Raw genomic sequence first — 57671 nt, 5'->3', positions numbered from 1 at the left:
GGTATAAATCCTTTCCGTCTAATTCCAGCTACATCACTTCACCCTGGAAGGGGTATTACTGTAGGTTGGCTGATTGAAAACTGGAATGACTGGATCTGGATGGAGTCAGATGTATCAACAGCGATGATATGTCATGGACCCATCTCTTCCGATTTATTTTAAAATAATCTTGAAATACTAAGATATTTTTATAGCTAAAAATAATGCTGAGAAAGTTGAAGGCAGATAGACCCACCTGTAGTACCATCATTGGAGCTTAACTGATGATTCGTAATATTGTTAAAGAGTGGGTTCTTTTTAGGGATGCTAAAAAGAACTATGACATGAACCACTTCGATTATTTATTCGAAGGGGATTTAACAGAGCATGATTATGATTTCATACTTGAAAAAATGAATTTAAGTGATAGAACAAAATCAAGACTTATTGAGGTCAAATCATTTTCAGAAAAGATCACTCCCCCAGATGAAATCATTGAAGAAGAAATATTTTTTGATATAAAAGAAAAAATAAAAATATTGAGGGAGAATGATTTTATTGAACTGGCTAATTAAATTGAAAATATAAAGGAAGTTGAATTTTGCAATCAAGATCAGCTCTTAAAGATAAAGAGGCAAGATTCGCTACAAAGCGAAATTAATGTATGTTTAAACGATATATTTATAGATAACTTAAAATATAAAGAAAAGATATACTACTCTATAAATGAAGCAGTTTATCATATTCACTATGATTACAATATAAACTGGTACGTACTGAATGATATCTGTAATATTGAATTTAATATGGAGCACTATATAAATATTTTCAGTCGAGGTTATGAGTATTCGTGTAGCGAAGATAAGATATTTTATTCATTGAGACAGGATTAAATGCCATTGTATGATATTTGAATTTTTCATAGACCACGGTTGGAAGCATTGAGCTAGATGAACAGTGACAGTATTTATCTGACACCCACATAAAAAATGGCGCAAGATAGAAACACTTGGGCAAAGTGTAACGCTAATTATCTCAACCAGTCATTGTTGAAATCAAATTACAGGGGTAACAATTAAGCTCACCGCTGGACGACACAAAAAATTCCATTCAGAATTACTCTTTTAATCGATATGCTCAGGGCTGCGCAAGCCACCTGATGGACTTCTCAACTTCAAAAGGATGTGTACATGAAAATGCCTAAGTTACTCCTTTCTCTCGTTTGTGCACTTGCACTAAGCGGCTGCATTGATGTCAGCCTGGATTTCGATCTGAAATCGGAACAACTCGACATTCGTACTCTGCAGGGTGCTGATACAGGAAAGCCAGGCCCCAACCCAAATAAAAATTGTGAGCAACAGGGCGGTTCACTCACTTCTCATGCAGACGGAAGCACTGTTTGCCATCACGTCACTCAATTTTCAATTGACACATGGTTGCAAGAGGGAAAAGTCAGTTTTATCGATATCGGCAGTACAGAAAAATCCAAACCTATGCCGATTGATGTAGAAACCGAAGATGAAGGTGTTATCAAACTCACACTTGACGTCAACACTTTCATTTCCGAGTTCAATGAGGACATGTTCCCACCAGATATGCCTGCTGAAATGCAACAGGCCATGATCAAAAGTCTTAAAGAAGAAGTTGGTAGTGAGGGTTTTCATATCGCCTTCACTGGCGAACAGGTAAAGGATACCAACGGTTCTTTGTCCAATAACGGCAAAACTGTCACCTTTAATATTCCGATGCTCGATATAATAGACCCCGCCAACAAGCAGTCTCCAGACACCTATACTGCGGTTATTCGGGTTGATGAAATGCCTGAAAAATTATTGGCCCCTGTCACGTTCAGCGACTCGGAAGTTCGTAATTTCATTTCTTCAGAACTAGACGGTAAACTTCCAGTGGGATGGCAAGCCGTTGTTGTTACGGCTGAAATAGCCGAAAACAAAGTATCAATGGTCAGTGACTATATTATTAATGATACTGCTCATAGATTTATGCTACCTGACAGCACCGCTTCAGAAAATGCACTGCTCAAGTTACATAATCAGATGTCTGAAGATGGGCTGGGTTGGCGCAAAGCGAAGCTGACATTAAAGCCGGAAGGCAGCTTGCGAATCGAACCTTTGGATTGAAAAATTAAAACGGTCATATTGACTTATTGACCCTACTGAGGCTACTCAGTAGGGTACTATCCGCTATTCAGGATGAACGCCTCCGTTTTATAACGACTGATAATCAGGAAGAATTAATCATGTCCAGAAACCGTCTGAACCTTTTAGCTTTAGTAACCTTATTCATACATTTTTTTATCGCGGTGCCATCACAGGCCGAAGAGCAGCGGGCCAAACGCCCCTTTGCCGTGACAGATGTACCCGAAGCAGGCCTTCAAATATTTGTACCCGCGCGACCACAATGGAACTGGGAAACTCAACGCCGCCGTGATACCCATGCGATAATACTCAGTACACCTGAGGACTATTATCCACCCACAAGTATTGATATTGTCAGTGTGCCTGATATCACGATCAAAAAGGAACTTTTACCTTTGATTGCACTGAAATCTTTGGCAACTGTACGCAAGAGCGCAAGTGCCATGAATCCTGAAGTCATGCGAAAAATGGAAAAAGTAACCTATGGCGACATCGTAGGTTATGAAGAGCTTCTGTCTTTGAGATCTGAAGGGGTGGATTACGAAGCGCTCAGTTTTGCCGGTATGATGCCTTCAGGACGCTCCGTAGCTTTTTTTGCTGTTACCGCTCAGGGAAAGTCAGAACACATCCATCCAATGCTGACTAAAATAATCAGTAACTTGAAACCTCTTCCCAATAATTAAAAGGAAATACACTAATGGACGCCTATGTTGTAGGGAATTTACTAGGCCGCTTGCTGATGAGTGCCGCTATTGTTTACCTTGTGCTATTTGTAGTCGGGAAGTTTGACTTCAAGTTCGCTAATAAAAAATTGAAAAGTATTGGCTCTATCTTGGCCATAATGATTCTTTTTTTGTTGGGTTTGGCTGCAAACCATACAGGGTAGAACAATCAAAAAAACTGATATATTTGCACCATTCAGACGGCTTAATTGATTCTCCTTTTAGTGTGACAATCATTGCACTGAATCAGGAGGAGAAGAATGCCAGCCCTGCGTAACACAATAGAGTCCTATGGATTGATCAGCATCCTGCTGCATTGGCTGGTTGCGTTGACAGTGTTCGGTCTTATTGCCTTGGGGCTGTGGATGGTCGAACTGAACTATTACAGCCCCTGGTACAAGCTTGCACCATTCTGGCACAAGAGTATCGGTTTAAGTCTGGCCGCTGTTCTTGTTGCACGCCTGCTGTGGCGATTGACAAACCCTCAACCCAAGACACTTCCCAGCCATCGCCGCTGGGAGGTTCGTCTTGCCCATGCCGCTCATGCTCTGCTCTACTTCATGCTGTTTGCCATTCTGATCAGTGGTTATCTGATCTCGACCGCCAAGGGCCAGGGCATCAGTGTATTTGGCTGGTTTGAACTGCCTGCACTGATCACCGAGCTTCCTGGTCAGGCCGATCGCGCAGGGGCTGTGCATTACTGGTTGGCCATGGGCGTACTTGCGTTAGTAGCCCTGCACATTCTGGGTGCGCTCAAGCATCATTTCATTGATCGTGACACCACCCTCATCCGCATGTTGAGGCCGGGGTCCACTAATACCAAGGAGAGTCATAATGAATAAACTGTTTGCCGGTATGGCATTGGGTTCAATGCTGACAATGTCTGCTGTGACAGCACAGGCAGCGGAATATGCCATTGATATCGAAGGCCAGCATGCTTTTGTCAATTTCAAGATCAGCCACCTGGGCTACAGCTGGCTGTACGGCCGCTTCAATGAGTTTGATGGTCGCTTCAACTGGGATTCCGAATCACCGGAAGACAGCAGTGTGAGCGTCAATATCAATACTGCCAGCGTGGATTCAAATCATGCCGAACGTGACAAACACCTGCGCAGCGCAGACTTTCTCAATGTGGACGCTCATCCCGTTGCACGCTTTGAGTCTACTTCTGTGACTGCGTCTGAGGATGGCGCGCTGGAGATCAAGGGTAACCTGACACTGAACGGCGCGACCCGCGAAGTGATCATTGATGCCCAACATCTGGGTGAGGGTGAAGACCCCTGGGGTGGATACCGCGCAGGTTTCGAAGGCAGCACCAGCATTCGTCTGAAGGACTACAATATCGATATGGATCTTGGCCCTGCTGCACAGGAAGTCGAACTGATTTTGAGTATTGAAGGCATCCGCCAGTAAGCTCTGCACAATCAAGGCCGGCACCGTCGGCCTTTCCACCTTCATTTCCCCCTGTTTTTATCGCTTTGCAGCGGCTTTAGCGTTTCTTGCTACTTACCCACAGGCAAAGCCGAATTTTTTTTCGGTATCTTACCCACATGTGTCACTGATTCCGGGCCTAACCCTGCTGGACATTTATTGACCGGCATTGTGATAGCCTGTGCAAAACAAGGGATGGCTTTATGATAAACCCTGCTTATCCACAGCTATAATATTCATAAACTACTGTTTTTAAAGTATTTAATGGTTTTACCCTGTTATCATGGCACAACTTGCCAATCCCATCCTGCAATAAAACCTGCTCATGTTATACATACCACACACAGACTTACCAACAGGTATATCTTCACGATATTCAGGCCTTGTTTGTGTTGTCGAAATCAATTCACAGCCAACGTACAGCTTGCTCTGCTCTTAACCACATGAATATACAATTCACACCAGCCTGTCCGGAAACTGTGTTCCTGTCCAGGAACCATCTGTGCACAAACGGTGGAACAATTCAGGCTGTGGATATGGTGCTGTTTTACACACAGCTCATCCCAAGGGCGTCACCAGTCACACGGGCAAGGGTATACAGGGTTTGAAGATGTATAACCATATGAAATACATACGAAAAACCGTACTATCAACGGAAATGTGGCTGACCATACATAACAAACAATAATCATCTTTATATATAAACCTTACCTATCCTTACTTATATATAAGAAGAAAAAGAGCTGTTCAATATTTGACCATTTCCTGCAGCACTTCAGAACGCTATACTTGTCAGCCTTTTCACCCGACCCATGCGGTCAGTTCGACAACACAATCTGTGAGGCCTGTGCAGTGGATTACCCTGACCACTTTGATGTAATCGTGATCGGCGGCGGACATGCCGGAACAGAAGCCGCTTTGGCATCCGCACGCATCGGTGCCAAAACTCTGCTTCTGACACACAACATCGAAACGCTGGGTCAGATGTCCTGCAACCCAGCCATCGGCGGGATCGGCAAGAGTCATCTGGTGAAAGAGATCGATGCGCTTGATGGGGCGATGGCACGGGCAACTGATCGAGGGGGTATCCAGTTTCGGGTACTTAATGCCCGCAAGGGGCCTGCTGTACGTGCAACACGCGCCCAGGCTGATCGTATCCTCTACAAGGCTGCCGTTCGTTCGATACTGGAGAATCAGCCTAACCTGCATATTTTCCAGCAGGCGGCTGATGACTTGATCGTGGAAGGTGAACAGGTCAAGGGGGTAGTGACTCAAACCGGCATTCGTTTTCACGCACGTTCTGTGGTTCTGACTGCAGGTACCTTCCTAGGAGGTGTTATCCATATCGGACTGGATCATCATGCCGGTGGCCGTGCCGGTGATCCGCCTTCAATCCGTTTGGCACAGCGATTACGAGAGTTGCCGTTACGGGTCGATAGGCTCAAGACTGGCACACCTCCGCGCATCGATGCCCGCAGTGTCGATTTTTCCGTCATGCAGCCTCAGCCGGGTGATACTCCAACACCGGTCATGTCTTTCATGGGCAGCCGGGATGAGCACCCACAGCAGGTCAGTTGTTTCATCACCCATACCAACGCCCGTACCCATGACATTATTCGTGGCGGGTTGGACCGGTCGCCCATGTATACCGGCGTGATCGAAGGGATTGGGCCTCGTTACTGCCCCTCTATCGAAGATAAGATCAATCGCTTCGCGGACAAGGACCAACACCAGGTTTTTGTTGAACCTGAAGGCCTTACTACCCATGAGCTATATCCCAACGGCATCTCCACCAGTCTGCCGTTTGATGTACAGATGGAGCTGGTTCGTTCGATTCGCGGTTTTGAACATGCACATATCACCCGACCGGGCTATGCCATCGAATATGACTTTTTCAACCCGCAGGATCTGCGTCATACGTTGGAAACAAAACATATCAGTGGTCTTTATTTTGCCGGTCAGATCAACGGAACGACCGGTTACGAAGAAGCCGGCGCTCAGGGCCTGCTGGCGGGTTACAACGCAGCAGCACGCGCACTTGAGCGCGAGCAGTGGTATCCTCGCCGCGATGAAGCCTATATCGGTGTTCTGGTCGATGATCTGATCACGCTGGGTACCTCCGAGCCCTATCGCATGTTTACCAGTCGGGCGGAATACCGTTTGATTCTGCGTGAAGACAACGCCGATCTGCGCTTGACCGAAAAGGGGCGTGAACTGGGGCTGGTCGGCGATGAACGCTGGATGCGGTTCGAGGCCAAGCGCGAAGCGATGGAGCTGGAGCTGCAACGCCTGAAAAATACTTGGGTACATCCCGCTACGGTCGAAGCAGAGCAACTCAGCAGCCGTCTGAAAAGTGAGCTGACCCGAGAATACAATCTGGCCGACCTGATCAAGCGCCCCGAGTTGGGCTACAACGACGTGGCCTGGCTCAAGGGCGAGCCGATCAATGACGCTCAGGCCGCAGAGCAGGTTGAGATCCAGCTCAAATATTCCGGCTATATCGAGCGGCAAAAGACTGAAATCGAGCAGATGCGCCGCCAGGAAAACACTCGCTTGCCGGATGATTTCGATTACAGTCAGGTCAGTGGTCTGTCCAATGAGTTGAAACTCAAGCTGGGTCAACAGCGCCCGGAAACCCTGGCACAGGCTTCACGCATTCAGGGTATGACACCTGCAGCGATTTCGTTGCTGCTGGTATATCTGAAAAAACGCCAACTCAGCCATAACAGGACACAGGTGCAACATTGATGGATCGGTATCGCCACACGCTGGAGCAGGCGCTGAAACAACTGAAACTCGACCTCAACGAAACACAAGTCGAGCGCCTGCTGGCCTATCATCAATTGCTGGTGAAGTGGAACAAGGCATACAACCTGACCGCTGTGCGTGATCCGCAGGAGATGATCAGCCGTCACCTGGTGGACAGCTTGAGCATTCTGCCCTGGATTGGCTCGGGACGTCTGCTCGATGTGGGCAGTGGCCCCGGTCTGCCTGGTATTCCGCTGGCGATCTGCCGTCCCGATCTTGATGTCACCACACTGGACAGTAACGGCAAGAAGACTCGGTTTCAGCAGCAGGTGCGCATCGAGTTGGGGCTGGATAATCTGACCGTTATCAACGGTCGAGTGGAACAGGTAGAGGCAGCCCCTTTCGACATGATAGTTTCACGCGCCTTTGCTTCCATTTCTGACATGCTGACACTCAGCGGTCATTTGGCCGCGCCAAGTGGAGTGTTTCTGGCGATGAAAGGACTGTATCCTGAAGCCGAACTCGAACAGATACCGGCAGGGTTTTCATTGCAGGACGTACACCGGCTTAACCTGCCGGATACCGATGGCGAGCGACACCTGCTGATCCTTGGGAGAATCTGAACGTGGCCAAGATCATCACAATCACCAATCAGAAGGGTGGTGTGGGTAAGACCACCACCTGCGTCAACCTGGCGGCATCTCTTGCTGCGACCCGCAAACGGGTACTGATGATCGACCTGGACCCCCAGGGGAATGCCACCATGGGCAGCGGCATCGACAAGCATCAACTGGAACATTCGGTGTATGAGCTCCTGACAGATCAGACCGATGCCGCCAATGCGATCATCAAGGATACCCTGTGCGGCTATCATCTGATCGGTGCCAATGGCGACCTGACGGCTGCCGAGGTTGAGCTGCTGCAGCTCCCGCGGCGTGAATTCCGGCTCAAGATGGCACTGATGCCGGTGATGGATGACTATGACTTCATCCTGATCGACAACCCGCCGTCACTCAATCTGCTGACGGTCAACGCACTGGCGGCATCATCCGGTGTGATCATTCCTATGCAGTGTGAGTACTATGCACTGGAGGGGATCAGTGCACTGGTCGGGACCATCAACAAGATCAATCAGCGCCTGAATCCGGAGCTGAAGATCGAGGGCATACTGCGCACCATGTACGATCCGCGCATGAGCCTGACGAAGGATGTATCCACTCACTTGGTGGAGTATTTCGGGGATAAGGTCTATCGCACGGTGATCCCCCGTAATGTGCGTCTGGCTGAAGCGCCAAGCCATGGTCTGCCAGCGCTGCAGTATGACAAGAGCTCCCGCGGGGCTCTGGCCTATCTGGCTCTGGCTGGTGAATTGATTCGCCGTACGGATCGGGAACGCACCGCAGAGGCGGTGGTGACAACGGAACAGGAAGCTGAATGATGGTAGCGAAAAAACGGGGACTGGGGCGCGGGCTGGATGCGTTGTTGTCTGATGTGGCGGCAGAAGACTCACCTTACGCGGAACAGACCGAGGTACGTCAGGCCGCAGACAAGCAGGGTGACTTGCGACAGATGTCACTGGATGACATCCAGCGTGGTCGTTATCAGCCACGGCGTGATCTAGAACCGCAGGCATTGGAAGAGCTGGCAAACTCGATTCGTGCCCAGGGCGTCATGCAGCCGATTGTGGTCCGACCGGTAGCGGAGGGACGTTACGAAATCATCGCAGGTGAGAGGCGCTGGCGAGCGGCACAGATGGCGGGATTGAGCACAATTCCGGTGATTATCCGCGATGTGCCCGATGAAGCAGCCATCGCCATGGCCCTGATTGAAAACATTCAGCGTGAAAATCTCAACCCAATCGAGGAAGCGATCGCGCTGCATCGTCTGCAGACCGAGTTTGAGCTGACTCAGCAGCAAGTCGCTGATGCCGTTGGCAAGTCCCGCTCCACGATTACCAACCTGCTCCGGTTGATGAATTTGACTGATGAGGTCAAAAAAATGCTGGAGTATGGCGATATCGAAATGGGCCATGCGAGGGCATTGCTGGCCCTGGAAGGGCTGGTTCAGATCAAGGCGGCAGATGAGGTCGTCACCAGAGGGCTTTCGGTACGCGAAACCGAGTTGTTGGTGAAGCGTTTTCAGCAACCCGCTGATGCCGAAGAAAAGCCGTCAAAGCAGCCAGACGAACAGCTGCAGCAGCTTGCAGGAGAGCTGTCTCAGCGTTTTTCTGTACCCGTCAAGATCAATGCGACGGCAAGCGGCAAGGGTAAGATTTCAATCAATTTCAAATCTCGTGATGAACTCGATGCAATCCTGCAGCTGATTGGCTGACCCGCATCAGGTAATATCCAGTCGTACTGGCTTAGGGTAAGACCTTAGTGCAAATCTTCCGGGTTTCAGTTGAGAAACAGGGGGGGAATGCCTATAATCTGCCCGCTATTTGGGCACTGTTTCGGACGATACAGGATCAGGATTGAGGAAGAGTACAGCGGAGCAAGTCCCAAAAGCGGCTGTCAGTGTACGTGACAGGCGCAGCATCAAGGGATTCAAGCGAATCTTCCTGCAACAGGCCGTGTTGATACTCTGTGTATCTGTGGCCTGTTTGTTGCTCGGGGTGACACAAGCATATTCGGCCCTGCTGGGTGGTCTGCTTTACCTGATTCCGAATCTGTATTTTGCCTGGCGGGCATTTTCCAGCCAGGACGCCGATAACGCCCATCGCATCGTGATTCGTATGTATGCGAGCGAAATAGGGAAAATGATGCTGGCGGTTGCGCTGTTCAGTGCAACCTTCATGCTGGTTCAGCCTTTGAGCCCATTTCCCCTATTTGGCACCTTCATACTGCTGCAGCTATCCGGATGGATACTGCAGCTGAAGCAGTGCAGACACAGTTCCTGAAACTTTGAATGAGAGATACTGAGAATGGCAAGTGGAACAGTTACATCCTCAGAATACATTTCCCATCACTTGACCAACTTGACGTTCGGGAATCATCCCGAAAACGGTTGGAGCTTCGCGCACGGTGCGCAGGAAGCGGCAGAGATGGGTTTCTGGGCGATCAACGTCGATACAATGCTGTGGTCCGTGGGGCTGGGCCTGCTGTTTATATGGTTCTTCCGCAAGGTGGCCAAAAGTATGACAGCCGGTGTTCCTGGGGGGGCGCAGAACTTCGTTGAAACTCTGATCGAGTTCATCGATGAGAACGTTAAAAGCATCTTTCACCACAAGAATGCCGTAATTGCCCCACTGGCACTGACCATCTTCGTCTGGATTTTCCTGATGAACCTGATGGACCTGGTGCCGGTTGACTGGGTGCCTTACATCTTTGCGCAGATGGGTGTTGAGTACATGAAAATTGTACCGACCACTGACGTGAACGCTACCGGCGGCATGGCATTGAGCGTGTTTGCCCTGATTGTTTACTACAGCATCAAGCAGAAAGGTGTGAGCGGGTTCCTGGCTGAGCTTTCATTCCAGCCGCTGCCGAAAATATTTGCTCCGTTCAACCTGTTCCTTGAGCTGGTTGGTCTGCTTGCCAAACCGGTGTCACTGGCACTGCGACTGTTCGGCAACATGTACGCGGGCGAAATGATCTTCATCCTGATCGCGCTGCTGCCGTTTTGGGCGCAGTGGGTGCTGTCTGTACCCTGGGCGATCTTCCATATCCTGGTTATTACTCTGCAGGCGTTCATCTTCATGGTGCTGACAATTGTGTACCTCGCCATGGCGCATGATGATCACTGAGTTGTAACGGATAGAGTTTACTGAACAACCGATTTACCTTTGCAAAACTAACTAACTTAACCTTGAAAATAGTTGGAGAGAAAAAATGGAAGCAATGCTGTATATCGCTGCTGCGCTGATGCTGGGTCTGGGTGCTATTGGTGCTGCTATCGGCATCGGTATCCTGGGTGGCAAGTTCCTGGAAGGTGCTGCTCGTCAGCCTGAACTGGTTCCTCTGCTGCGTACTCAGTTCTTCATCGTAATGGGCCTGGTTGACGCGATCCCGATGATCGGTGTTGGTCTGGGTCTGTACGTCCTGTTCGCTGTTGCTTAATTAAGTAGTTCGAATGGCACTGCGCCCCTGCGGGGGTAACTACTTGAACAGACAACCGCGAGAGGTAATGGCGTGAATATCAATCTCACCATCATTGGTCAGGCCATTGCATTCTTCCTCTTCGTCGTATTTTGTATGAAATACGTCTGGCCACCGATTACCGGTGCCCTGGCTGAACGTAAGAAGAAGATTGCCGAAGGGCTTGATGCGGCCGACCGTGCTAAACGTGATCTCCAGCTGGCACAGGAAAAAGCAGCTGACGGAATGCGTGCAAGCAAGGAAGAGGCAGCCGCCATCATTGAACAGGCCAACAAGCGGGCTAACCAGATCATCGAAGAAGCCAAGGAGCAGGCACGTGTCGAAGCCGACCGTGTGAAAGCATCTGCTCAGGCTGAACTCGAACAGGAAGTCAACCGTGCACGCGAAACACTGCGCGCTCAGGTGGCTACACTGGCAATTGCCGGTGCTGAAAAGATTCTGGAAGCCTCTGTTGACGAAAAAGCGCACGCTAAGCTGGTTGAGAAACTGGCAGCTGAGCTTTAAGCGAGGTTTACGATGGCTGAACTCAATACAGTCGCCCGGCCCTACACCAAAGCCGCATTCGAATATGCGCGTGAGAAGGGCAACCTCGATCAATGGTCTCAGACACTGTCACTTGTCGCCATGGCGGCCAGTGACAGCCTGATGACCCGAGTGCTGAGCAATCCGTCCCTGAGCGGCGAGCAAAAAGCTGACGTTGTACTGTCAGTGCTCGATGCCAAGGCGGATGAAGCAGGCAAGAACTTTGTTCGTCTGTTGGCCGAAAACGGCCGGCTGAGCCTGCTGCCAGAGATCTCCGTGCAGTTCGAGCGCCTGAAAGCCAATCTGGAGAAAAAGGTCGATGTTGACCTGACCACGGCTTTCCCGCTCGAAGATGCACAGCAGGAGAAACTGGCCAAGGCCCTCAGCACCAAGTTGGGTCGTGAAGTGAAGCTTACATCCCAGGTGGATAAGTCCATCATCGGGGGTGTGGTTGTTCGCTCTGATGACCTTGTGATCGACGGTTCCGTTCGCGCACGACTGGCGAAACTGGCCGAAGCGATGAATTCCTGAGTGTGAGGAATAACAATGCAGCAACTGAATCCATCTGAGATCAGCGAGATTCTCAAGAAGCGCATCGAGAAACTTGATGTGTCTTCTGAAGCCCGTAACGAGGGCACCATCGTCAGCGTATCCGATGGTATTATCCTGATCCACGGTCTTGCCGACGTTATGTACGGCGAGATGATCGAATTCCCGGGCGGTGTCTACGGTATGGCACTGAACCTGGAGCGCGACTCTGTCGGCGCCGTAGTACTGGGCGACTACCAGGGTCTGGTCGAAGGCATGACCGCACGTTGTACCGGTCGTATTCTTGAAGTGCCGGTTGGTCCGGAACTGCTTGGTCGCGTTGTTGACGCGCTGGGTAACCCGATCGATGGCAAGGGGCCGGTCAATACCAAGCTCACCGACGCGGTTGAGAAGGTAGCGCCGGGTGTAATTGCACGTCAGTCCGTAGATCAGCCGGTTCAGACCGGTCTGAAAGCGATTGACGCGATGGTACCGGTTGGCCGTGGCCAGCGTGAGCTGATCATCGGTGACCGTCAGATCGGTAAGACCGCAATTGCGATCGATGCGATCATCAACCAGAAAGGTACCGGCATCAAGTGTATCTACGTTGCGATCGGACAGAAGCAGTCCACCATCGCCAACGTGGTGCGCAAGCTGGAAGAGCACGGTGCGATGGATCACACCATCGTTGTCGCTGCAGGCGCTGCTGATCCGGCTGCCATGCAGTACCTGGCACCGTACGCCGGTGCGACCATGGGTGAATACTTCCGTGACCGCGGTGAAGACGCGCTGATCGTATTTGACGACCTGACCAAGCAGGCTTGGGCATACCGTCAGATCTCTCTGCTGCTGCGTCGTCCGCCGGGCCGTGAAGCATACCCGGGTGACGTATTCTACTTGCACTCCCGTCTGCTGGAGCGTGCGTCCCGTGTAAATGCTGACTACGTTGAACAGTTCACCAAGGGTGAAGTGAAAGGCCAGACCGGTTCTCTGACCGCACTGCCGATCATCGAAACCCAAGGTGGTGACGTATCTGCGTTTGTACCGACCAACGTAATCTCCATCACCGATGGCCAGATCTTCCTGGAAGCCAGCCTGTTCAACTCTGGCGTACGCCCTGCGATCAACGCAGGTCTGTCCGTATCCCGAGTGGGTGGTTCTGCCCAGACCAAGATCATCAAGAAGCTGGGTGGCGGTGTGCGTCTGGCACTGGCTCAGTACCGTGAGCTGGCAGCGTTCGCGCAGTTCGCTTCCGACCTGGATGATGCTACTCGTAACCAGCTGGAACACGGCCAGGCCGTAACCGAGCTGATGAAGCAGAAACAGTACTCTCCGATGTCCGTCGCCGAGATGGGTCTGAGCCTGTACGCTGCCAACGAAGGCTTCCTGAAAGGTGTCGAGCTGGACAAGATCGGTGCATTCGAAGCAGCCCTGGTCGCCTACTTCAACAGCGAACACGCTGATCTGATGGCGAAAGTGAACGAGAAAGGCGGTTACGACGACGAAATCGCGGCTCAGTTCAAGGCTGGCATCGAGAAGTTCAAGTCTACCCAAACTTGGTAATTGCTCGTCAGAGCTGGTGACCGGCCAGATACACCGGCCGGTCCAATACTGATTCAAGTTTAATAGGCGGAACTATGGCAGTCGGAAAAGAGATTAAGACGCAGATTGCGAGCATTGGCAGCACGCGCAAAATCACCAGCGCCATGGAAATGGTTGCTGCGTCGAAGATGCGTAAGGCCCAGGATCGCATGCAGTCTTCCCGTCCGTACGCCCAGAGCATCCGTGGTGTTATTCAGCATCTGGCGAAAGCCAACCCTGAATACAAGCACCTCTACATGCAGGAGCGTGAGGTCAAACGTGTCGGCTTCATTATTGTGGCATCCGACCGTGGCCTCTGTGGCGGTTTGAACGTGAATGCGTTCAAGGCAGCTGTAAGCAAAATGAAAGAGTTCCACGACAGGAATATCGAAGTCGATATCTGTGCACTGGGCTCTAAGGCAATCACCTTCTTCCGTAACTACGGCGGTAACGTCGTTGCTGCGAAGGGCGGTCTCGGCGATGCGCCGGAACTGGAACAGCTGATCGGTTCGGTCAAGGTGATGCTGGATAACTTCGACGAAGGCAAGCTGGATCAATTGTTCATCGTATCCAACGATTTCGTGAACACCATGACCCAGAAGCCTGGCGTTGAGCAGCTGCTGCCGCTGAAGGCGGAAGACGATGACAAGACGCTCAACCATCACTGGGACTATCTGTACGAACCGGACGCGAAGGAGCTGTTGAACGGCCTGCTGACGCGTTACATCGAGTCCCTGGTCTATCAGGCCGTGGTTGAGAACAACGCCTGTGAACAGGCAGCCCGAATGCTGGCGATGAAGAATGCAACCGACAACGCCGGCAACCTGATCGACGAGCTTCAACTGGTATACAACAAGGCTCGTCAGGCGGCGATTACTCAGGAAATTTCCGAGATCGTCGGTGGTGCTGCTGCTGTTTGATGCAGTGAACAGGTTTAAAAGTTAAGAGGATCCGAACATGAGTAGCGGACGTATTGTTCAGATTATCGGTGCGGTTGTAGACGTGGAATTCCCGCGTGACAACGTGCCGAAGGTTTACGACGCATTGACCGTCGAAAAAACCGGCCTGACACTGGAAGTTCAGCAGCAGCTGGGCGACGGTGTCGTACGTGCAATTGCCATGGGTCAGACTGAAGGTCTGAGCCGTGGTTTGGAAACGACCAACACTGGCGCTCCGGTATCTGTACCGGTCGGTACTGCCACCCTGGGTCGTATCATGAACGTTCTGGGTGAGCCGATCGACGAATGTGGTCCGATCGGTGAAGAAGAGCGTTACGCCATCCACCGTAAGGCGCCGTCTTACGCGGACCAGGCAGCTACTAACGAGCTGCTGGAAACCGGCATCAAGGTTATCGACCTAGTTTGCCCGTTCGCCAAGGGTGGTAAGGTCGGTCTGTTCGGTGGTGCCGGTGTAGGCAAGACCGTAAACATGATGGAGCTGATCAACAACATCGCGACTCAGCACTCCGGTCTGTCCGTATTTGCGGGCGTTGGTGAGCGTACTCGTGAGGGTAACGACTTCTACCATGAGATGCAGGAAGCTGGCGTTGTAAACGTTGAGCAGTTCGACAAGTCCAAGGTAGCGATGGTCTACGGCCAGATGAACGAGCCGCCGGGTAACCGTCTGCGTGTAGCTCTGACCGGTCTGACCATGGCGGAAAAATTCCGTGATGAAGGCCGTGACGTACTGCTGTTCGTCGACAACATCTACCGTTACACCCTGGCGGGTACCGAAGTATCGGCACTGCTGGGTCGTATGCCTTCTGCGGTAGGTTACCAGCCGACTCTGGCGGAAGAGATGGGCGTTCTGCAGGAACGTATCACCTCTACCAAGACCGGTTCCATCACGTCTATCCAGGCGGTATACGTACCGGCGGATGACTTGACTGACCCGTCTCCGGCAACCACCTTCTCCCACCTTGATGCGACTGTAGTACTGTCTCGTCAAATCGCGGAGCTGGGTATCTACCCGGCGATCGACCCGCTGGACTCCACCTCTCGTCAGCTGGATCCGCTGGTTATCGGTCAGGAACACTACGAAATCGCTCGTGGCGTTCAGCAGACCCTGCAGCGCTACAAGGAGCTGAAGGATATCATCGCGATTCTGGGTATGGACGAGCTGTCTGAAGAAGACAAGCAGACTGTATCCCGTGCGCGTAAGATTCAGCGCTTCCTGTCTCAGCCGTTCTTCGTGGCCGAAGTATTCACCGGTTCTCCGGGTAAATACGTGTCTCTGAAGGAAACCATCCGTGGCTTCGACGGCATTCTGAAAGGTGAATATGATCACCTGCCGGAACAGGCGTTCTACATGGTTGGCACCATCGACGAAGCTGTTGAGAAAGCGAAGGGCCTGTAAGTTCCGCGCGGAACCTTTTAAGAGGTAATCAAGATGGCTATGACTGTTCATTGTGACATCGTAAGTGCCGAAGAGCAGATCTTCTCCGGCCTGATCGAGTTCGTCTCCGTGACAGGTAGCCTGGGTGACCTGGGTATCTACCCGGGTCACGCTCCGCTTCTGACGGAACTGAAACCAGGCCCTGTCGAGCTGCGCAAGCAGGGCGGTGAGGAAGATGTATTCTACGTCTCCGGTGGCTTTATCGAAGTACAGCCGCATAAAGTGACAGTGCTTGCTGATACTGCACTGCGTGCGGGTGACCTGAGTGAAGCTGCCGCGCTTGAAGCCCAGAAGCATGCCGAGCATGCCATGGCTGACAAGACCGGCGAGTTCGAATACTCACGTGCTGCGGCTCAGCTGGCTGAAGCAGCGGCTCAGCTTCGCACTCTGCAGCAGATTCGTCGCAAGATTGGTAAATAACCAACCTTTCGACTGCATGCAAAAAGCAGCCTCAGGGCTGCTTTTTTTGTATCTGGATATTACGTGACGGCTATGAAGCGTTGCAGAAATCATGTTGCGTGCTTTCGCTAGAGTAAGCCCCACAGCGTGTTGAATATGATCTGCTGGGCAGCGGCAACTTCACGTGAGTCGATCACCACTGCGGTAGGGTAATTGTCAGAAGCCAACGAAATAATGGCGCAGCGTGGTGGGTAAATTGCAATGTATGCCGCATCAACTGAACCCTCTGTTCGTATCCATTTACGTTCCGAGTACTCGGCGCTCTCACCTCCATCACCGATCGCAATCACCCGCACGCGAATTTTGCGGGCGACCCGCTGAGCCGTGAAGTTGGGAAATGGACGGTACAACAGGGGTCGAATCGGCTTGGAGGAAAACACCGAGTAGACACGTTCATCCTGATCACCAACACGGTTGAGAATATCGCGCAGGACCTGCTCAATCCCGGCATCCCCTTCATAAAACTCCACATTGGCGACGCTGAACTCAGGTTTAAGGTGGTGCAGTTCGGGTATCACACTGCCTTTCAGCTGATTGATCGCCTGATCAAGTTGCTGGCGTCGCTCTTGTGCCAACTGGAGTAATACTTCTGGCTCTCGCGCTGAAAAATAGCGGCGTTTGCCCTTGGGCAGGTAGGTGACGACTCCACGCTGTTGCAGGCTTTTAAGACACTCATAGGTTGTCCCGCGATTGACACCTGCGCGTTCAGCAACGGTTCGTATTGCACTGGGTCCCAATGCAAGCAAGGCCTTGTAAATGCTGACATCACGTTCACTCAGACCGAGCTGTTCAAAAATCTGCTGGTTCATATTGTCAATTTTTGAGTGACAAAAAGGATTGATCGATTTCGAGTATACGCTAAAGTGCCTGACAACTCTTGAATCAATGGGCCCTGACAGGTGTCAGGGCCGCAAACAGACAAGTTGTGGATGATGAAAACGGATGTAGTGATTCTGGCTGCCGGACAGGGCAGTCGCATGAAATCGGCGTTGCCGAAAGTGATGCACCGACTGGCAGGAAAGCCGATGTTGCAGCATGTTATTGATCGTGCCCGGGCACTTCAGGCTGAAGCGCTGCATGTGGTGATTGGACACGGCGGTGAGCAGGTTGAACAGGCAATGAAGGGTCAGGCAGTGAATCTTGTCTGGCAGCATGAGCAGCTTGGGACAGGCCATGCCGTGGCTCAGGCGATGCCGCAGATCGGCAACGACTCGATTGTACTGATCCTGTATGGCGATGTACCACTGACGCGTCCTGAAACGCTGCAGCAGCTGACAGATATTGCTTCACAGGGCGACCTTGGGCTGCTGACAGTGAATCTTGAAGACCCAGCCGGATATGGTCGAATCATTCGCAATGCAGTTGGCGATGTGGTGGCCATTGTTGAACACAAGGATGCCAGCGAACAGCAAAAGCTGACCCGTGAGGTGAACACCGGTATTCTGGCGTTGCCGTCTGCAGCGCTGCATGAGTGGCTACCGCGTCTGTCTGCGAATAACGCTCAGGGCGAATACTACCTCACCGATGTGATCGCCATGGCGGCAGAAGAAGGCATGCGAGTGCGCGCCATCCAGCCGAAAGCCGAGCAGGAGGTACAGGGCGTCAATAATCGTCTGCAACTGGCTCAGCTGGAGCGCTGGTTCCAGCAGCAGCAGGCCGAAATGCTGATGGCTGAAGGCGTGACCTTAGCCGACCCTGCCCGTATTGATATCCGTGGTGTGCTGAAAACCGGTCGTGACGTGCTGATCGATATCAACGCGGTGTTCGAAGGCGAGGTGCTGCTGGGTGATGGTGTTGAAATTGGCCCCAACTGCCTGATCCGTAATGCGGTGATTGGGGCAGGTTGTCGTATAGAAGCCAATTCGATGATTGATGGCACTACTGTGGGTGACAATGCGCAGATCGGCCCCTTTGCTCGGCTGCGTCCAGGTACCGAATTGGCCAAAGGCGGCAAGATAGGCAATTTTGTAGAAACCAAGAAGGCTCGTATTGGAGAGGGCTCCAAGATCAACCACCTGACCTATATCGGCGATGCTGAGATCGGTCGAGAGGTTAATGTCGGAGCCGGTACCATTACCTGCAACTATGATGGTGTTAACAAGTCCCTTACCCGCATCGGCGATGGTGCCTTTATCGGCTCCAACAGCTCGCTGGTGGCACCGGTCGATATTGGGGCTGGTGCAACCATCGGCGCTGGCTCTACCGTGACCAAAACCGTGACTGACAACCAGCTGGCGGTGGCCCGTGGCAAGCAGGTCAATATTGATAACTGGGCGCGCCCGCAGAAGAAAGGATCCTGAGCATGTGTGGAATTGTAGGCGCCATTGCGGCGCGCTCCGTGGCCGGAATTCTGCTGGAAGGTCTGCGTCGCCTTGAGTACCGTGGTTATGACTCAGCCGGTATGGCGGTGCTGGACCATGGTCAGATCAGCCGCCTGCGCCGTATTGGTAAAGTACAGGCGCTTGCTGAGGCTTGTGAGAAGCAGCCGCTGGCCGGGCATCTGGGTATCGCCCACACCCGTTGGGCGACCCACGGCAAACCATCGGAACAGAATGCCCACCCGCACATGTCCGGCGAGCGTCTGGCGGTGGTACACAACGGCATTATCGAAAACTTCGAGCCGCTCAAACGTGAGCTGCAGCAGCAGGGCTATGTCTTCACCTCGGAAACCGATACCGAAGTGGTTGCCCACCTTCTGGATCGCGAGCTCAAACAAGGTCTGACCTTAGTGGATGGATTGCGCCAGACGTTGAGTTATCTGGAAGGCGCTTTTGCACTGGGCGTGATTCATGCCGATAGCCCGGAGCAACTGCTGACCGCGCGCAAGGGCAGCCCGCTGGTGATTGGGGTTGGCATTGGCGAAAATTTCATCGCCTCCGACCAGCTTGCACTGCTGCCGGTCACCGACCGCTTCATGTTCCTTGAAGATGGTGATATCGCGGTGCTGGAGGTTGAGCGCATTCAGGTATTTGATGCCAGTGGAGACGTGGTCGAACGTGCTGTGACCACCTTCGAGCATGGCCTGGGCAATGCCGATAAGGGCGAGTTTCGCCATTTCATGCTCAAGGAAATTTACGAGCAACCGCGGGTTATGCAGGCGGTACTGGAAGGGCGCACCGCCTCGGGCCACTTGTTGGAGCAGGCGTTTGGCAGTGGCGCAAGTGCAGTGTTTGATCAGGTGAAACAGGTGCAGATCGTGGCCTGCGGTACCAGCTACCATGCTGGGATGGTAGCCAAATACTGGATCGAAGACCTAGTGGGCATCCCCTGTATGGTTGAAGTGGCCAGTGAATTCCGTTACCGCCCGGTAGTGTTGCCTGAGGGGACTCTGCTGTTGACCCTGTCCCAGTCTGGTGAAACGGCCGATACCCTGGCGGCACTGCGTGAAGTAAAACAACGTGTGCTGGCCACACTGGCAATCTGCAATGTGCCGGGCAGTTCACTGGTGCGCGAGTCTGATCTTAGCCTGATGACCAATGCCGGCCCTGAAATCGGGGTGGCGTCTACCAAGGCATTTACCTCCCAGCTGGTTGCCCTGATGTTGACCACCATTGCGTTGGGGCGTCGTCACAGCCTGACCGCTGAGCGTGAAGCCGAGCTGATCGCAGCCCTGCAGCAATTGCCTGAACTGCTGCAACAGCTGCTGCAGCTGGATGGTGCGATTGAGCAGATGTCGACGCACTTTGCCGAAAAGCACCATGCATTGTTTCTTGGTCGTAACAGTCTTTATCCGGTGGCAATGGAGGGAGCTCTCAAGCTGAAAGAGATCTCTTACATTCATGCCGAGGCCTACCCGGCTGGTGAACTCAAGCATGGTCCGCTGGCGCTGGTGGATAAGGAGATGCCGGTCATCGCGGTGGCGCCTCGCAATGGCATGCTGGACAAGCTCAAGGCCAATCTACAGGAAGTACGTGCCCGAGGCGGTGAGCTGTTTGTGTTTGCCGGTTGCGAGCAAAGCATCCAGCCAGAGGATGGTGTGCATGTGATCCATCTTCCCGAGATGCCAGCCATACTGGATCCGATAGCCTTTACATTGCCATTGCAATTGCTGTCATACCACGTTGCCGTACTCAAGGGTACGGATGTGGATCAGCCACGCAATCTGGCCAAATCGGTTACGGTGGAATAAGAGATACCTGTGTCACAATGAAAAATGCCCTGCAGTGCAGGGCATTTTTGTATCCGCGAAGTGTGGGTCTCTCATGTTGAGTCGCGGTGGTCGTTCCGCTTTAACTCGTGCATAACCGGCTCGGGTCGTGACCAGACAACGACTGCGCCGATGGTGATGAAAACCAGAATGCTCAGAAGCAATACAGGGTGGCGGATACTGATTAGTACGATACAAAGTGCCACAAACATGCCGATACTGGCGGTCCATTTGGTGCGTCGATCGATAAAGCCACCCTGTTCCCAGTTGTGCAGACATGGGCCAAGCAGTCGATGTTGTTCCAACCAGCCGCGCAGGCGGGGTGAGCAGCGCGAAGCACTCCAGGCGGCGACCAGTACGAAGATGGTGGTGGGCAATCCCGGCAACAGGGCGCCGATCAAGGCCAGGGCAATACAGACCCAAGTCAGCAGTAACCAGCCCCAACGCAATGGGGGGCTGATCATTTCAGATTGTGTCTGTCGCCTGACTGAAGGCATGAGTGAGGCTCCGTATTCTTGACCATACAGTATGGATAATGGGCCAATACTCACCGAAAAGACAATTTAAAAGCCCGCTGCTTGCCATAGCTCAACTCAATCATCAGCCACAGTCGAGGTTGGTCGTTGCAGTGTTTCAACGATGTAATTCAGTACCCGACGTGAGTAAATCAGGCTGGTGTGAGTGAGGGGAAATACCTTGTGTTCGGTCATGCCGGTGACACGGGTTTCATCAATCAGGACGGTCCCGTCGGATATCGAATCCCTGCTCAGCAAAGGCATCAGCCCCACAGGCAAGTCGCCGGCGATACTGTATAGCCGGGCTTTAAAGGGCCAGTGATGATTGTCGGCCAACAAATATTCGATGCTGTTTTTAAGCATCCCCTTGAACCTGGAATCATGAATCTCACGGGCCAGGTGACTGCCCTTGTGAGGGGTGCCCAGCGTAATGACCGAGTCGACCCAGTGGCTCTGTTTGCTGTTGCGTTCAAGGTAGCGCCGTGCAATCAAACCTCCCATGGAATGGCAGACGAAAGCGGTGGGCTCGTTGTCGATAAACTGATCGATTCGAGTGCAGATCGTATCCAGATCGGGCGACAGTGTGTTGTAGGTCAGGTTGAGTGTCTGATAACCCTGTTTATGCAGGCGCTTGCATAAAGGGCGCATCACCAGTCCTGACATGTAGAGACCGTGCAACACCACAACTTTTTGTACGTGCATAACGGCAGTGGCTCCATCCATCTGTTCGTGTCAGCTTAACCCTTCAGTGAAATGGAGGAAAGACCGCCTTTTGCGCTACCGGACCATGGCTGTTCCTCCGGCTGAGCGGTAGGATAGGTGGCATCAACCAGGCTGACAGGGACTGAAATGAACGAAACCATCTTCATGCTGGCGATCGACTTTATTGCGCTTATTGGTGTTGTCGTGCTGTTGCTGATTGTTGTCCTGCTTATTGTTGGCGTGATTATGTATCAGATAGACAAGCGCCAGACGGCACATACCATACGGCGCAACTATCCCTTGTTGGGGCGATTTCGCTACCTGTTCGAAACACTGGGCGAATTTTTGCGTCAGTATTTTTTTGCCATGGACCGTGAAGAGATGCCGTTCAATCGTGCCCAGCGTTCCTGGGTCTATCGGGCGGCGAAAAATATTGATAATACGGTGGCCTTTGGTTCGACACGGGATCTGCGCAAGCCGGGGACTTACTACTTCCTGAACTGCCCGTTTCCGACACTGAGTGAAGATGCGGCCAGTACACAACCGATGCGGATTGGGCCCTACTGCCGGCAGCCCTACGATGCGCCATCCTTTCTCAATATTTCGGGCATGAGTTTTGGTGCTCTGTCGGCACCTGCGGTACAGGCATTGTCGATGGGAGCAGCAAAAGCGGGTTGCTGGATGAATACCGGTGAAGGCGCCCTGTCGAAGCATCACCTGACCGGTGGCTGCGATATCGTATTTCAGATTGGCACTGCCAAGTACGGCGTCAGGAATGAACAGGGACGGCTTGACGATGCGCGCCTGGCGAAAATAGCCGCGATTGAACAGGTCAAAATGTTCGAAATCAAGCTGAGCCAAGGTGCCAAGCCGGGCAAGGGCGGCATATTGCCGGGCGACAAGGTGACAGCCGAGATTGCCGAGGCGCGTGGCATTCCGGAAGGGCAGGCCTCGATCAGCCCCAATCGCCACCCGGAAATATCCAGTATTGATGACCTGCTGGATTTTATTGCACATGTGCGTGAAGTGACCGGAAAACCGGTTGGCTTCAAGCTGGTGCTGGGCAGTACGGATTGGCTGGATGCATTCTGTGAAGCCGTGTCAAATCGAGGCAGTGAGTCGGCACCGGATTTCATTACCCTGGACAGTGCTGACGGCGGCACCGGGGCAGCGCCCATGCCGCTGATGGACAGCGTTGGCCTGCCACTGCGCGAGAGTCTTCCGCTGCTGGTCAATAAACTCATTCAGCATAACCTGCGCAACCGGGTGCGGGTGATCGCATCGGGCAAGTTGATCAACCCGACCGATGTGGCGGCAGCAATCTGTCTGGGGGCTGACTTTGTTGTGACTGCACGTGGTTTCATGTTTGCGCTGGGCTGTATTCAGGCATTGCAGTGCAACAAAAACAGCTGCCCCACCGGCATTACCACTCACAACCCCAAACTGCACAAAGGGCTGGTACCGGATGTAAAGGCAGAACGGGTAGCCAACTTTCACCACAACCTGGTGCATGAAGTCGAAATGATTGCCCATGCCTGCGGTGTATCAGAACCTCGTCAGCTGACACGTGAGCATGCCGCCGTCGTGGTCGATGGTGGTGGGTCGGTACCGTTGAATATCCTCTACCCCCGCTCCTGAGAGCGGAAAGAGTGAAGCCAGCAATCAAGCTTGCTTCACTATTGGTTCAGCGTTCGTCGTCGAACCAGGATTCGCGGTCAAGCCAGGTCATCAGCTCCTTTTCCTCCTGATGACGCTCAATGGCTCTTCGGGCCTCAAGCAGGCGTTTGGTCGCGTGTTGCTTGCGCCGGATTTTCTGTTCAACATCGTATCCAACCATGATGTCGAAAACCTCAGTCTGAATCGGGTCCAGATCCTGTTCTTTCCGTATCAGCATAGCCTCTCTCCGATCTCAGGGTTGCCGCTATCGGGAGACAGAAGGTGTCTGTCCGATGACAGCAAACACTCCAGGAGTTTTTTATTTACCCTAACCGGCGCCGAATTTCAAATCACCGGTATGCATCAGGGTAGAGGCTTCGTGTTGCAGTGAGATGAATGACGGCTCTATTCGCCGTCATCCTCGCTGTCTGATCCGCGGCGCAGGGTGGGAATCCGCTTGTCGTTCTGGCGCAGGCTGCGCAGGCTGCGTTTGATGGTCTTGAGGTGGTCCAACAGTACCGGTCCCAGTTTCATGGCCACGCCAACGGCCAGGACATCAATGATGACCAAGTGTACGACGCGAGAGGACATCAGCGTGCTTAGATCCTTGTCCTCTTCCACATCGACATGAATGGGAATGGTTGCCAGATCGGCAAGGGGGGTGTTGCCCGGACAGAGGGTAATCACGGTTGCGCCCTTGTCCTTCACCAGTTTGACGGTATGCAGCAGATCCTTGGTACGGCCAGTCTGGGAAATGGCTACAACGGCATCACCTTCACCAAGCGTCAGGGCCGAAATGGTCTGCATGTGAGGGTCGGAATAGGCGGCTGCCGATACCATCAGCCTATAAAACTTGTGCTGGGCATCGGCACAGACTGGTGCCGATGCCCCGAAACCGTAAAACTCGACCCGGTTTGCCTTTGCCAGACAGTCGATCGCCTCTTCCAGGGTGCCGGGATCAAGCTGATCGCGGATATTGATCAAGTTGCCGATCATGGAGTCGAAGATCTTCTGCTTAAACTCGATCACTGTGTCTTTGGAATCGAGCGAGAACTGTTCATAGCTGGCGTTGCTGGCGAGACCCTGGGCCAGTGTCAGCTTGAAGTCCTGAAAGCCATCGTAATCCAGCGCACGACAGAAGCGTACTACGGTCGGTTCACTGACTTGTGCTTCGGATGCCAGATCAACAATACGCATGTGAATTACGTCATTGGGGTTGGCCAGCACATAGTCAGCCACTTTCTGCTCAGACTTGCGCAGGTCAGAGCGGGCTTCAGCAATTGATTTGAGCAGGTTGAAGGAGTTCATCTCCGTCACATCCGATTATCAGCAGAAGGTCAGGAGTATAACAACGAAAACGGTATCGGCCCAATGCTGCTCAAGTGCTGTTCTGGCCTGCATTCAGGTAATTGCAGCCTGTATGAGAGCATGCTAATTTCAAAAACGTTATCCACGCTTAACAACAAATTATAAAGCATAAGGAACAAGAGCCGTGAAACGCAGACAATTCATTCAGGGTGCTGGAGCCGCTACAGTCGCAGCAGGTACCCTGGTATCCGGTAAGGCGATGGCCGCGCCGGAATACAAATGGAAGATGGTCACCACCTGGCCGAAAAACTTCCCGGGCCTGGGCACGGGTGCCAACCATCTGGCCGACATGATCAAGCAGATGACCAATGGCCGCATCGAAGTGAAGGTGTATGGTGCCGGTGAGCTGGTCGGGGCATTGGAGATCTTTGATGCCGTCTCCCGCGGTACGGCGGAAATGGGTCATGGTGCCGCCTATTACTGGAAGGGCAAGAGTACGGCCGCTCAGTTTTTCTCTGCCGTACCCTTTGGTCTGACGGCTCAGGAGATGAACGGCTGGCTCTACCACGGTGGTGGCATGGAGCTGTGGCAGGAAGTGTATGACCAGTTTGGCCTGGTTGCCGGAGCTGCCGGTAACACCGGTGTGCAGATGGGCGGCTGGTTCAACAAGGAGATCAACAGCGTTGAGGATCTCAAGGGCCTGAAGATGCGTATCCCAGGCCTGGGCGGCGAGGTGCTCAAGCGTGCTGGTGGTACTCCGGTACTGCTGCCCGGCGGTGAAATATTCCCGTCACTGCAGTCTGGTGCCATTGATGCTACCGAGTGGGTTGGTCCGTACAACGATTTGGCGTTCGGTCTGCACAAGGCAGCTAAATACTATTACTACCCGGGCTGGCATGAGCCGGGCACCACGCTGGAATGCTTCATCAACAAGGAAGCGTTTGAGGCTCTGCCCGATGATCTGCAGGCAATTGTGCGTGCGGCCCTGCGGGTAGCCAACCAGGATATGCTGGCCGAATCCATGGTGAAGAACAACCGTGCGCTGGAACAGCTCGTGAACGAGCACGGCGTCGAGCTGCGCAACTTCCCGGACGACGTGATGCGCAAGCTGCGTGAAATCTCTGATGAAGTGGTGGCGGAAGAGGCGCAGAAGGATGCCATCACCAAGAAAGTGTATGACTCCTTCGTGGCCTATCGGGCTCAGGTTGAAAAATGGACGGCTGTAGCTGAGCAGGCCTATATCAATGGCCGTTCGCTGAGCTGATCTGCAGTCTGCTGCACTGAAGAGGATTCAAGGCCGGGCACTGTCCGGCCTTGTTTTTTGGGAGATATCAATGTCGGATCAACTTCAAACCCTCAGGGACTATTTGACTCGTCACCACGGTGGTGATGGTTCTGTGGCGGCTCAGCGAACCCTGGAGGGACATGCGCGCAACCATGATGACCTGTTCCGCCGCTTCTGGGCAGAGCATGCAGAGCCTGTTTTGTCCCGTGGCAGCCGGGTGGTAGACCTGGGATGTGGCCCGGGGCTGTTTCTGCGAGATCTGTCCTTGAGCGGCCCCGAGCTGGATCTGGTTGGGGTTGAAGCAGCCCCTTACATGCTGGAGCAGGCTTGCGATGACGATTATGACTTCAGCATCCGTGTGGCTGATTTGAATGACCCGCCAGCCGATCTGTTTGAAGCCGAATCCATAGATGCGGTGCTGGCCAATCGCCTGTTTCACGAGCTACACCAGCCGCTGGTGCTGTTGCAGCAACTGCATGGCTGGCTTAAGCCAGGTGGCGTACTGATTCTGGTTGATATGGTGCGCCAGCCGCTGGGCAGTTTTCTGACCCATAAATTTGGTCAGGATCGACTGGATGAAAAACAGGACGCCAAGGCGATGGCTGCCCTGTTTGAGGATTACTTCGAACACAACCGCTATCACGACTATGACTTGCTGGCGCTGCTGAGCCTGACCGGCTACGAAGTGCTGGCGGATGAATCGATCCGCAGCGGGCGAGCGGTGCAGATCGCGGCGCGTAGGCCTTTATAGGCCTGACGCACCGCCGCCGAGCAGCTGTCACACCTTGTGATAGATCTCGGCGCCGCTGTCCTTGAACTCTTCCGACTTCTGCTTCATGCCCTGTTCCGCCTGGGCATTGATCGCCGCGACCTGCGCATCGTCCAGCTCACGAACCTCCTGAGAGATCTTCATGGAGCAGAACTTGGGTCCGCACATGGAGCAGAAGTGGGCCACCTTGGCGGATTCCTTCGGCAATGTTTCATCGTGGTAGGCACGGGCAGTGTCCGGGTCCAGACCGATGTTGAACTGGTCTTCCCAGCGGAATTCGAAGCGCGCCTTGGACATGGCGTTGTCGCGGATCTGCGCGCCGGGATGACCTTTCGCCAAATCGGCCGCATGCGCCGCGATCTTGTAGGTGATGATACCGGTCTTGACGTCATCCTTGTTGGGCAGGCCCAGGTGCTCCTTCGGCGTCACGTAGCAGAGCATGGCACAGCCGTACCAGCCGATCATCGCCGCGCCGATACCTGAGGTGATGTGGTCGTAGCCCGGGGCGATATCGGTGGTCAATGGGCCCAGTGTATAGAAGGGCGCTTCGTGGCACTCCTTCAGCTGCTTGTCCATGTTCTCCTTGATCATGTGCATCGGCACGTGGCCCGGGCCTTCGATCATCACCTGCACATCGTGCTGCCAGGCGATTTTGGTCAGCTCGCCCAGGGTTTCCAGCTCGGCAAACTGGGCCGCGTCGTTGGCGTCGTAAACCGAGCCCGGACGCAGGCCGTCGCCGAGTGAGAAGGCCACGTCGTAGGCCTTGCAGATTTCGCAGATCTCTTCGAAGTGGGTGTAGAGGAAGTTTTCCTCATGGTGCGCAAGACACCACTTCGCCATGATGGAGCCTCCACGGGAGACAATGCCGGTCATGCGCTTGGCGGTCAGCGGCACATAGCGCAGCAGCACGCCTGCGTGAATGGTGAAGTAGTCCACGCCCTGTTCCGCCTGCTCGATCAGGGTGTCGCGGAATACTTCCCAGTTCAGGTCTTCGGCGATGCCGTTAACCTTCTCCAGCGCTTGGTAGATCGGCACGGTACCGATGGGAACCGGCGAGTTGCGCAGGATCCATTCACGGGTCTCGTGGATATTCTTGCCGGTGGACAGGTCCATGATGGTGTCCGCGCCCCAGCGCGTGCCCCAGGTCATCTTCTCCACTTCTTCCTCGATGGAAGAGGTCACCGCAGAGTTGCCGATGTTGCCGTTGATCTTCACCAGGAAGTTGCGGCCGATGATCATCGGCTCCAGTTCCGGGTGGTTGATGTTGCACGGGATGATGGCACGGCCTTCAGCCACTTCCTGGCGTACGAACTCCGGCGTGATCTCTTCCGGCAGATAGGCGCCGAAGTTGTGGCCCGGGTGCTGCTCGGCAACCACGTTGCCTTCCGCTCTGGCCTTGGCCAGTTTCATGTTCTCGCGGATGGCGATGTATTCCATCTCCGGGGTGATAATACCCTGACGTGCGTAGTGCAGCTGGGTCACGTTTCTTCCGGGTTTGGCACGACGGGGTTTGCGAGTGAGCTCGAAGCGCAGTTCGTCCAGACGCAGGTCGGCGGCACGGGCGCGGCCATATTCGGAGGTCAGTCCGTCCAGCTGCTCGGTGTCGTCACGTTCCAGAATCCAGTTTTCACGCAGCGGTGCCAGGCCCTTGCGCACGTCGATGCAGGCGTCCGGATCGGTGTAGGGGCCTGAAGTGTCGTAGACATACAGCGGATCGTTCTTTTCGCCGCCCATGTCGGTCGGTGTATCGTCCAGGGTGATTTCGCGCATCGGCACGCGGATATCGGGGCGGCTGCCTTCAACATAGACCTTGCGGGACTTCGGGAAGGGCTGCACGGAGTCCCTGTCGACCTGTGCACTCTGGTTGAGGGGCATTGAACTCGGCTGTTGGGTACTCATCTCACTCTCCGGTTTTATCGTTTTTTGTGCGTGTCAGGGGGCTTAATCGGCCAGATCCAGGCCCATCTGCCAGAAACTGACTTCCATGCGGGTGGCGGTGCTAAAGCGCTGTTCCAGTGCGGTCAGACGGCTGGCGGGAAGATCCTGCCCCAGCCTGTCCAGCAGCTCACGTTCGGTGGCGGCCGCCTGCTGATATTCCTCGCTCAGGTACATCTCGATCCAGGCGTTGTACGGGTTGCCTTCGCGGAGGGTATCCGGCTGTTCGGTCAGCCAGTTGGCGATTTCGGCATAGCCGATGATGCAGGGCGCCAGCGCCACGTGCAGGTCGAGCAGATCGCCGGCGAATCCTGCATCCAGTACATAGCGGGTGTAGGCTACTGTGGCCGAGGCTTCCGGCAACGCCTGTAACTGTTTTTCGCTGATGCCCCAGTCGCGGCAGTAGTCGACATGCAACCCGATTTCGGTATCCAGCATGGCGTTGAGACCGGCCTGGGCGTAGCGCATGCTGTCCAGGTCCTCGCTTTTGAATACGGCCAGACCCCAGGCACGGCTGAACTGGATCAAAAACAGGTAATCCTGCTTCAGATAGTGCTGGAAACATTCCTTGGGCAAGGTTCCCTGTCCCAGCTGGCGCACGAAGTCGTGCTGGATATAGGCGTTCCAGTCATCGGCACACCGGGTTTTGAGATGGTCGTACAGTGACTTATTCGCAGATACGTTTGCAGACACGGGGTACCTCCTGTTCGGTTACGGCTGCGGGGTCGAGGCTGGCGCTGAAGAACTGGTGTTCCAGCACGCACATCTGGCGGAACAGCCTGGCCAGTTCCTCCAGCGTGGCGTCATTGCGGTCGGTAAAGCTGTCCACCTGGCCGCGCAGCCAGGCGACGAACTGCTCGAACTCGGGCAGCACATGGATGTCGATCCATTCCTGCAGATAGAAACGGCTGCCGCGCGGCTTTTTCGCCTGTTGCTGCGACCAGCTCAAATAGGACCATTCGGCGACGCAGAGGCAGATGATGGCGCGTTCGTAGCTGACTTCGGACGCCTTCATGGTGTCGATGATCGCCCGGCTGACCGGGTGCAATGCCGGGTTCAGGTAATCGGCCTCGCTCAGCCCCAGTGCTTCGAAGGAACGCAGGAAATAGGTGTTCTCGTCGCTGGTCAGCGCCGCCAGGAAGCCGGCCAGCACGGATTTTGGCGGCATCGCCGGGGCGTTGGCGAGGGTGCGTGCGACCAGGTTGACCAGGGTGTCGATGAAGGCGTAGTCCTGCACCAGGTAGCGGGCATAGACCTCGTCGGCCAGGCGGTCATCGCCCAGCGCGTCGGTGAACGCATGGTTCACCGCCCGGTTCCAGTCGGTTTCGGCGTAGCCGCGCAGCTGTTCGCTCAGCGGCTGCTGTGGGTGCTGTTGGCGGTAATCGGCAAAGGTCATCGGGCTTTCCATTTTGTTTGGCTCAAAGCTGTCCATATTGGTCGCTCAAGGCTGTCCATGTGGGTGTTCAGGGCACGATGGCGTAGTCGGCCACCGGCGGATTGCTCTTGGCCAAGCCCTGTTCCTGCATGAAAGCGCCGACGCGCTGGTAGCGGGCCTTATCCAGTGCTGCCGGACGCAGCGCGAAACGACTCAGGGTGTCGGCCCAGGCGCGACGGTTGAGTTCGGTGTTGAGCTCGTCTGGCTTGTAGCTGACGAAGGCTTTCCAGGCGTCATCCGGGTGGTTGACGATGTACTGGGTCGCCTGTTCCAGTGCGGCCATCACACGGGCGAAGCGTTTGTCACCCCGATCCTGGTTGTTGATCACCAGTACCAGCTCGTCATAGGCGGGGACGCCTTCCTCTTCTACGTAGAAGGCGCGGCCCGGATGGCCCTCGATATCCATCTGGTTCAGTTCGAAGTTGCGGTAGGCGCCGATCACCGCATCGACCTTGCCGGTAATCAGGGACGGCGACAGCGACCAGTTGACGTTGACCATCTCGATATCGTTCAGGGTCAGGCCGTGCGGCTTGAGCATGGCGCGCATCAGCGCTTCCTCGTAGCCGCCCACCGAGTAACCCACCTTCTTGCCCTTGAGGTCGGCCAGGGTCTTGATCGGGCCCTGATCCAGAACCACCAGCGAGTTCAGCGGTGTGGCGATCAGGGTGCCGATGCGGGTCAGTGGCAGTGCTTCACCGACCATCACGTGCAGCTGCGGCTGGTAGGTCAGCGCCATGTCGGCCTTGCCGGCGGCAACCAGCTTGGATGGCATCGACGGGTCGGCAGGCTCCACCAGATTCACCTCCAGTCCCTGCTCGGCAAAGTAGCCGTTCTGTTGTGCAATGATCAGCGGGCCGTGATCAGGGTTGATGAACCAGTCGAGCAGAAGCTCGACCTTGTCGGCCGCCAGCAGCTGGGTCGAGAACAGGCAGCCACAGAGCAATGCAGTCAATCGTTTCATCGGGAATCACCTCGGGGTGTGGACGACGTGGATTCACTCACCCAAGGGGTGAGCCGCCGTGCGATCAGGTTGACGGAAAAATAGAGTCCAAGCGCCATTACGGCGAGGACCAGCAGGGCCGCGAACATCAGGTCTACCTGCATGCGCGCATTGGCATTCAGCATCAGATAGCCCAGCCCACTGGAAGAGCCGACCCACTCACCGACGATGGCACCAATGGGGGCGACCGATGCGGCGACCCGCAGGCCGGATCCAAGTGCGGGCAGGGCCGCAGGCAGGCGGATCTGCAACAGCTGGGTACGGCGACTGGCGCCGAGGGTACGTGCCAGCTGCAGGTAACCAATGGGCGTTTGACGCAGGCCATCAAAGCAGGCGGCGGTCACGGGGAAGTAGATGATTAATGTGGCCATGGCGACCTTGGAGGCCATGCCGTAGCCAAGCCAGAGCATCAAAACCGGCGCCAGTGCAAATACCGGGATCGCTTGGCTGACCACCAAAACCGGCAGCAGCCAGCGGCGCAGGCCGCCCCAGGTCACCAGTGAAAGGGCACTGGCCAGTCCCAGCAGCACGCCGAGCATCAGGCCCAGCAAAATCTCGATCAGGGTGACACCGGCGTGCTTCATCAGCAGCGGAAACTGACTGAACAGAGTTTCTAGCACGCGCAGGGGGCCGGGCAAAATGAATGTGGGGGCATCGGTCAGCCCGACAATCAGTTGCCAGATCAGCAGCAACCCGGTGGTGATGATCAGTGGACGCAGAACCTGCATCATGCGGCACCCTCCATCAGCAGCTCAAGCAGCTGTGCCTGCAGCTCAAGCAGGGCAGGGTCGGTGACCGGTCTGGGTGTGCTTCCAATCGGCACTATCGGGTCCGACAAGCGTGCTGGGGAGCCCTGCAGTACCAGGACACGATCCGACATGCGCAGGGCTTCCAGCGGATCATGGGTGATCATCAGCACGGTTCGATCGGCCAGCAACTCGACGGCCAGGTCCTGCAGTTTGAGCCGGTTGATCGCATCCAGTGCAGAGAAAGGCTCATCCATGCAGACCAGAGGCTGATCCTGAAACAGGGTGCGGGCCAGTGCCACACGCTGGCGCTGACCGCCGGACAGCTGCCCCGGCAGGGCAGTGGCTCGATCGTTCAGACCCACCTGCTGCAGCAAATATCCGGCCAGTTCACGCTGTTCGCCTGAGGGTTTGCGGCCCTGCTGCAGCCTGGCGCCAAGCAGCACGTTGTCTTGAAGATTCAGCCAGGGCAGCAGCAGATCCTGCTGGGACATCCAGGCCACGCGGCCAGCCAGCGGCAGGCCATCACTGCAGTGAATCTCGCCACTGATGCTGGCCTCGTCGGCAATGCCGCAGAGCAGCTGCAGCAAGGAACTTTTGCCGACACCGGACTGGCCCAGAATGCAGGTCCACTGCCCACTTGGCAGTGTCAGATTCAGGTCGCTGAATACGCAGTGCTGCTGCCAGTTCAGGCTGGCTTGACGAAGTTCAATATCCAAGGCTCACCACCAGGCGTGGAAGTGATGAGTTGGGCCGTGCCCTGAACCCACCTGTAGCCGATCGGCTGCCGTGATGGCTGCTGTGATATAAGTCTTGGCTTCGGCCACGGCAGTGTGCATATCCCGCCCCCTGGCCAATCCGGCGGCAATCGCGGAGGAAAGAGTGCAGCCGGTACCGTGGGTGTTGGCGGTGGGGATGCGTTTGGCCGGCAGCCAGTGGGTCTGCCCGTCCATCAGCAGCAGATCGGCGCTGTCGTCACTTGCCGAGTCGGTCAGGTGGCCGCCCTTGACCAGTACCGCCTGAGGGCCCATTGCCAGCAGCTCTCTGGCCTGTGTCAGCATTGCATCCGTATCGGTCGCTTCCGGTGCGCCCAATAATACGGCTGACTCCGGAAGGTTGGGGGTGATCAGGGTCGCCAGCGGCAGCAACTCGCTGCGCAGCGCCTCAACTGACTCGTCTGCCAGCAGCTTGTCGCCGCTTTTGGCGACCATGACTGGGTCAAGCACGATATTGCGAAGGCCACGGTCACGCAGAATAGTCGCGATGGTTGTAATGGTTTCCGGACGGCTGAGCATGCCGATCTTGATCGCATCGATGTGGATATCGTCCAGCACGGTATTAAGCTGATCGGCGATAAAGGCGGGTGGAACGTCGTGGATGGCACGAACTTCACGGGTGTTTTGTGCCGTCAGGGCGGTGATCACCGAGGTGCCAAATACGCCAAGTGCTGAAAAAGTCTTCAGATCCGCTTGAATACCGGCACCGCCGCCGCTGTCGGAGCCGGCGATAGTGAGAGCGATGGGTGTGTGTGCGTGTGTCATGCGGATGCTCCAGTACGGGAGAAAACCGCACCAGCCATGGGCATGCATGGAGTGATAGTAACGGTCATCTCGATTTCCTACGCCGGTACAAGCCGGATCAGGTTCAGCGGGTCTCATCTCAGCCCATCCAGTGTGGGCACCCCGACCAAGAATCTGTGGCTAGTTTAGGCACAAGCGCTACCACTGTCTATGCTGTAACCAGATGCCGGCTGCTTTCAGGTCAGGCCGGCACCTTTTGAGCAGGAGTAGATGCCATGAATCCGCTGGAAAATGTCGATCTGTTGTGCCCCTGGTGCGGTGAGCCGATCAGTCTGATGATCGAAGTGACGGAGCCTGAGCAGGAATACACAGAAGATTGTCCAGTCTGTTGCAGCCCGATTCAGGTTCAGGTCAGCGTAGGTGATCAAGAGCGCCCCGAGGTTAGCGTTGAGCGTGAGGGTGGCTAGTAACAGGGAGTCGTTATGCAACCAGAAATTGAAAAAAGCCGGCAGAGACTGCTGGAGTCGAGTCAACCGCTGGACGTTGAAATACGCTGCAGTGCTCTGCAATTGCTAACCAGTATGTGTGACCGACTTGCGCTGCGGGCTGATGCCGATACCGAATCACTGAACGAGATCGTGCACCAGACACGTGTGGACAGTAAGCGCCTGCGTGCGCTCTGGCGTCTGCTGAAGCCTGGGCTGAAAACCACGGACTACAGCAGGCTCGAGCGTTTGAGCAAGGGACTGGCCAAGCCGCTTGCCTCCAGTCGCGATGCGCAGGTCATGAAGGAAACGCTGGATTGGGTGAGTGCAGACCTCCCGCCGGATGTTCGCCAACGATTGTTGCCGGGGTTGGTGCAGGTACTTGGACATGTGACAGTGAATGAACCGGCATTGTTGCAGGTTGTGCAGACACTGCTGAGGCTGGAGCAGGCTATTGTGGCCGTTGATCTGAGTTCAATGAGTAAACGACATCTGCACAAAGGGCTGAAGCAAACCTGCCGCAAGGGCAGTAGCCTTTCCCACGAAGCACTGCAAAAGCATGCCATGGAGCCGATGCACCGCTGGAGGAAGTGGGTCAAGTTACTATTGTTCCAAAGTGGTTGGTTGCTGGATGAAACCGCTCCCAAATGGATTAGCCAGGTTAAAGCGCTCGGAAGTGCTCTGGGACGACTGCATGACCTGGATGTACTGACTGTACAGATGGAAGAGGCTCGTGCCTGTTTTTGGCAAGAGGATCTGGATCAGGTGAGCACAGGCATTAAGGCAATCCGCCTAAAAGCGCTTGCCGAGATTGATACCCTTACCGACGAGATTTACGCAAAGCGGGCTCGCAAGAGGGCAAAACAGTTGTATCGGCGCTGGAAGCATTAGGTGTTTAAAGATTAGGCAGTATTCATATAAGCATATGATTTAAAGGATCTTTACCTCGATAGACACTATGTTAATCTGTGCGCATTAGGCGACGAAAGTTGCGCAAATTATGAATTAAGCAGGTAGGCCCCCATGTTTTTCAAAAACCTCAGAGTTCGTGCCAAATTATGGCTGTTGATCGGTATTGCCGGTTTTATGTTGCTGTTTCTAACTTCGACAGCACTGCTGGATATGCGCCACTCACTTCAGCAGGAGCGTGAAGCCCAGCTGAATTCATTACTGGACACTACCTTGAGTCTGACAGCTTCCTTGCAGGCACGGGTAGCTGCGGGCGAGCTGAGCAGCGATGAGGCGCGGCAGCAGGCACGTACTCTGTTGGAAAACATGCGCTATGCCGGCAATGAGTATTTCTTTGTTCTCAATGCCAACGCCGACATTCTGGTACATGGGGGCGATACGTCTCAGGCAGGTCGTAATCTGAAATCAGCAAGAACCCCGGATGGGGTACCTGTATTTGCGCAGATGGCAGCGATGATCGGCGGTGGAAAAAAGGTAGAGGCATTTAGTTATCTTTGGCCCAAGGCCGGCAGTACCGAGCCTCAACCCAAGCTGACGCTGGCCAAATCCTTTGAGCCCTGGGGTTGGGTGATTGGCACAGGGGTATATATGGATGACTTGAATGCGGCGTTCATGGAAGACCTCATACACCTTAGCCTTCAGCTGCTCGTTGCCCTGGCCCTTCTGATACTGTGTGCGATTCCTATCGGGCGCACGATAATAATGCCTCTTGATATTATCAGTGACGTGATGAAGCGTGCTGCCAATGGTGATCTTCGGGTGCGTACCGAACTGACCAGCCGGGATGAGCTGGGCAAGGTGGGTCGGCGTATCGATGAAACTCTGGGCGTGTTCCAGGATCTGGTACACCAGATTGCCGGCTCGGCGACCCAGGTATCAGCCAGCGCTGAAGAGTTGGCCCGCAGTGCCGAGGAAACCAGCGCGGCGCTGGATGCACAGGCGCAGGAAGCTGAGCTGCTCTCCACCGCCATGAACGAGATGGCCGCCAGTGTGCATGAGGTCGCCCGCAGTGCCGGTGAAACGTCGGCGGCGATTGAAAGTGCCGATCATGAAGCCGATGAAGGCAATCATGATGTTGAAGATACCGTTGAGCGTATTCAGGCGCTTGCTCGCGAAGTTGATGCAGCGGCTGAGGTGATTCAGGCTCTGGAAGGTGACACGGTTCAGATCGGCCAGGTGTTGGGCCAGATCCAGGCCATTTCCGAACAGACCAACCTGCTGGCGCTGAATGCGGCGATTGAGGCGGCTCGCGCCGGTGAGTCCGGCCGAGGCTTTGCGGTGGTGGCTGATGAAGTCCGCCAGCTGGCGCAGCGGACCCAGGGCTCTACCGAAGAGATTCGCAGCATGAACGATCGTTTGCGCTCGGCTGCTCAGCGGGCTGTTGAAGTGATGGAGCGTTCCAAGGAGCGTGCGGATGCCAGTGTCACAACAGCCCAGCATGCGGGCAAGGAGCTGAGCCGTATCGTGGAACAGATGGCGCTCATTCGTGACATGGGCGTACAGGTGGCAGCGGCGGCCGAAGAGCAAAGTCAGGTATCGGAAGAGATGAACTCCAATCTGCTGCGTATCACCCAAGCTTCTGAAAGCACGGTTGCGGCTGCGAATACAGTGGCAGCCAGTGGTGAACAGCTGCAGCAGCTGTCACGCAGTCTGCAGCAACAGATCAATCGCTTCAGTACCTGATCTGGGCCTGTTGGCAACAGGGGGATATACTGGGGCGAAATGTCTGAACATGCGCGGAGAATTATGAAATATCGCATCATCCCGGTAACCCCGTTCCAGCAGAACTGTACTCTGCTCTGGTGTGAGCAGACCGGCAAGGCAGCCGTGGTCGATCCCGGCGGAGACCTGCCCCTTATCAAGGCTGCCATTGCCGAAGAAGGGGTAACGCTGGAAAAGATTCTGCTGACTCACGCTCATATAGACCATGCTGGTGGAACCGCTGCGCTGTCTCATGAGTTGGGTCTGACCATTGAAGGGCCGGGTCACGAGGATGAGTTCTGGATTGAGGGATTGCCCAAGCAGAGTCAGATGTTCGGTTTTCCGAATGTGGATGTGTTCACGCCGGACCGTTGGCTGGAAGAGGGTGATCGTGTCAACTTCGGTGAGGTTGAACTGCAGGTGATACACTGCCCGGGACATACGCCTGGTCACGTCGTGTTTTACCACGCAGACTCGTCACTGGCACTGGTGGGTGATGTTCTGTTTCAGGGCTCCATTGGCCGCACGGACTTCCCGCGGGGTGATCATGCCACCCTTATCCGCTCGATCAAGGAAAAGCTTTTGCCATTGGGCGATGAAATACGTTTCATACCCGGGCACGGTCCCATATCGACCTTCGGTCAGGAGCGGCTGACCAATCCGTTCATTGCCAGTCGGTTTGGCTAATGTTCCCGACTCTTTGAGGAAACACCACCGCTGACGATAAAGGTGGTAACGTCCCCGGCCGGCTGGTCCAGAGCTGTAACCCGGTTGGCAGGGACGATAATCAGGTTTCCGGCAAAGTTGTATGATTGTGGCAGGTAAACAGCTACCTCTTCATTCAACCCCCAGTGTGATAAATCCTCAGCTGTGATGAATCCGGCAACACGCACACCGGCTTCTTCGCTCAAGCAAACCAGTACTGGCTTGTTGAAGCGCTTGTCCTCACCCAACAGTGCGTTGAACAGATCTCCTACAGCGTTATAGAGCAGCTTCACCAGCGGTATCCGCTTCATCAGTTGCTCAAATCGCCTGACCAGATAACGGCCAAGGTAGTTATTGGCCAGTATGCCCACTACCGTGATCAGTGTCAGTGTCGAGGCGATAGCCAGAAGAGTGGTGGGCCAGCCAGGCTCGAGCTGGGGCAGCAACTGATGAAACAGTCGGCCAAGCGCCGAGAACAGGGTGTTGTTCAGGGCCATGAAAATGGCATATACCAGATAAAAGGTGATAACGGCCGGCAGCAGTACCAGCAATCCCTTGAAAAACAGCCGAATCAGAGTGTTCATGGATATCCCTTCTATTTGTGCAACAGCAGCGCCAGTTCGAACAGTTGCGGGTCAAGTCCCTTGCGATAACGGATTACGCTATCGAGAGGAATATCCAGTATGGCACCTTCGGACACGCCTACCATAATGTCGTTATAACCCGCCAGCAGATAGCTTACGGCCATGGCACCCAGTCCAGAAGCCAGTACCCGATCATGCCCACTCGGATGCCCTCCGCGCTGAATATGGCCGAGAATGCAGACCCTTGGGTCTTCGCCCTGCTGCTGCAGCTGCTGAGCCAGCCTGTAGGTAAGGCCGGGCTCACGTCCCTCTGCTACAACAATAATGCCGCTGGAACCCTTGCCTGTTCGGCGATTTCCACATAGCTGGCGCCCCAGTTCTTCGATATTTACCTGGTACTCCGGCACAATCACCATCTCGGCACCGGCGGCAATACCTACATGAGTGGCCAGGAAGCCGGAGTTTCGGCCCATGACCTCTACCAGAAAGTAACGCTCATGCGACGAGGCGGTATCACGGATCTTATCAATGGCATCCAGGGCGGTATTGACGGCGGTATCAAAGCCAATGGTGTCTTCCGTACCGAAGATATCGTTGTCGATGGTGCCAGGAAGTCCGATAACGGCAATGTCACTCTCTTCAGCCAGTAGATGAGCCCCCGTCAGCGAGCCATCCCCACCAATTACGATCAGCGCACCTATTCCGGCATTTTTCAGGTTGGCTGCGGCCTGCTGCCGTATCTCCGGGTCCTTGAACGCCTCACAGCGGTCACTTTTCAAAATGGTGCCACCGCGCTGTACGATGTTACGGACAGAGGACGATGTCATCACGCGCAGGTCTCCGGCTACCAGGCCACTGTACCCCTTTTGAATACCGTATACCTGTACGCCGCTGTTCAGGGCCGCTCGCACGACGCCTCGAACGGCCGGGTTCATGCCGGGCGAGTCTCCACCGCTGGTCAGCACCGCAATAGCGTCGAAATCACGGATGGGTTCAAGATCAGGCAGACTGTACATAAGCGACTCCCTGGTAAGTGGGCATGCTGACACTATAACTGAATTATTGCGTTATCGTGATAGAAGTAGAAGCGATCCATCTTACGGTTTTTGCAGTAAAAAAAATCGGTTGCAGGTTGATGCCCGCTCAATGCTGGCCAATACTGAAAGCTCTGAGTCCGACCCGGCACGGGTGCGTGACCGCAGATTTCCGATCAAACAGGAGAGTTGAACATGGCGTTGAAAAAAACACTGATCTCAGCCGCGATGGCGGCAGGTGTAATGGCTGCAGGGCTGACCGCACCAACAACGGCGAGTGCGGAAAGCTTTATTACCATTGGTACCGGCGGGGTGACGGGAGTTTACTATCCCACAGGTGGTGCCATCTGCCGTCTGGTTAACAAGGACCGTTCTGAGCATGGCATCCGCTGCTCGGTCGAAAGTACGGGTGGCTCCATTTATAACCTGAATACAATCCGTGCCGGGGAGCTGGACATGGGTGTAGCTCAGTCCGACTGGCAATTCCATGCCTACAATGGCACCGATGCCTTTGCCGAACAGGGGGCAAACAAGGATCTGCGCTCCGTTTTTTCACTTCACCCCGAGCCGTTCACTGTGGTTGCGCGAGCCGACGCTGGTATCAAGAACTTCAATGACCTCAAGGGCAAGCGGGTCAATATCGGCAACCCGGGTTCAGGTCAGCGCGGTACCATCGAAGTCATCATGAAGGCGAAGGGCTGGACCAACAGCGATTTTGCGTTGGCATCTGAGCTGAAGGCTTCAGAGCAGGCCAGTGCACTGTGTGACAACAAAATTGATGCAATGGTTTACGTTGTTGGCCACCCAAGCGGCGCAATCAAGGAGGCAACCACTTCCTGTGAAAGCAATCTGGTAGAAGTGAATGACGCGGCCATCGACATGTTGGTGAATGAGAACAGCTACTACCGCAAGGCTGTGATTCCGGGTGGCATGTATCAGGGCAATCCTGATGATGTTGTAACCTTCGGTGTGGGTGCCACGATTGTAAGCTCTGCCAGTGTGCCTGATGATGTGGTTTATAATGTGGTCAAGGCGGTTTTCGAGAACTTCGACACCTTCCGCAAATTGCATCCTGCTTTTGAAAACCTGAGCAAGGAAGAGATGGTACGAGATGCCTTGACGGCACCCCTGCACCCGGGTGCAGAGAAGTACTACAAGGAAGCCGGCCTGCTTTAAGCACCGGCAGCAGGGGGGCGACTCCCCCTGCTCACCCCCTCCTTTCTGTCTGAAACAAGGGTGTAGATCGTGACTCAGGAAGACAAGCAGCAAACCTCCAATGACGATATTCAGGCACTGGTCGCACAGTCCGACAGCGGTGCTCGCTCTCCCAAGGGCCTGCCTGGGCGCCTTCTCTGGGGGGTTGCACTGGCCTGGGCTCTGTTTCAGCTTTGGTATGCCTCGCCACTTCCTTTTATGCTGGACTTCGGGGCCATCAATGATTCCAAGGCTCGTGCCATCCATCTGGCATTTGCCATATTTTTATCTTATACCGCTTACCCGGCGCTGAAACGTTCACCACGTTTCCACATCCCGATCCAGGACTGGATATTTGGACTCCTGGGTGCTTTCTCTGCTGCCTATCTGGTCATTTTTGAAGCGGAACTGGCCGGACGCTCGGGTGCACCGATAACCGCGGATGTGGTGGTAGCTGTTATGGGGATGCTGCTGTTGCTTGAGGCAACTCGACGCGCTCTGGGGCCACCGTTGATGGTCGTTGCGGCAGTATTTTTGACGTATACATTCGCAGGGCCTTACATGCCGGATGTGATTGCCCATAAGGGTGCAAGCCTTAACAAGGCGATGTCGCACCAGTGGTTGACTACTGAAGGGGTGTTCGGGGTTGCATTGGGCGTATCCACCAGCTTTGTGTTTCTGTTCGTGCTGTTTGGCGCTTTGCTTGAAAAGGCAGGCGCCGGCAACTACTTCACCAAGGTCTCGTTTTCTCTGTTGGGGCACATGCGAGGAGGGCCGGCAAAGGCTGCGGTGGTGTCTTCAGGGTTATCAGGCCTTATATCCGGCTCTTCCATCGCCAATGTTGTAACTACGGGTACCTTTACCATTCCATTGATGAAGCGCGTGGGGTTTCCCGCTTACAAGGCCGGGGCTGTTGAGGTTGCAGCATCTACTAACGGTCAGCTCACGCCGCCGATCATGGGGGCAGCAGCCTTCCTTATGGTTGAGTATGTGGGCATTTCCTATATTGAAGTAATTCAGCATGCCATTCTGCCGGCGTTGATCTCCTATATTGCACTGATTTATATCGTGCACCTGGAGGCGTTGAAGGCGGGCATGCAAGGTCTGCCGAAGCGTAATGATGGTGGTACCCTTGCTCAGAGGCTGGCGACCTGGGTTGGTATTGTAGTGGGCGTATGTGTTGTCTCACTTGGACTCTATTATGGTTTTGGTTGGACCAAGAGTTACATAGGCAGTGCCAGTTACTGGATTATGGCCGCAATCGTATTTGTGGCTTATCTCTGGCTGGTTCGCCACTCCGCAGCTTACCCAGATCTGAAACTGGATGATCCTGACTCAGATATAGTCGAACTCCCTGAAACAGCACCGACCGTCAAGTCGGGTCTTTATTTTCTGCTGCCGGTTTTTGTACTCGTGTGGTGCCTGACAGTGGAGCGCTTTTCTCCGGGGCTGTCCGCGTTCTGGGCAACTGTGTTCATGGTAGTGATTGTGCTTACACACAAGCCGATAAAAGCCATGTTCCGGGCCCAGGGTGCGTTTGGACAGGGGGTAAAGGAAGGCTTCTGCGATCTGCTTGATGGGCTGGTGACAGGCTCTCGAAACATGATAGGCATCGGCGTGGCAACTGCAGCGGCGGGTATTGTCGTGGGAACTGTTACGTTGACCGGAATCGGTTTGGTTATGACCGAGTTCGTTGAGTTCATTTCGGCGGGCAATATCATGCTGATGCTGCTGTTCACCGCTGTCATTAGCTTGCTGTTGGGTATGGGGCTGCCAACAACAGCAAACTATATTGTCGTATCCACATTGATGGCTCCGGTCATCGTGACCCTGGGGGCTCAGCAGGGGCTGATTGTGCCACTGATCGCCGTACACCTGTTTGTGTTCTATTTCGGAATATTGGCCGATGACACACCGCCCGTAGGGCTTGCTGCGTTTGCTGCTGCAGCGATAGCACGCTCGGACCCAATCAGAACCGGTGTTCAGGGTTTCACCTATGACATCCGCACAGCGGTTTTGCCCTTTATGTTTATTTTCAACACTGAGTTGTTGCTGATGGGTATAGAGAGCATTCCGCATCTGCTGGTCACCATTGCGACTGCGGTGATTGCCATGCTGATTTTTGCAGCTGCGACTCAAGGCTACTGGCTGGTGAAAAGCCGTTGGTATGAAACCCTGTTGCTGTTACTGATCGCATTTACACTGTTCCGTCCTGGCTTCTGGTGGGATGAAGTTTATCCACCTGTAATCAACGAACCGGCTCAGAAGATTGAATGGCTGGCAGCACAGGTTCCTGCCAATGGCCACCTGATGATTCAAGCGAGGGGAATGACAATAGATGGCGATGAAGTTACTCGACTGATTCGTCTGCCGTTAGAAGAGGGCAGTAGTGGAGCCGAGCGGCTTGAGAATGCTGGCCTGGTGCTCAATATAAATGATGACAGCGTGATTGTTGATCTGGTTGCATTTGGCAGTGCAGCGCAGGACGCAGGCTTCGACTTTGACTGGGAAATTCTGTCCATTCAGGTTGAGGCAGATCGACCGGATAAACAATGGATGTATTTACCAGCTCTCTTGCTGCTGGCTGCATTGGCATGGTTGCAGATACGTCGGAGACGGGCATCTGCACCAGAGACACAGGAGGCATGATGTTTAATAAAATACTGCTGCCGATTGATATGCAGGACCGAAATACAGCGCAGGAAGCGTTGCGTGAGGCAGCACGCTATTTGGCAGGGCCTGAGGCCGAGCTGCATGTGATGTCGGTAATGCCCGGGCTCAATATGCCAATGGTCGCCGCCTACTTTCCGGAAGATACAGTTGAGAAGGCGTTGAAGGAGCTTGAGTGTGAGCTTGCGCAATTGATCAAGGAAACCGTTCCGGAGTTGGCTCATTGCTATGAACATATCTGTGAAGGCAATGCGGCCAAGCAGATAATCAAGCAGGCAAATAAGCTGGACGTCGACCTCATCGTTATGCCCAGTCACAACTATTCGCGTATGGAAAACATACTGATCGGCTCGGTTACCTCGCGGGTGGTTGAGCGTGCGCACTGCTCGGTAATGGTGCTGCGATTAGCAAAGCAAAAAAAGTGATATCGAGGCGTTGACAGCGATCCGAATCGCTGTAGAATACGCCACCTCATCAGCGCTGACCGCGCGTTGTTTTCTCCGCCAAGGCAGTGAAAACAACCGAAAAAACGGTTGACACTGAAACGGGTTGCGGTAGAATACGCGCCTCGCTTGAGACAACAGGTTGCACCGAACGGTGCGGTTGGCCAAGCCCGCTCTTTAACAAATTGATCAGGTAATATGTGTGGGCGCTTGTCAGGATTGAGCACACAAAGCTTAATCAAGGCAAGCAACCTAACTGAATATTCATTTAGCGTTGTGTAATACCTTGAGCCGAATGAAAAGCTGCTTGCAGCTTTGAATTCACAAGATTTTAAACTGAAGAGTTTGATCATGGCTCAGATTGAACGCTGGCGGCAGGCCTAACACATGCAAGTCGAGCGGTAGCACAGAGAAGCTTGCTTCTTGGGTGACGAGCGGCGGACGGGTGAGTAACGCGTGGGAATCTACCTGGTAGTGGGGGACAACAGTCGGAAACGACTGCTAATACCGCATACGCCCTTCGGGGGAAAGTGGGGGATCTTCGGACCTCACGCTATCAGATGAGCCCGCGTCGGATTAGCTTGTTGGTGAGGTAAAGGCTCACCAAGGCGATGATCCGTAGCTGGTCTGAGAGGATGACCAGCCACACTGGGACTGAGACACGGCCCAGACTCCTACGGGAGGCAGCAGTGGGGAATATTGGACAATGGGGGCAACCCTGATCCAGCCATGCCGCGTGTGTGAAGAAGGCCTTCGGGTTGTAAAGCACTTTCAGCTGTGAGGAAAGGCGAGTGGTTAATACCCGCTTGCTGTGACGTTAACAGCAGAAGAAGGACCGGCTAACTCCGTGCCAGCAGCCGCGGTAATACGGAGGGTCCGAGCGTTAATCGGAATTACTGGGCGTAAAGCGCGCGTAGGTGGTTCAGTCAGTCAGATGTGAAAGCCCCGGGCTCAACCTGGGAACTGCACCTGATACTGCTGAGCTAGAGTACGGTAGAGGGTAGTGGAATTTCCGGTGTAGCGGTGAAATGCGTAGAGATCGGAAGGAACACCAGTGGCGAAGGCGACTACCTGGACCGATACTGACACTGAGGTGCGAAAGCGTGGGTAGCAAACAGGATTAGATACCCTGGTAGTCCACGCCGTAAACGATGTCAACTAGCCGTTGGGGGACTTGATCCTTTAGTGGCGAAGCTAACGCGATAAGTTGACCGCCTGGGGAGTACGGCCGCAAGGTTAAAACTCAAATGAATTGACGGGGGCCCGCACAAGCGGTGGAGCATGTGGTTTAATTCGAAGCAACGCGAAGAACCTTACCTACTCTTGACATCCAGAGAACTTTCCAGAGATGGATTGGTGCCTTCGGGAACTCTGAGACAGGTGCTGCATGGCTGTCGTCAGCTCGTGTTGTGAAATGTTGGGTTAAGTCCCGTAACGAGCGCAACCCTTATCCTTATTTGCCAGCGAGTAATGTCGGGAACTCTAAGGAGACTGCCGGTGACAAACCGGAGGAAGGTGGGGATGACGTCAAGTCATCATGGCCCTTACGAGTAGGGCTACACACGTGCTACAATGGCCGGTACAGAGGGCTGCAAACTCGCGAGAGCAAGCTAATCTCACAAAACCGGTCGTAGTCCGGATCGCAGTCTGCAACTCGACTGCGTGAAGTCGGAATCGCTAGTAATCGTGAATCAGAATGTCACGGTGAATACGTTCCCGGGCCTTGTACACACCGCCCGTCACACCATGGGAGTGGGTTGCACCAGAAGTAGCTAGTCTAACCTTCGGGAGGACGGTTACCACGGTGTGATTCATGACTGGGGTGAAGTCGTAACAAGGTAGCCCTAGGGGAACCTGGGGCTGGATCACCTCCTTAAACGATTGCGAAGTTCTGGCAAGCGTTCACACATATTACCTGATCGAACTGTTAAAGCTGATTGAGCTTTAAAGACTGTGCTTGTTTGAAGTACATCCTTTAAAGCTTCGGCTTTAAACGCTCTTTAACAAATTGGATCTGAAAGATTGTCTTGTATTGTTTGATACAAGCGCCAATCGGCGATAATCGTTACGAACCATTCATTTGAACAGACGCCTTCGGGTTATATGGTCAAGTGAATAAGCGTGCACGGTGGATGCCTTGGCAGTCAGAGGCGATGAAGGACGTAGTAACCTGCGATAAGGTTCGGGGAGCTGGTAAACAAGCTTTGATCCGAACATTTCCGAATGGGGAAACCCACCCGCTTGCGGGTATCTCTTAGCTGAATACATAGGCTTTGAGAGGCGAACCCGGGGAACTGAAACATCTAAGTACCCGGAGGAAAAGAAATCAACCGAGATTCCCTTAGTAGCGGCGAGCGAACGGGGACCAGCCCTTAAGCTGTGTTGTGGTTAGCAGAACGCTCTGGAAAGTGCGGCCATAGTGGGTGATAGCCCCGTATGCGAAAACCTATATGCAGTGAAATCGAGTAGGACGGGACACGTGTTATCCTGTCTGAATATGGGGGGACCATCCTCCAAGGCTAAATACTCCTGACTGACCGATAGTGAACCAGTACCGTGAGGGAAAGGCGAAAAGAACCCCTGTGAGGGGAGTGAAATAGACCCTGAAACCGTGTACGTACAAGCAGTGGGAGCCGTTTTCGGACGGTGACTGCGTACCTTTTGTATAATGGGTCAGCGACTTACTTTCAGTGGCAAGCTTAACCGTTTAGGGGAGGCGTAGGGAAACCGAGTCTTAATAGGGCGATCAGTCGCTGGGAGTAGACCCGAAACCGGGCGATCTATCCATGGGCAGGTTGAAGGTTGAGTAACATCAACTGGAGGACCGAACCGACTACCGTTGAAAAGTTAGCGGATGACCTGTGGATCGGAGTGAAAGGCTAATCAAGCCCGGAGATAGCTGGTTCTCCTCGAAAGCTATTTAGGTAGCGCCTCATGTCTCACCTTGGGGGGTAGAGCACTGTTTCGGCTAGGGGGTCATCCCGACTTACCAACCCGATGCAAACTCCGAATACCCAAGAGTGCAATCATGGGAGACACACGGCGGGTGCTAACGTCCGTCGTGGAAAGGGAAACAACCCAGACCGCCAGCTAAGGTCCCAAAGTTCTGGTTAAGTGGGAAACGATGTGGGAAGGCTCAGACAGCTAGGAGGTTGGCTTAGAAGCAGCCACCCTTTAAAGAAAGCGTAATAGCTCACTAGTCGAGTCGGCCTGCGCGGAAGATATAACGGGGCTCAAACCAGACACCGAAGCTGCGGATGCCTTAGGGCATGGTAGAGGAGCGTTCTGTAAGCCGTTGAAGCCAAAGGTGTAAACCATGGTGGAGGTATCAGAAGTGCGAATGCTGACATAAGTAACGATAAAGGGGGTGAAAAACCCCCTCGCCGGAAGACCAAGGTTTCCTATCCAATGCTAATCAGGGTAGGGTGAGTCGGCCCCTAAGGCGAGGCAGAAATGCGTAGTCGATGGGAAACAGGTTAATATTCCTGTACCGGCTGTAACTGCGACGAAGGGACGGAGAAGGCTAGGCCAGCGCGGCGATGGTTGTCCGCGTTTAAGGGTGTAGGCTGGGAGAGTAGGAAAATCCGCTCTCCCTTAAGGCTGAGACCTGATGACGAGTCTCCATGTGAGACGAAGTGGTTGATGCCATGCTTCCAGGAAAAGCTTCTAAGCTTCAGGTTACAGGCGACCGTACCCCAAACCGACACAGGTGGTCAGGTTGAGAATACCAAGGCGCTTGAGAGAACTCGGGTGAAGGAACTAGGCAAAATGGTGCCGTAACTTCGGGAGAAGGCACGCCGATGTCGGTGATGGAATTTACTTCCTAAGCTGATGTCGGTCGAAGATACCAGGTGGCTGCGACTGTTTATTAAAAACACAGCACTCTGCAAACACGAAAGTGGACGTATAGGGTGTGACGCCTGCCCGGTGCCGGAAGGTTAATTGATGGGGTTAGCTCACGCGAAGCTCTTGATCGAAGCCCCGGTAAACGGCGGCCGTAACTATAACGGTCCTAAGGTAGCGAAATTCCTTGTCGGGTAAGTTCCGACCTGCACGAATGGCGTAACGATGGCCACACTGTCTCCACCCGAGACTCAGTGAAATTGAACTCGCTGTGAAGATGCAGCGTCCCCGCGGCTAGACGGAAAGACCCCGTGAACCTTTACTATAGCTTCACAGTGGACTTTGACATTACTTGTGTAGGATAGCTGGGAGGCTTTGAAACCGGGACGCCAGTTCCGGTGGAGCCAACCTTGAAATACCAGCCTGGTACTGTTGAGGTTCTAACTCAGATCCGTTACCCGGATCGAGGACATTGTGTGGTGGGTAGTTTGACTGGGGCGGTCTCCTCCCAAAGCGTAACGGAGGAGCACGAAGGTACCCTCAGGCTGGTCGGAAATCAGCCAATGAGCGCAAGAGTAGAAGGGTGCTTGACTGCGAGACAGACACGTCGAGCAGGTGCGAAAGCAGGTTCTAGTGATCCGGTGGTTCTGTATGGAAGGGCCATCGCTCAACGGATAAAAGGTACTCCGGGGATAACAGGCTGATACCGCCCAAGAGTTCACATCGACGGCGGTGTTTGGCACCTCGATGTCGGCTCATCACATCCTGGGGCTGAAGCCGGTCCCAAGGGTATGGCTGTTCGCCATTTAAAGTGGTACGCGAGCTGGGTTTAGAACGTCGTGAGACAGTTCGGTCCCTATCTGCCGTGGGCGTTTGAGATTTGAGAAGAGTTGCTCCTAGTACGAGAGGACCGGAGTGAACGAACCTCTGGTGTTCCGGTTGTCACGCCAGTGGCATTGCCGGGTAGCTACGTTCGGACGGGATAACCGCTGAAAGCATCTAAGCGGGAAGCCCCCTTCAAGATGAGATCTCACCGGGGCCTTGAGCCCCCTGAAGAGCCGTCCGAGACCAGGACGTTGATAGGCAGGGTGTGTAAGCGTTGTAAGGCGTTGAGCTAACCTGTACTAATGGCTCGTGAGGCTTGACCATATAACGCCCAAGGCGTTTGAAATGAATGGTTCGACTGGAAACAGTCAAAATACGATTATCGGCTCGCAAGAGCACCGATTGAACGCTTGTAGCAACAACACAGACAATCAGAGCAACGTGACATATAGGCACGAGGCTCAATCAGATCCGGTTTGTACCAGTTTCGCCTGGCGACCATAGAGACGTGGAACCACCTGATCCCATACCGAACTCAGCAGTGAAACGCGTCATCGCCGATGGTAGTGTGGGGCTTCCCCATGTGAGAGTAGGTCATCGCCAGGCACTTAATACCAGAAACCCCGGTCTCGTTGAGGCCGGGGTTTTTGCGTTGGGGCTAAGCACAGGCAGGCGCCAGACAAAAGAAAGGGCCCGGCGCATTCCCTGCGGCGGGCCCTGTCACTGACTTTCCTGTCACTGAGTTTGCGAGAGCTCAGTTGTACTCAGTCTTTGATACCATATTCGGTACGATAGGCTTCAATAGCCGACAGCTCCTGTTGCATGTTGCCTTGTTCATGCAGGTACTGCACCAGATCATCAAGACTGATGATACTGATGACCGGCATGGCATAGTCACGTTCCACTTCCTGAATGGCAGATAAATCGCCTGTACCTCGCTCCTGTCGGTCCAGAGCAATCAGTGTTGCGGCAGGTGCTGCACCGGCCTGTTCAATGATTGCCATTACCTCGCGAATGGCTGTGCCAGCCGTTATTACATCGTCGATGATTAAAACACGGCCTGTAAGCGGCGCACCTACCAGGTTACCACCTTCACCATGATCCTTGGCCTCCTTGCGGTTGAATACGTAAGGGATATCGAGATCATATTCATTGGCCAGGGCCACGCAAGTGGCGGCTGCCAGAGGAATACCCTTGTAGGCAGGGCCAAGCATCACGTCGTATTCAATGCCGGCATTCTGCAGTGCTGCAGCATAGAAGCGGCCAAGCTGAGCCAAGGCAGATCCTGTATTGAACAAGCCTGCATTGAAGAAATAGGGGCTCTTACGACCTGACTTCAAGGTAAACTCGCCAAAGCGAAGAACCTCTTTTTTCAAGGCAAAGTCGATAAAATCACGTTTGTAGTCGAGCATCTTTTTTTCCGCATGCAGGTGAGTGTGGCGCTAATAATACCTGCTGGGGCTGTTCCCATCCACGAGAAGGCCTGTAGAAAAATTTCAATTTCCGGTGCGCAGCCGGTACAATTCCGCTTTGACCTTCCATCCCAGATTCGTTCGAATACGCTCACGGGGCAAAGACAGTATGCGTGTTATTACCTTCAATACTCAGGGTATTGAACAGGCAGCAGATAATGGCTTTTTTGACTGGATGGCCCAGCAGGATGCTGATGTGGTGTGTCTGCAGAATCTCAAGGCAAAAGAGTACCAGCTTGATGGTGATCGCTACCATCCGGATGGATATCATGCGTATTTTTTTGACGCTTTCGAAGATGGCTTCAGTGGTGTAGCCATCTATACACGGCATCTGCCGAAGGCGATCATGACTGGTCTTGGCTTTGAGCAGTGCGATTTCAACGGTCGCTTTATTCAGGCAGACTTTGATAAGGTCAGCGTCAGCTCGATGACCATCCCTTCCGGTCTGCGCAGTGAAGAAGCTCAGGCAGGAAAAATGGAGTATTTGGAGCTGCTCATGGGGCACCTGAAGAAAACGCTGCGAAAACGCAGAGAGTTTATCTTCGCTGGAACCTTCAATATTGCCCACAGACCAGTCGACCTGAGCAATTGGTATGTTAATCAGCGAGTTTCGGGCTTTCTCGCAGAAGAGCGGACCTGGATTGAAGAGGTCCTGGATGAGATGGGCTATGTCGATGCTTTCAGGGAGGTTAATAAAGCTGAGCGACAGTTTACATGGTGGCCCGACTATAACCGTGCCTGGTCGCTGAACGAAGGTGCGCGTTTGGATTATCAGATTACAACGGCAAACCTGCGCAAGGTTGTAAAAAATGCGCGGATTTACCGTGACCAACGGTTCTCGGAGCACGCGCCCCTGACAATCGATTACGACATCGATATCTGACAGCATCAGCCGCCGGCCGTAAAACCGGCGGCTTGCTGTTCAGCCTGCCAGTGCCTGCTTTTGCAGTTCAACCAGCTCGGAAATGCCCTTGCGAGCCAGATCCAGCATTGCGTTCAGCTCCTCCTGAGAGTAGGGGGCACCCTCTGCGGTTCCCTGCACTTCAATGAAACCGCCCGCTTCAGTCATGATGACGTTCATGTCCGTTTCCGCTGCTGAGTCTTCGGCATAGTCCAGATCCAGCACTGCTTCACCTCTGTAAATACCCACGGATACGGCAGCGATCATCTGCTTGACGGGGTTACCCTTCATGGCGCCGTTTTTGTCCTGCTTCAGTACGTTAATGGCATCCATCAGGGCCACGCAGGCTCCGGTAATTGAAGCCGTGCGCGTGCCGCCATCCGCCTGAATGACATCACAGTCTATAGTGATAGTGTTCTCGCCTAGCTTTTTAAGATCAAGCGCTGCCCTGAGGGAACGACCGATCAGGCGCTGAATTTCAATGGTACGACCTGTCTGCTTGCCGCGGGCGGCTTCGCGGTCGGAGCGAGTGTTGGTTGAGCGGGGTAGCATGCCATATTCGGCGGTAACCCAACCTGAGCCACTGCCGCGAAGGAAACGTGGAACACCGCGGTCCACAGTAGCGGTACAGATCACCTTGGTATCACCAAACTCCACCAGAACAGAACCTTCTGCGTGGCGAGTGAAATTGCGGGTGATGCGTATATCACGCATCTGGTCCGCTTGTCGGCCGCTTGGACGCATTTTGTTCAGCCCGAGGTTCTGTATCTGTTCGGAGAAGCTGGAACTCATGTTACCTACCCTTGGTCGCTGTCATGGCCCGCGCAGGACTGGCCGATGACTGTTAAAATGGATCAGGTAGCAATTCTAATAGAGATCGCCTGATTATGACACGAAGCATGACCGCCTTTACCCGCCAAGAGCAGCAACAATCTTGGGGGACCCTCATTTGGGAACTGCGATCGGTGAATCATCGCTATCTGGAGCCGCATTTCCGTTTACCGGAATCCTTGCGCGATATTGAGGGCAAACTTCGTGAACAGCTGCGTCAGCTGTTGAGTAGAGGCAAGGTAGAGTGCACGTTGCGCTTTATTCCGGAGCGTAGTACTGAGTCGATGCACATTGATCAGGTGCGTGCTCAAGAGGTCATATCAGCGTTAACCCAAGTCAGCGAGTTGATCCCAGAGTCGCAGCCGATCAACCCCATGGAGGTAATGGCTTGGCCTGGTGTGCTGCAGGAATCAACGATCGATATGTCAGAGGTCAGGGCCCAGGCAGTGCTCTTGTTTTCACAGGCGTTGAAGGATCTGGTTGTCGGACGTGAGCGTGAAGGCACTGAACTGGCCGAGCTGATTCAGCAGCGGCTTACTGCCATTGAGCAGATTACGTCGGACGTACGTACCCTGATGCCGAAGATCCTGCAGGGACAGCGTGACACTTTGCGTTCCCGGCTAACGGAGCTTAGTGCAGAGTTGGATGCTGCGCGCCTTGAGCAAGAAATTGTATTAATTGCGCAGAAGGCGGATGTGGATGAAGAGACTGACCGCTTGCAGACACATGTGCAGGAGGTCCGCCGTGTGCTAAAACAAAAAGGTCCAGTTGGACGGCGGCTGGATTTCCTGATGCAGGAGCTGAATCGGGAGGCAAATACACTGTCTTCCAAGTCGATAGTCGCGGCCACTACGCGCAGTGCGGTAGAGCTGAAGGTTCTGATCGAGCAGATGCGAGAACAGATCCAGAATATCGAATAAGCCTCAGTTGCTTTTGTCGACAGGGTGTTTGCGGTTGCGTCTGCAGCGTTCGGAGCAGTAGACCACTTCATCCCAGCAGCGCGCCCACTTGCGTCTCCAACTGAACGGGCGGTTGCAGCCACGACAGATCTTCTCAGGCAGATGCCTTTTGTGCATGTTTGCGTCCTGTCGGTTTGCCGGGGTTGCGAACATGCCGACGCAGCAGGCGGCGGGCTTCGGTCTGTACTTCGGGCCGGTTACGCCACTGCCACAAGCGCTCACGGGCAGCGGCAGCCGTGGTCTTCAGTTCAACCAGCGGGGCAGGATAATCAGTACCGATGTGCAACTGAAACATCTGCTCCTCCATAGGTGTCATTTCCCAGGGAGTGTGCAGTAGATCGTCAGGTAGTCCATTCAGTTCGGGAACCCATTGACGGATGAATACGCCGTTCGGGTCTTGCTCTTGCGACTGCAGAACCGGGTTATAGATGCGAATGGTATTGATCCCGGTAACGCCCGCCTGCATCTGGAACTGGGGGTAATGAATGCCGGGCTCGTAATCGAGAAACAGTCTGGCCAGTGGCTTCACGCCCCGTTTCCAGTCAATGTTGAGCTGGTGGCAGAGAAAGCTCACCAGCATGGCACGCATGCGGAAGTTGATGTAACCGGTTGCATGCAGACAACGCATGCACGCATCAACCAGGGGGTAGCCAGTCTGCCCATTGAACCAGGCGTTGAAATCAGCCTCGACCTGCTCATCATGTCGATAGGGAAAATCCAGATAGGCCTTGTTGACCGGACGAAACTCCATGGCGCATTCGGTTTCGAATTTCTGAATGAAATGGCAATGCCAGTGCAGACGGGAAGCCAGTGCACTCAGGCTGCGACGCCACCCGGGCGTGTGCCAGTGTGCCAGCAGCCTCTGATAGACCTGACGCAGACTCAGGTTACCGAAGGCAAGATAGGGTGAAAGGCGCGAGCACCCTGTGCGGCTGAGTGAAGGGCTTGAAATGGCTGCGACATACCCCTTGCCACGAAACTCGAAGAACTCGTTCAACCAAGCCTGTGCTGCGGACTCTCCACCGGATTGAAAAGCGGGTTCAGCCAGCAACCAGCTGTCGGGTGGCTGCCAGTGCCAGGAGGGAGGTACAGACACAGTCTGCAGCCGAGCCAGGGTCGGATCAAACACGGGGGCACGCATCACAGCTTTCCAGTGTGTGTCCCAGTTGTCGCGATTGAAGCAGCCACGCACGACCGCGTTGCTGGGAAACTCCCGCCAGTGAATGCCCTGCTCCGTGCACCAGTGCTTAAGGGTTCTGTCGCGAGAAAAGGTACTGGCATCCCCGCTTTCCTCGTGACTGAACACGTTTTGGACAGCATACCGTTGCTGCAGGCGCGCCATCACCTCGATGCACTCCCCATGCATCAGCGTGACTTCGGCCTTGCTGCATGCGGCTGCCAGCTGTCGATTCATGTCCCGGATTGATTCGTGCATGAAGCGCCAGTGACGCAGGCTCAGATGAGGGTTCTGCAGTTGAGACGGCTCAACCATAAACAGCAGCAGGGTTGGCAGACCGGCCTCAATGGCACTGAGCAGCGGAGCGTGGTCCTGCAGGCGCAGATCGCGCTTGAACCATACTACATTGATGGCCCTGCGCTCAGTCATGACGAACCCAAACAGGCCAGTCGGCGGCGTCGCGGCTGTCGAGAGCACTGCTGGCGGTTTCCGGCGCCCAGCGGCTGACATACTCCCCATCGGGGTCGAACTGTTCAGCCTGACGCGCAAGGTTGAAGTGGCGTCCGCCGCGGGGATCGGCGCCAACACCGGCAATATACTGCCAGTTGCCCCAGTTGCTGGCCACATCGTGGTCAATCAGTTGCTGCTGGAACCAGGCCGCACCGTAGCGCCAGTCGATGTTGAGCTCGTTTACCAGACAACTGGCGGCAATCTGACGCCCACGGTTGGAGATAAAGCCGGTGACGTTGAGCTCACGCATACAGGCATTGACCAGTGGCCAGGGGGGCGTGCCCTGGCAGCACCGCCTGAAACGTTCGGGATAAAAGCTGGTCAGGGGTGTCCGTGTGGCTATGCCACTGCGTGCGAACAGACGCGCCCGGTGCTTGAGTGCATACCACTGGAAATACTCGCGCCAAAGCAGTTCAAAGCTGATCCAGTAGGTTGACTCGTTGCTGCCTTGTGCCTGCTCGTAGGCTTTCAGTCGACTCAGAATGCGACGTGGCGACAGGCAGCCATTGGCTAGCCAGGGACTGAAACGGGTGCTGTTGCTCCAGCCCTGAAGCGCATTACGGGTCTGTTTGTAAATCGAGGCATGAGACTGGCTGAAATAGTGCTCCAGGTGTGCCATGGCCTCGGTACATCCGCCACGAAAGGCAGTGTCCCGCAGCTCCATAGATGGCATCAGAAGCATACCCCCGGGCAATCCATGCGGAGGGGGTGGCAATGCCGCAGGGGCGGAAACCGCGCTGGTGGGATCGGGTCCGGCTTCAAGTTGATGGCGAAAGGGTGTGAACTGGTCTGGCAGCTGTGTCAGTGTAAAGGGCAGCTGCTTCGGGCTGAACAGGGTATGACTGCAAACTAACAGAATCTCAATCTCGGTCAGGGCGGCCCGGACGCGGTTGATCTGTCGCTGTTCGTACAGGCCAACCTGTTCGCTCACCACCAGTCGTTCGGGCTTCAGTTCGCGCACCAGCCAAAGCAGTTTTTCAACCGGGTCACCCTCCAACAACAGCAGTCGCTGACCCTTGAGTGCCAATGCATGATCCAGCTGCAGCAGGCTTTGCTGGAGAAACGCTCTGCGATGCCTGCCCATGGGCAGGCTCTGATAGCGATCAGGTTGCTGCCATTGGTTGTCCAGACAATAAACACATACAAGCTCCGTACTGTCCTCAACGGCCTTGAGCAATGCCGGGTTGTCGTCCAGTCGCAGATCCTGGGTTATCCAGTAAAGTGTAAGGCTCACTGTATGTTCTCCATCCAAAGCCTTGTTCTGTACGAAATGGCACCCAAGTCAGATCCGATACAATGAGGAACGAAACGAAAATTGTGAAAATTACGCCATTGTTCGATGGAATTTTATTTCTTTAAAAAGAACGCAATTAGGTTTTTTGTTGTTTTTTAGTTAAGTTTTTGCCGATTTTTCGCGGTTTTTTGGGTGGGGGTATGGGCCTCTCAACAGAGGGGGCCTGTTTTTGCGTTAAGATGCTTAGATGTGCTAAGTATTTAAAAAGGAACTATTCTGTAACGGGAGCGGCGGTGCCTCGAACCCATAATCTGGCCGAGCACTCGTTTTGCGAACCCTGGATTGGAGACCAAAATCATGCACAAGCTCAAGACACTGGTAGGCGCCTGTACGGTGGCTCTGGCAACACTCGGAACGGCCGCTACAGCTCAGGCGGCAACTTGGCGATACGCTTTCGAGGAGGCCATTACCGATGTACAGGGTGTCTATGCCACCAAGTTCAAGGAGCATATCGAAGCCAACTCCGACCACAATATCCAGCTGTTTCCCTACGGTACGTTGGGGGAGTCTGCCGATACCATGGAACAGGCCCAGGCAGGACTGCTGCAGTTTGTTGATCAGTCTCCGGGTTTTACCGGCTCTCTGATTCCCGAAGCTCAAGTGTTCTTCATTCCCTATCTGTTGCCGGAAACTCATGAAGCACTGGACAGTTTTTTCCGCAACAGCAAGGCGATCAATGAAGACTTCAAGGAAATCTATGCACAGCATGGCCTTGAATTGCTGAAAATGTTTCCCGAAGGTGAAGTGGTCATTACCACTCAGGAACCGTTTGAAAAGCCAGCTGACCTTAACGGCGTCAAAATCCGTGTCATGACCAACCCGCTGTTGGTGGAGTCCTACAAGGCATTCGGTGCAACGCCCACTCCACTGGCCTGGGGTGAGGTGTATGGCGGATTGCAGACCAACATCATCCAAGGACAGGAAAACCCCTTGTTCTGGGTTGAGTCAGCCAAGATGTATGAAGTCAGTGACGTGATTACCTTTACAGGCCATAACAACTTCACCACTGCCGTGATGGCCAACAAGCGCTTCTTTGATGGACTGCCAGAGGCTGATCAAGCCCTGATACATGAAGCGATGGACGTGGCGTTCGACCATATCATGGAGTACCAGAAGGGGCTCAGTGAACGGTCACTGGAGAAAATTCTTGAGCAGAAGCCCGAGATTGAGGTCGTGCGCCTGACAGAGGAGCAGCGCGCGCCTTTCCGTGCCGCAGCCAAAGAGGTTGAAGCCAAATACATCGAAATGACAGGCGACAGCGGCAAGGCCTTGCTGGAGCAGTTCAAGCAGGATCTGGAAGCGGCAACCGCTGAATAACCGTGATGAACAAGGGAGGGCCTTGGCTCTCCCTTGGCTGATCGCTGAGTGGAGGGCTGGATGTCCGCTGACACTGATATATCGAGTAAGCCTGTTTCAGCTCTGCCCGGACCTCTCGGGTATCTGGATCGCTGGCTTGGGCGTGCCGAGGCATTCATTCTGGGTGCCGGAGTGTTGCTGATGGCACTGAATACCGTCGCGAATGTGGTTGGACGGTTTGTATTTCAGCACAGCTTCTTCTTTACCGAAGAAGTGAACCGCATTCTGATCGTCATGATCACCTTTGCGGGGATTGGCTATGCCGCACGCCATGGGCGTCACATTCGCATGTCGGCCCTGTTTGATGTGCTGCCAGCGGGCGGCAGACGTTGGCTGATGATGCTGATTGCGCTGGTGACGTCGCTTGTAATGTTCGCACTGGCTTTCTTTTCCATTCGTTACATCGGTTCGGTAGCCAGTTCCGGACGGGTGCTTTCATCTTTGCAGGTACCGGTATGGTGGATTTTTCTGTGGGTGCCAGTCGGACTGAGCGTGACCGGGGTTCAGTATCTGCTGACGGCACTTAAAAATTTGGTTTCTTCTGACGCGGTGTATCTATCGACAGAAGTGAGAGATGGATATGACCGCAACTGATGCTGTATATGGTTCCACTACGGAAGGGAGTCGATAGATGACCGCCATTATGGTCAGTACCATGATCGTGCTGTTGCTGCTTGGATTTCCGATGATGATTCCGCTGATTGTTGCGGCTTTCATCGGTTTTTACAGCATGTTTGGCGGCTTTGATCAGATGGATTTCATGATCCAGCAGTTTATGGCCGGCATTCGTCCTACCTCCCTGATCGCAGTTCCCATGTTTATTCTGGCTGCGGACATCATGACCCGAGGGCACTCGGCTGATCGTTTGATCGATATGGTGATGAAGTTCATTGGCCACGTACGGGGCGGGCTGGCGATCAGCACAGCGACCGCCTGCACCCTGTTCGGAGCTGTTTCCGGCTCAACACAGGCAACTGTAGTCGCCGTCGGCTCCCCCCTGCGCCCAAAAATGCTCAAGGCAGGTTACAAGGACAGCTTCGTGCTGGCGCTGATCATCAACGCCAGCGATATCGCTTTCCTTAT

The 57671-nt window shown here is 54.2% G+C and carries 56 protein-coding genes, 3 rRNA genes and 1 riboswitch (2 of these 60 running past the window's edge); of the genes, 40 read left to right on the top strand and 19 right to left on the bottom strand.

From position 1 onward, the window contains the following. The 20 genes from imm45 to ACAM29_RS14380 all read left to right on the top strand — a co-directional run. Positions 1-162, top strand: the final stretch of a protein-coding gene (imm45, locus tag ACAM29_RS14475) for an Imm45 family immunity protein (protein ID WP_369624526.1). 180 nt of this gene lie to the left of the window's left edge; only the last 162 of its 342 coding nucleotides appear in the window; its start codon lies beyond the left edge, outside the window; the stop codon is at positions 160-162. A gap of 101 nt (positions 163-263) precedes the next feature. Then, complete coding sequence (locus ACAM29_RS14470) at positions 264-554, top strand: hypothetical protein (RefSeq protein ID WP_369624525.1); 291 nt, start codon at positions 264-266, stop codon at positions 552-554. Between the two features lie 615 nt (positions 555-1169). Further along, positions 1170-2117, top strand: coding sequence for a hypothetical protein (locus ACAM29_RS14465; RefSeq protein ID WP_369624524.1), 948 nt, complete (start codon positions 1170-1172; stop codon positions 2115-2117). A gap of 119 nt (positions 2118-2236) precedes the next feature. After that, positions 2237-2818, top strand: coding sequence for a hypothetical protein (locus tag ACAM29_RS14460; RefSeq protein WP_091827886.1), 582 nt, complete (start codon positions 2237-2239; stop codon positions 2816-2818). 14 nt (positions 2819-2832) lie between these two features. Next, entirely contained in the window at positions 2833-3021 is a 189-nt protein-coding gene (locus ACAM29_RS14455) for a hypothetical protein (RefSeq protein ID WP_091827885.1), read from the top strand. 96 nt (positions 3022-3117) lie between these two features. Beyond that, entirely contained in the window at positions 3118-3699 is a 582-nt protein-coding gene (locus tag ACAM29_RS14450) for a cytochrome b (RefSeq protein WP_206837617.1), read from the top strand. After that, positions 3692-4270, top strand: a complete 579-nt coding sequence (locus tag ACAM29_RS14445) for a YceI family protein (protein WP_091827883.1) — start codon at positions 3692-3694, stop codon at positions 4268-4270. Before ACAM29_RS14450 ends, ACAM29_RS14445 begins: the two co-directional genes overlap by 8 nt. A gap of 870 nt (positions 4271-5140) precedes the next feature. Continuing rightward, positions 5141-7036: a tRNA uridine-5-carboxymethylaminomethyl(34) synthesis enzyme MnmG gene (mnmG, locus tag ACAM29_RS14440; RefSeq protein ID WP_369624523.1), complete on the top strand. Its 1896-nt coding sequence runs from the start codon at positions 5141-5143 to the stop codon at positions 7034-7036. Beyond that, positions 7036-7659 carry a 16S rRNA (guanine(527)-N(7))-methyltransferase RsmG gene (gene rsmG / locus ACAM29_RS14435; RefSeq protein WP_091827882.1) on the top strand — a complete coding sequence of 208 codons (624 nt, stop codon included), beginning with the start codon at positions 7036-7038 and terminating at the stop codon, positions 7657-7659. Before mnmG ends, rsmG begins: the two co-directional genes overlap by 1 nt. A gap of 2 nt (positions 7660-7661) precedes the next feature. Beyond that, positions 7662-8474, top strand: coding sequence for a ParA family protein (locus ACAM29_RS14430; RefSeq protein ID WP_091827881.1), 813 nt, complete (start codon positions 7662-7664; stop codon positions 8472-8474). Further along, positions 8474-9367, top strand: coding sequence for a ParB/RepB/Spo0J family partition protein (locus ACAM29_RS14425; protein ID WP_369625150.1), 894 nt, complete (start codon positions 8474-8476; stop codon positions 9365-9367). Before ACAM29_RS14430 ends, ACAM29_RS14425 begins: the two co-directional genes overlap by 1 nt. 142 nt (positions 9368-9509) lie before the next feature. Beyond that, positions 9510-9935 carry an ATP synthase subunit I gene (locus ACAM29_RS14420; RefSeq protein WP_369624522.1) on the top strand — a complete coding sequence of 142 codons (426 nt, stop codon included), beginning with the start codon at positions 9510-9512 and terminating at the stop codon, positions 9933-9935. A gap of 24 nt (positions 9936-9959) precedes the next feature. Then, entirely contained in the window at positions 9960-10781 is an 822-nt protein-coding gene (atpB, locus tag ACAM29_RS14415) for a F0F1 ATP synthase subunit A (RefSeq protein WP_091827879.1), read from the top strand. An 85-nt stretch (positions 10782-10866) separates the two neighbouring features. Beyond that, positions 10867-11094: a F0F1 ATP synthase subunit C gene (atpE, locus tag ACAM29_RS14410; RefSeq protein WP_091827878.1), complete on the top strand. Its 228-nt coding sequence runs from the start codon at positions 10867-10869 to the stop codon at positions 11092-11094. 72 nt (positions 11095-11166) lie between these two features. After that, complete coding sequence (locus ACAM29_RS14405; protein ID WP_091827877.1) at positions 11167-11637, top strand: F0F1 ATP synthase subunit B; 471 nt, start codon at positions 11167-11169, stop codon at positions 11635-11637. Between the two features lie 12 nt (positions 11638-11649). Beyond that, positions 11650-12186: a F0F1 ATP synthase subunit delta gene (locus ACAM29_RS14400; protein WP_091827876.1), complete on the top strand. Its 537-nt coding sequence runs from the start codon at positions 11650-11652 to the stop codon at positions 12184-12186. Between the two features lie 15 nt (positions 12187-12201). Further along, complete coding sequence (gene atpA / locus ACAM29_RS14395) at positions 12202-13746, top strand: F0F1 ATP synthase subunit alpha (RefSeq protein WP_354408838.1); 1545 nt, start codon at positions 12202-12204, stop codon at positions 13744-13746. Positions 13747-13820: 74 nt separating this feature from the next. Beyond that, complete coding sequence (gene atpG, locus ACAM29_RS14390; protein ID WP_091827874.1) at positions 13821-14684, top strand: F0F1 ATP synthase subunit gamma; 864 nt, start codon at positions 13821-13823, stop codon at positions 14682-14684. Positions 14685-14721: 37 nt separating this feature from the next. Then, entirely contained in the window at positions 14722-16119 is a 1398-nt protein-coding gene (gene atpD, locus ACAM29_RS14385; RefSeq protein WP_091827873.1) for a F0F1 ATP synthase subunit beta, read from the top strand. A gap of 33 nt (positions 16120-16152) precedes the next feature. Further along, positions 16153-16578 (top strand): F0F1 ATP synthase subunit epsilon, encoded by a 426-nt coding sequence (locus tag ACAM29_RS14380; protein WP_091827872.1) that lies wholly within the window; start codon positions 16153-16155, stop codon positions 16576-16578. Positions 16579-16685: 107 nt separating this feature from the next. Here ACAM29_RS14380 and ACAM29_RS14375 read toward each other — a convergent pair whose 3' ends face one another. Further along, positions 16686-17426, bottom strand: coding sequence for a TrmB family transcriptional regulator (locus ACAM29_RS14375; protein ID WP_091827871.1), 741 nt, complete (start codon positions 17424-17426; stop codon positions 16686-16688). Between the two features lie 123 nt (positions 17427-17549). Between ACAM29_RS14375 and glmU the strand changes: the two genes are divergently transcribed. Further along, the gene (glmU, locus tag ACAM29_RS14370; protein ID WP_369624521.1) at positions 17550-18917 is read left to right on the top strand and encodes a bifunctional UDP-N-acetylglucosamine diphosphorylase/glucosamine-1-phosphate N-acetyltransferase GlmU; all 1368 of its coding nucleotides are present in this window, start codon (positions 17550-17552) and stop codon (positions 18915-18917) included. Between the two features lie 2 nt (positions 18918-18919). Beyond that, complete coding sequence (gene glmS / locus ACAM29_RS14365) at positions 18920-20746, top strand: glutamine--fructose-6-phosphate transaminase (isomerizing) (RefSeq protein ID WP_369624520.1); 1827 nt, start codon at positions 18920-18922, stop codon at positions 20744-20746. A gap of 71 nt (positions 20747-20817) precedes the next feature. Here the strand turns inward: glmS and ACAM29_RS14360 are convergent, their stop codons facing one another. Further along, positions 20818-21261, bottom strand: a complete 444-nt coding sequence (locus tag ACAM29_RS14360) for a YbaN family protein (protein ID WP_354411909.1) — start codon at positions 21259-21261, stop codon at positions 20818-20820. 96 nt (positions 21262-21357) lie between these two features. Further along, positions 21358-21981, bottom strand: coding sequence for an alpha/beta hydrolase (locus tag ACAM29_RS14355; RefSeq protein WP_369624519.1), 624 nt, complete (start codon positions 21979-21981; stop codon positions 21358-21360). A gap of 147 nt (positions 21982-22128) precedes the next feature. Here ACAM29_RS14355 and ACAM29_RS14350 point away from each other — a divergent pair, with 147 nt between their 5' ends. After that, positions 22129-23619 carry an FMN-binding glutamate synthase family protein gene (locus ACAM29_RS14350; protein WP_206837602.1) on the top strand — a complete coding sequence of 497 codons (1491 nt, stop codon included), beginning with the start codon at positions 22129-22131 and terminating at the stop codon, positions 23617-23619. Positions 23620-23665: 46 nt separating this feature from the next. On the opposite strand, the gene ACAM29_RS14345 is transcribed toward ACAM29_RS14350, so the two are convergent. Both ACAM29_RS14345 and ACAM29_RS14340 read right to left on the bottom strand, forming a co-directional pair. Next, positions 23666-23875 carry a PA3496 family putative envelope integrity protein gene (locus ACAM29_RS14345; protein ID WP_091827865.1) on the bottom strand — a complete coding sequence of 70 codons (210 nt, stop codon included), beginning with the start codon at positions 23873-23875 and terminating at the stop codon, positions 23666-23668. 167 nt (positions 23876-24042) lie between these two features. Next, positions 24043-24945, bottom strand: coding sequence for an SIS domain-containing protein (locus ACAM29_RS14340; protein ID WP_091827864.1), 903 nt, complete (start codon positions 24943-24945; stop codon positions 24043-24045). 184 nt (positions 24946-25129) lie between these two features. Here ACAM29_RS14340 and ACAM29_RS14335 point away from each other — a divergent pair, with 184 nt between their 5' ends. Both ACAM29_RS14335 and ACAM29_RS14330 read left to right on the top strand, forming a co-directional pair. Beyond that, positions 25130-26209, top strand: a complete 1080-nt coding sequence (locus ACAM29_RS14335) for a TRAP transporter substrate-binding protein (protein ID WP_369624518.1) — start codon at positions 25130-25132, stop codon at positions 26207-26209. 70 nt (positions 26210-26279) lie between these two features. Further along, positions 26280-26981: a trans-aconitate 2-methyltransferase gene (locus ACAM29_RS14330; RefSeq protein ID WP_369624517.1), complete on the top strand. Its 702-nt coding sequence runs from the start codon at positions 26280-26282 to the stop codon at positions 26979-26981. 27 nt (positions 26982-27008) lie between these two features. On the opposite strand, the gene thiC is transcribed toward ACAM29_RS14330, so the two are convergent. Genes thiC through thiD form a run of 7 tightly spaced genes read right to left on the bottom strand, consistent with a single transcriptional unit; the run spans position 27009 to position 33656 of the window. Then, a complete protein-coding gene (thiC, locus tag ACAM29_RS14325; RefSeq protein ID WP_369624516.1) occupies positions 27009-28898 on the bottom strand; it encodes a phosphomethylpyrimidine synthase ThiC in 1890 nt (629 codons plus the stop codon). 42 nt (positions 28899-28940) lie between these two features. Further along, positions 28941-29597, bottom strand: coding sequence for a thiaminase II (gene tenA, locus ACAM29_RS14320; RefSeq protein ID WP_369625149.1), 657 nt, complete (start codon positions 29595-29597; stop codon positions 28941-28943). A gap of 4 nt (positions 29598-29601) precedes the next feature. Continuing rightward, positions 29602-30366 (bottom strand): TenA family protein, encoded by a 765-nt coding sequence (locus ACAM29_RS14315; protein ID WP_369624515.1) that lies wholly within the window; start codon positions 30364-30366, stop codon positions 29602-29604. A 31-nt stretch (positions 30367-30397) separates the two neighbouring features. Then, a complete protein-coding gene (locus tag ACAM29_RS14310; protein ID WP_369624514.1) occupies positions 30398-31330 on the bottom strand; it encodes an ABC transporter substrate-binding protein in 933 nt (310 codons plus the stop codon). Continuing rightward, positions 31327-32097 carry an ABC transporter permease gene (locus ACAM29_RS14305; RefSeq protein WP_369625148.1) on the bottom strand — a complete coding sequence of 257 codons (771 nt, stop codon included), beginning with the start codon at positions 32095-32097 and terminating at the stop codon, positions 31327-31329. The genes ACAM29_RS14310 and ACAM29_RS14305 overlap by 4 nt, the downstream gene beginning before the upstream one ends. Further along, complete coding sequence (locus ACAM29_RS14300; protein WP_369624513.1) at positions 32097-32834, bottom strand: ABC transporter ATP-binding protein; 738 nt, start codon at positions 32832-32834, stop codon at positions 32097-32099. The genes ACAM29_RS14305 and ACAM29_RS14300 overlap by 1 nt, the downstream gene beginning before the upstream one ends. Positions 32835-32837: 3 nt before the next feature. After that, positions 32838-33656: a bifunctional hydroxymethylpyrimidine kinase/phosphomethylpyrimidine kinase gene (gene thiD, locus ACAM29_RS14295; protein WP_369624512.1), complete on the bottom strand. Its 819-nt coding sequence runs from the start codon at positions 33654-33656 to the stop codon at positions 32838-32840. Positions 33657-33713: 57 nt separating this feature from the next. Further along, a riboswitch (TPP riboswitch) is annotated at positions 33714-33810 on the bottom strand. A 100-nt stretch (positions 33811-33910) separates the two neighbouring features. Here thiD and ACAM29_RS14290 point away from each other — a divergent pair. The 4 genes from ACAM29_RS14290 to ACAM29_RS14275 all read left to right on the top strand — a co-directional run bounded on the left by ACAM29_RS14290 (position 33911) and on the right by ACAM29_RS14275 (position 37477). Next, the gene (locus ACAM29_RS14290) at positions 33911-34102 is read left to right on the top strand and encodes a CPXCG motif-containing cysteine-rich protein (RefSeq protein WP_206837575.1); all 192 of its coding nucleotides are present in this window, start codon (positions 33911-33913) and stop codon (positions 34100-34102) included. Positions 34103-34117: 15 nt separating this feature from the next. Continuing rightward, positions 34118-35011, top strand: a complete 894-nt coding sequence (locus tag ACAM29_RS14285) for a CHAD domain-containing protein (RefSeq protein WP_369624511.1) — start codon at positions 34118-34120, stop codon at positions 35009-35011. Positions 35012-35143: 132 nt separating this feature from the next. Further along, entirely contained in the window at positions 35144-36772 is a 1629-nt protein-coding gene (locus ACAM29_RS14280; RefSeq protein ID WP_369624510.1) for a methyl-accepting chemotaxis protein, read from the top strand. A 63-nt stretch (positions 36773-36835) separates the two neighbouring features. Then, on the top strand, positions 36836-37477 hold the full coding sequence (locus ACAM29_RS14275; RefSeq protein WP_369624509.1) for an MBL fold metallo-hydrolase: 642 nt from the start codon (positions 36836-36838) through the stop codon (positions 37475-37477). Here ACAM29_RS14275 and ACAM29_RS14270 read toward each other — a convergent pair. Both ACAM29_RS14270 and pfkA read right to left on the bottom strand, forming a co-directional pair. Next, positions 37474-38079, bottom strand: a complete 606-nt coding sequence (locus ACAM29_RS14270) for a DUF502 domain-containing protein (protein WP_091827851.1) — start codon at positions 38077-38079, stop codon at positions 37474-37476. The genes ACAM29_RS14275 and ACAM29_RS14270 overlap by 4 nt on opposite strands. Positions 38080-38090: 11 nt before the next feature. Continuing rightward, complete coding sequence (gene pfkA, locus ACAM29_RS14265; RefSeq protein ID WP_369624508.1) at positions 38091-39095, bottom strand: 6-phosphofructokinase; 1005 nt, start codon at positions 39093-39095, stop codon at positions 38091-38093. A 213-nt stretch (positions 39096-39308) separates the two neighbouring features. Between pfkA and ACAM29_RS14260 the strand changes: the two genes are divergently transcribed. The 6 genes from ACAM29_RS14260 (at position 39309) to rrf (ending at position 48694) form a co-directional block, all read left to right on the top strand. Beyond that, a complete protein-coding gene (locus tag ACAM29_RS14260; protein ID WP_091827849.1) occupies positions 39309-40289 on the top strand; it encodes a TAXI family TRAP transporter solute-binding subunit in 981 nt (326 codons plus the stop codon). Positions 40290-40358: 69 nt separating this feature from the next. Continuing rightward, complete coding sequence (locus ACAM29_RS14255; RefSeq protein WP_369624507.1) at positions 40359-42956, top strand: TRAP transporter permease; 2598 nt, start codon at positions 40359-40361, stop codon at positions 42954-42956. Then, on the top strand, positions 42956-43402 hold the full coding sequence (locus ACAM29_RS14250) for a universal stress protein (RefSeq protein ID WP_175527709.1): 447 nt from the start codon (positions 42956-42958) through the stop codon (positions 43400-43402). The genes ACAM29_RS14255 and ACAM29_RS14250 overlap by 1 nt, the downstream gene beginning before the upstream one ends. A 351-nt stretch (positions 43403-43753) precedes the next feature. Continuing rightward, a 16S ribosomal RNA gene (locus tag ACAM29_RS14245) occupies positions 43754-45296 on the top strand. Positions 45297-45525: 229 nt separating this feature from the next. Next, positions 45526-48412 (top strand): 23S ribosomal RNA (locus tag ACAM29_RS14240). Between the two features lie 166 nt (positions 48413-48578). Continuing rightward, positions 48579-48694: ribosomal RNA gene (rrf, locus tag ACAM29_RS14235) — 5S ribosomal RNA — on the top strand. Together the 16S, 23S and 5S rRNA genes form the textbook arrangement of a ribosomal RNA operon. A 158-nt stretch (positions 48695-48852) precedes the next feature. Here the strand turns inward: rrf and pyrE are convergent. Beyond that, complete coding sequence (pyrE, locus tag ACAM29_RS14230) at positions 48853-49500, bottom strand: orotate phosphoribosyltransferase (protein WP_369624506.1); 648 nt, start codon at positions 49498-49500, stop codon at positions 48853-48855. Positions 49501-49669: 169 nt separating this feature from the next. Here pyrE and ACAM29_RS14225 point away from each other — a divergent pair, with 169 nt between their 5' ends. Continuing rightward, a complete protein-coding gene (locus tag ACAM29_RS14225; RefSeq protein WP_091826237.1) occupies positions 49670-50443 on the top strand; it encodes an exodeoxyribonuclease III in 774 nt (257 codons plus the stop codon). 39 nt (positions 50444-50482) lie between these two features. On the opposite strand, the gene rph is transcribed toward ACAM29_RS14225, so the two are convergent. Beyond that, the gene (gene rph / locus ACAM29_RS14220) at positions 50483-51253 is read right to left on the bottom strand and encodes a ribonuclease PH (RefSeq protein ID WP_354469640.1); all 771 of its coding nucleotides are present in this window, start codon (positions 51251-51253) and stop codon (positions 50483-50485) included. 95 nt (positions 51254-51348) lie between these two features. Between rph and ACAM29_RS14215 the strand changes: the two genes are divergently transcribed. Then, entirely contained in the window at positions 51349-52212 is an 864-nt protein-coding gene (locus ACAM29_RS14215) for a YicC/YloC family endoribonuclease (RefSeq protein ID WP_369624505.1), read from the top strand. A gap of 3 nt (positions 52213-52215) precedes the next feature. On the opposite strand, the gene ACAM29_RS14210 is transcribed toward ACAM29_RS14215, so the two are convergent. The 3 genes from ACAM29_RS14210 to ACAM29_RS14200 are packed head-to-tail and all read right to left on the bottom strand — an operon-like array spanning position 52216 to position 55172. Beyond that, on the bottom strand, positions 52216-52368 hold the full coding sequence (locus tag ACAM29_RS14210) for a DUF2256 domain-containing protein (protein WP_206837978.1): 153 nt from the start codon (positions 52366-52368) through the stop codon (positions 52216-52218). Continuing rightward, a complete protein-coding gene (locus ACAM29_RS14205) occupies positions 52346-53857 on the bottom strand; it encodes a deoxyribodipyrimidine photo-lyase/cryptochrome family protein (RefSeq protein WP_369624504.1) in 1512 nt (503 codons plus the stop codon). Before ACAM29_RS14205 ends, ACAM29_RS14210 begins: the two co-directional genes overlap by 23 nt. Beyond that, the gene (locus tag ACAM29_RS14200) at positions 53850-55172 is read right to left on the bottom strand and encodes a DASH family cryptochrome (protein ID WP_369624503.1); all 1323 of its coding nucleotides are present in this window, start codon (positions 55170-55172) and stop codon (positions 53850-53852) included. Before ACAM29_RS14200 ends, ACAM29_RS14205 begins: the two co-directional genes overlap by 8 nt. A 357-nt stretch (positions 55173-55529) precedes the next feature. Between ACAM29_RS14200 and dctP the strand changes: the two genes are divergently transcribed. The 3 genes in view from dctP to ACAM29_RS14185 are tightly spaced (at most 60 nt apart) and all read left to right on the top strand, a layout consistent with a single transcriptional unit that may run on beyond the window. Then, positions 55530-56549: a TRAP transporter substrate-binding protein DctP gene (dctP, locus tag ACAM29_RS14195; protein WP_354409440.1), complete on the top strand. Its 1020-nt coding sequence runs from the start codon at positions 55530-55532 to the stop codon at positions 56547-56549. 60 nt (positions 56550-56609) lie between these two features. Continuing rightward, on the top strand, positions 56610-57182 hold the full coding sequence (locus tag ACAM29_RS14190; protein ID WP_091826246.1) for a TRAP transporter small permease: 573 nt from the start codon (positions 56610-56612) through the stop codon (positions 57180-57182). A 37-nt stretch (positions 57183-57219) separates the two neighbouring features. After that, positions 57220-57671: the beginning of a TRAP transporter large permease gene (locus ACAM29_RS14185; RefSeq protein ID WP_091826248.1), read on the top strand. 832 nt of this gene lie beyond the right edge of the window; 452 of the gene's 1284 nt are visible here — the first part of the coding sequence; its start codon is at positions 57220-57222; its stop codon lies beyond the right edge, outside the window.

The sequence above is a fragment of the Marinobacterium sp. BA1 genome, from assembly GCF_041155135.1.
GTDB lineage: Bacteria > Pseudomonadota > Gammaproteobacteria > Pseudomonadales > Balneatricaceae > Marinobacterium > Marinobacterium iners.
Note: the sequence above shows the minus strand (reverse complement) of the source record. Positions and strands in the feature narration are given on the sequence as shown.

Coding starts and splice junctions, on each gene's coding strand:
- ACAM29_RS14350 (WP_206837602.1), top strand. CDS start 22,129: ATGAACGAAACCATCTTCATGCTGGCGATCGACTTTATTGCGCTTATT.
- ACAM29_RS14470 (WP_369624525.1), top strand. CDS start 264: ATGATTCGTAATATTGTTAAAGAGTGGGTTCTTTTTAGGGATGCTAAA.
- glmU (WP_369624521.1), top strand. CDS start 17,550: ATGAAAACGGATGTAGTGATTCTGGCTGCCGGACAGGGCAGTCGCATG.
- ACAM29_RS14425 (WP_369625150.1), top strand. CDS start 8,474: ATGGTAGCGAAAAAACGGGGACTGGGGCGCGGGCTGGATGCGTTGTTG.
- ACAM29_RS14270 (WP_091827851.1), bottom strand. CDS start 38,079: ATGAACACTCTGATTCGGCTGTTTTTCAAGGGATTGCTGGTACTGCTG.
- dctP (WP_354409440.1), top strand. CDS start 55,530: ATGCACAAGCTCAAGACACTGGTAGGCGCCTGTACGGTGGCTCTGGCA.
- ACAM29_RS14460 (WP_091827886.1), top strand. CDS start 2,237: ATGTCCAGAAACCGTCTGAACCTTTTAGCTTTAGTAACCTTATTCATA.
- atpG (WP_091827874.1), top strand. CDS start 13,821: ATGGCAGTCGGAAAAGAGATTAAGACGCAGATTGCGAGCATTGGCAGC.
- ACAM29_RS14215 (WP_369624505.1), top strand. CDS start 51,349: ATGACACGAAGCATGACCGCCTTTACCCGCCAAGAGCAGCAACAATCT.
- ACAM29_RS14445 (WP_091827883.1), top strand. CDS start 3,692: ATGAATAAACTGTTTGCCGGTATGGCATTGGGTTCAATGCTGACAATG.
- ACAM29_RS14375 (WP_091827871.1), bottom strand. CDS start 17,426: ATGAACCAGCAGATTTTTGAACAGCTCGGTCTGAGTGAACGTGATGTC.
- ACAM29_RS14400 (WP_091827876.1), top strand. CDS start 11,650: ATGGCTGAACTCAATACAGTCGCCCGGCCCTACACCAAAGCCGCATTC.
- atpA (WP_354408838.1), top strand. CDS start 12,202: ATGCAGCAACTGAATCCATCTGAGATCAGCGAGATTCTCAAGAAGCGC.
- ACAM29_RS14205 (WP_369624504.1), bottom strand. CDS start 53,857: ATGACTGAGCGCAGGGCCATCAATGTAGTATGGTTCAAGCGCGATCTG.
- ACAM29_RS14260 (WP_091827849.1), top strand. CDS start 39,309: ATGGCGTTGAAAAAAACACTGATCTCAGCCGCGATGGCGGCAGGTGTA.
- ACAM29_RS14305 (WP_369625148.1), bottom strand. CDS start 32,097: ATGCAGGTTCTGCGTCCACTGATCATCACCACCGGGTTGCTGCTGATC.
- ACAM29_RS14455 (WP_091827885.1), top strand. CDS start 2,833: ATGGACGCCTATGTTGTAGGGAATTTACTAGGCCGCTTGCTGATGAGT.
- rph (WP_354469640.1), bottom strand. CDS start 51,253: ATGAGTTCCAGCTTCTCCGAACAGATACAGAACCTCGGGCTGAACAAA.
- ACAM29_RS14275 (WP_369624509.1), top strand. CDS start 36,836: ATGAAATATCGCATCATCCCGGTAACCCCGTTCCAGCAGAACTGTACT.
- ACAM29_RS14280 (WP_369624510.1), top strand. CDS start 35,144: ATGTTTTTCAAAAACCTCAGAGTTCGTGCCAAATTATGGCTGTTGATC.
- ACAM29_RS14250 (WP_175527709.1), top strand. CDS start 42,956: ATGTTTAATAAAATACTGCTGCCGATTGATATGCAGGACCGAAATACA.
- ACAM29_RS14355 (WP_369624519.1), bottom strand. CDS start 21,981: ATGCACGTACAAAAAGTTGTGGTGTTGCACGGTCTCTACATGTCAGGA.
- pyrE (WP_369624506.1), bottom strand. CDS start 49,500: ATGCTCGACTACAAACGTGATTTTATCGACTTTGCCTTGAAAAAAGAG.
- ACAM29_RS14315 (WP_369624515.1), bottom strand. CDS start 30,366: ATGGACAGCTTTGAGCCAAACAAAATGGAAAGCCCGATGACCTTTGCC.
- ACAM29_RS14450 (WP_206837617.1), top strand. CDS start 3,118: ATGCCAGCCCTGCGTAACACAATAGAGTCCTATGGATTGATCAGCATC.
- ACAM29_RS14210 (WP_206837978.1), bottom strand. CDS start 52,368: ATGCACAAAAGGCATCTGCCTGAGAAGATCTGTCGTGGCTGCAACCGC.
- atpE (WP_091827878.1), top strand. CDS start 10,867: ATGGAAGCAATGCTGTATATCGCTGCTGCGCTGATGCTGGGTCTGGGT.
- ACAM29_RS14465 (WP_369624524.1), top strand. CDS start 1,170: ATGAAAATGCCTAAGTTACTCCTTTCTCTCGTTTGTGCACTTGCACTA.
- pfkA (WP_369624508.1), bottom strand. CDS start 39,095: ATGTACAGTCTGCCTGATCTTGAACCCATCCGTGATTTCGACGCTATT.
- ACAM29_RS14310 (WP_369624514.1), bottom strand. CDS start 31,330: ATGAAACGATTGACTGCATTGCTCTGTGGCTGCCTGTTCTCGACCCAG.
- ACAM29_RS14340 (WP_091827864.1), bottom strand. CDS start 24,945: ATGAACTCCTTCAACCTGCTCAAATCAATTGCTGAAGCCCGCTCTGAC.
- ACAM29_RS14285 (WP_369624511.1), top strand. CDS start 34,118: ATGCAACCAGAAATTGAAAAAAGCCGGCAGAGACTGCTGGAGTCGAGT.
- ACAM29_RS14345 (WP_091827865.1), bottom strand. CDS start 23,875: ATGCTGATACGGAAAGAACAGGATCTGGACCCGATTCAGACTGAGGTT.
- ACAM29_RS14380 (WP_091827872.1), top strand. CDS start 16,153: ATGGCTATGACTGTTCATTGTGACATCGTAAGTGCCGAAGAGCAGATC.
- thiC (WP_369624516.1), bottom strand. CDS start 28,898: ATGAGTACCCAACAGCCGAGTTCAATGCCCCTCAACCAGAGTGCACAG.
- thiD (WP_369624512.1), bottom strand. CDS start 33,656: ATGACACACGCACACACACCCATCGCTCTCACTATCGCCGGCTCCGAC.
- ACAM29_RS14360 (WP_354411909.1), bottom strand. CDS start 21,261: ATGCCTTCAGTCAGGCGACAGACACAATCTGAAATGATCAGCCCCCCA.
- ACAM29_RS14225 (WP_091826237.1), top strand. CDS start 49,670: ATGCGTGTTATTACCTTCAATACTCAGGGTATTGAACAGGCAGCAGAT.
- ACAM29_RS14290 (WP_206837575.1), top strand. CDS start 33,911: ATGAATCCGCTGGAAAATGTCGATCTGTTGTGCCCCTGGTGCGGTGAG.
- atpB (WP_091827879.1), top strand. CDS start 9,960: ATGGCAAGTGGAACAGTTACATCCTCAGAATACATTTCCCATCACTTG.
- ACAM29_RS14190 (WP_091826246.1), top strand. CDS start 56,610: ATGTCCGCTGACACTGATATATCGAGTAAGCCTGTTTCAGCTCTGCCC.
- ACAM29_RS14330 (WP_369624517.1), top strand. CDS start 26,280: ATGTCGGATCAACTTCAAACCCTCAGGGACTATTTGACTCGTCACCAC.
- glmS (WP_369624520.1), top strand. CDS start 18,920: ATGTGTGGAATTGTAGGCGCCATTGCGGCGCGCTCCGTGGCCGGAATT.
- atpD (WP_091827873.1), top strand. CDS start 14,722: ATGAGTAGCGGACGTATTGTTCAGATTATCGGTGCGGTTGTAGACGTG.
- rsmG (WP_091827882.1), top strand. CDS start 7,036: ATGGATCGGTATCGCCACACGCTGGAGCAGGCGCTGAAACAACTGAAA.